The organism is Myxococcus qinghaiensis (assembly GCF_024198215.1).
Taxonomy (GTDB): Bacteria; Myxococcota; Myxococcia; order Myxococcales; family Myxococcaceae; genus Myxococcus; species Myxococcus qinghaiensis.
This window is the reverse complement of sequence record NZ_JAKCFA010000002.1, coordinates 173014-228968: the sequence shown is the minus strand read 5'-3', so window position 1 is coordinate 228968 and position 55955 is coordinate 173014. Positions and strand designations below refer to the sequence as shown.

Below are 55955 nucleotides of genomic sequence, written 5' to 3'. Positions count from 1 at the left end.
GTTCTCGAATATTCAGGGCTCCGTCCTGGGGCGCCATGAACATTCGGGCTCGCTACGCGCCCTTGAGGCGCCCTCCCAGGCCGCCGATGAACATTCAGGTCCGCTACTGACACAGGAGGCCCTGTCGCAGAGGCCTCCCATGAACATTCGGGCTCGGACTACGGGCCCTCGGCGGCCACCGAGGGAAGCCCCAGTTCGCTCTGAAGCTCCCGCAGCTTCGCCTGGATGATTCGCATGTTCTGCGGCCCCATCCGCAGCAAGTGCTTCTGCGCCCGGCTCAGGCCCTCCAGCTCCGGCGAGGCATAGACATAGAGCGCCCCTTGAGGCTGGACCTCCAGCGCGCCGCCCTCCGGCACCGGAACCACGAGCAGATGCTGAATGGCTCGACTCAGCGTCGAATCGAACGTCTGTCCCGGCGGAGCAATCTCGCCGTGCGCCTGGTCGATGAGCGGCTTCAAGTCGCGGTACATGCTCTTGGCGACCTGCGCGTCGAACGTGCCAATCACTCGCGCGACCAGGTCGTAGCGAGCATGGCTTCGCGGGTCGATGGTCACCGTCTTGTCCTTGCCCTCGACAACCAGGAACTTGTCGGCCGGGCCCATGAAGCCCAGCACCATCCGCGGGCTCGCGCCCTCCGCGATGTTGTTCACGGCCGCCGTCACCCGGCGCACCAGGTCCTTCTCCTGAAGCCAGCGCTGCAGCTCCGCTTCCTCCGACATCCGGCTCGCCATCTCACGGACTCGGGCGTCGCTCTCCGGAAGCGAAGCGGTCGGCGCCGCCTGCACGGGCACCCCGGCATCCTCGACCTTCGGCGCCTCCGCGACGACAGGCTCCGGCTCCTTCCGGAACACCCCCAGCGCCACGGCCGCACCCACGCCAATCGCCACCAGCGCACCACCAGCCAGGGCGGCCTTCTTTCCAGCCGAGCCTCGCTTGGGCTCCTCGGGGCTCTGCGTCGGGTCCATCGGGTCGCTCATGCGTGCGTCCTCCGTCTTGGGGTCGTCTCACCCTACAAACGTCTCCCGGACGCATTCCACGGGCGAGATTCATCCCCGGAGCCCGGTTGTTCACCGGAAGGTAGTCCCAGGGCACCAAGGGGCCCGAGCAGCGTGCCACCCTGCCCGCCCTGCTCACGGACTCAGGGACCCTGTTCCTCGGCCCGCACGCGCGCGAGCGTCTGGAGGTCCCTCTCCGTGGGCCCCAGGTCCAGGATGATGCGGCTCACGTCGTAGAGCACTTCACCGCGCTCGAACACGGGCAGCCGGGGCACGTCCTGGTTCAGGTCATCCGCGCCACGGTTGTAGGCCACGTCCATCAACGTCCGGAGCTGGAAGGAGTCGTAGAGGTTGTATTCCACCAGGAAGCGCAGCGCCTCCACGTCCCCGCGCCGCGTATACGCCCGCCACAGCAGCACCGCGTCGTAGCCGTTGACGCCCTTCATGTGCGGCGGACGCTCGGCGCCAATCTTTCCCTCAATCTCCTTCAGCCCGCCGCCCAGCCCCAGCCGCCGCGTGACGAAGCGCAGGTCGATGTGCGCGTCCGGCACCGGAAACCGCCCCGCGCCAAAGTAGTTGCGCAGCACCGGCACGTCGAACGTGGAGCCGTTGAACGTCACCCACAGCCGCCGCGCCGCCATGGCCTCCGGCAGCTCCTCCATGTTCCGGCCCTGGATGAACACACGCAGGCCCGTGGCATCGAACAAGCTCACCACCGTGGGCGCCTGCGCCTCGCGGCCATCCGTCTCGATGTCGAAGTAGACGGCGTCCTGGTGGAACTCGGGATACAGCCGCCAGTGCTCACGGGGCGGAATCAGCTCCGCCAGCCGGCGCAAATCCCTGCGCTCCAGCGCCTCTCGGCCCTGCGCGAGCCGCTCCCGGGCGATGTCGTCCGTCTTCCGGGTGATGGCAATCCCTTCACCCGCCGCCGGGAAGTCGTCCCACGTCTTGAAGCCCCGCGCCCAGAGGTCCTTCTCGCGCCAGGGGCCCACGCCGGGGATGTGCTGGAACGTCCGCTGAAGCATCAATCGAGCGCGCCCAGCCTTCCCGCCACCAGCTCGTCCAGGAGCGGAATGTCCGCCTCGCAGAACGGCAGTGACTTCATCTCCGCGGGCGTCCGGAACTCGAGCGCATGCGCGCCCAGCGGCTTCGGCTCACCCGACACGATTCGAGCCCCGTAGAGCACCAGCTCCACCGTCAGGTCCGGGTACTCGTGGCGGCCTTCCCACAGCCGGCGGCCCACGGAGAGCTCCACGTCCAGCTCCTCGCGGCACTCGCGGGCAAGCGCCGCCTCGTCCGTCTCCCCGGCCTCCGCCTTGCCGCCAGGGAACTCCCACAGGAGCGCGCGGCTCCCACCGGGAAGCCGCTGCTGCACCAGGAAGCGCTGGGCGTCGAGGCGACCGGGAATCAGCGCCGCCACCACGCGGACCGTCCGGGTCGCCACCGTCGTCACCCCTTCAGCCCGTTGAAGTGCAGCGAGTAGAGCCAGCCGTTGTTGGAGAGCACGAACAGCTTCGAGCCCGCCACGAAGGGCGTCGCGGAGATGCCGTCCCCGGGGTTCCATGACACCCGCGCCTGCCCCGTCTTCGGGTCCAGGAACAGCAGCGAGCGCTGGATGGGGACAATCAGCATTCCCTTGGCGAACACCGGCGTCTGGCCGGCCCTTTCGCCCAGGGGGTACGACCAGAGGAGCCGTCCGTCCTCCGCCAGGTAGGCGTCCACCCGGCCGTCGCCCACGGTGAAGAGCATCTGCCCCTTCGCCAGCAGCGACGTCATGCCGCCCACCGCGCTCGTCCAGACCAGGTCGCCGGTCTCCGCCTCGAGCGCGAACAGGCCGTTCTTGTACGACGCGACGTAGAGCTGCCCGTGGTCATCCAGTGCGGGCGTGGTGTCCACGTCCAGGAACTCGGAGCCGCTGCCAGACAGGGACTTCTCCCAGTTGGCGCCGCCGTCCTTCATGTTCAGCGAGACGATGTAGCCGTCGGAGAAGCCCACGTAGACGTTGCCGTCGCGGACCAGCGGCGTGGACGCGCCCCGCACCGTGAAGCCCGACGGCGGGTCCCTGCGGTACTGCCAGGCCCAGACCCCGTCCTCCACCTTCACCGCGTACAGGGTGTCGCTCTCCGAGGCCACCAGCACCAGGCCCTCGGCAATCACCGGCACCGTGGCCAGCGACTCGCCCGCCGCGTACTGCCACTTCTGCTCGCCCGTGGCGGCGTCCAGCGCGTACAGCGTGCCGTCACCCCCGGGGATGAAGGCCACGCCGTCGCTCACCTGGGCGCCGGCCGCGAAGCGGGTGCTCGTGCGCTTGGACCACTTGAGCTCGCCATCCGGCCCCACGCCGCGGACATAACCGTCCCGCGTCAGGGCGATGACCGTCTTGCTCTTGGCGTCATACGCCGGCGAGGCCACCTCGCGCGGCGCGTACTCCAGGGTGGTGGGCTGCACCAGCGGCGCCCACCAGTCCACCGAGAAGTAGTCCACCGGAGGCGCCTGTTCCGTGCGGGGAAGCTCCGGATTGCCGTAGCGCGGCAGGGTGCTGCAACCGCCCAGGAGACCGACCGCCACGGCACTCCCCAACCAATGCTTCCAGCTCACGAGCTGCTTCCTCATAGCGTGCGTGCTACCCCGCGTCAGTGACGGCGGCCGGCGCGGGCGCCGGGGCCGGGATCTTCACGCCCTGCGAGGCCAGCACCGCCAGCCGCTCGCTGGACAGCCGCGCCGCCGTCGTGTTCGCGTGGTCCGTCGACACCTTCGACAGCACGGCCGCGGCCTCTTCCTTCTTGTCCTGCGCGATGAGCATCCGGCCCTTGTGGTAGTCGCCCATGCCCGCCAGGAACTCGCCACCGCCGGCCGCGCCCATCTGCTCGAAGGCCTTGGTGGCCTCGTCGAACTTCTTCTCCGCCTCCAGGGCGTAACCCTGTCCCTCCAGCGCGCCCGCGCGGAGCGGGTCGTTCTGGGCGGCGCCCTTCAGATACTCGCCGAACGAGGTCTGCGCGTCAGCGAAGCGGCCCAGGCGGAACTGCGCCTCGCCGAGCGACAGCGCGGCCGTCGTCGCCGAGCGCGTCCCGCCGTGCGCCTTGCGGAACTCCGTCAGCGCCGTCACCAGCGCCTCGTCGCGCTCCTTCAAGCTCTTGAAGGGCGTCTCGGTGTCGCCGGGCTGTGCGGGCTGCACGCCTTCCACGGGGCGGTCCAGGATGGCGAGCGCCTGGCCCAGGGCCTGGGAGGCCTCCACCTCGCCGCGCTTGGAGACCTCGCTGGCGATGGCCACGCCGATGCCGCCCAGGATGACAACGGCCACGGCGATGCCGATGAACTTCTGCCGCTGGATGAGCCAGTCACGTGCGTCAGCGCCGACCTTCTGGAAGGTGTCCGGCTGACGAAGCTCCTGCTGGCGAATCTTCTCGGTCTTGGTTCCAGCCACGTCGGTCAACCTCTCTCTGCGCTTCGATGCTCTACCCTGTCGGAGGGCGGAAGAGCGGCGCACTGTACGGAGCGCGCGCCGCGAGTGTCAACGCACGGACGCTTCAGTGCTTGTGCTGGAGGTGCGGCTTCTTTCGAGCCGCCCGCTTCGCCTGTCCGGGCCTGTCCCTGAACACCAGCCGGATGGGCACGCGCAAATCGAAGGTCTTCCGGAGCTGGTTGGTGATGTACCGCTTGTACATGTCCGGCACGCCCTCCGGATGGTTGCACGTGAGCGCGAACGTGGGAGGCGCCGACGTCACCTGGGTGATGTAGTACAGGCGCAGCGGCTTGCTCCGGACGATGGGCGCCGGGTGGTTGTCCACCATGTACTCCAGCAGCCGGTTGAGCTGGGGCGTGGGCGCCCGGAACCGGAACTGCTCGGCCAGCTCCACCGCCGCGTCCATCACCTTCTCCACCTTGGAGCCCGTCAGCGCGGACGTGAAGATGATGGGCGCGTAGCCCACGAACTTCAGCGAGTGCCGCAGCGACTCCCGGAACGCCTCCTGGCGGCGTTGATCCGCGTCGATGAGGTCCCACTTGTTCACCACTATGACCAGCGCACGGCCGCGCTCCTCGGCCAGGCCCGCCAGCTTCGCGTCCTGGTCCACCGCGGGCTCCGTGGCGTCCATCAGCAGCACCGCCACGTCGCTGCGCTCCATCACCTTCAGCGCCGCGATGACCGAGTACTTCTCCACCTGGTGGGCAATCGTCTTCTTGCGCCGGATGCCCGCGGTGTCCGTGAGGAGCACCTTGCGGTCCTTGTACGTCAGCGGCGAGTCGATGGGGTCTCGGGTCGTCCCCGGAATCTCGCTGGCCACCACCCGCTTCTCCTTCAGGATGGCGTTGACCAGGGTGCTCTTGCCCACGTTGGGCCGGCCGATGATGGCCACGCGGATGATGCCGTCGTCCGGCGGCGCCTCGGCGTCCTCGCCCTCCTGCTTGGGCGGCAGCTTCTCGACGACTTCGTCGAACAGGCCAGGCACACCCAGGCCGTGCTCGGCGGACATGGCATGCACCTCGCCCAGGCCCATCTTGTAGAAGTCCGCGGTCAGCGACTGCATCTGCCCGCTGGTGGTGTCCAGCTTGTTCACCGCGACAATCACCGGCTTGCCGCTCTTGCGCAGGTACTTCGCCACGGCTTCGTCCGCGCCCGTCACGCCCTCGCGGCCGTCGGTGACGAAGATGATGACGTCGCACTCCTCCACGGCGAGCTGCGCCTGCTCGCGCACCTGTGTGAGCAGCGAGTCCTTCTCGCCGGGGACGAAGCCGCCGGTGTCGATGAAGGTGAACGCGCGTCCACCCCACTCCGCGTCCGCGTAGTGGCGATCCCGCGTCACTCCCGGCTGGTCCTCCACCAACGCGAGGCGCCGGCCGATGAGGCGGTTGAACAGCGTGCTCTTGCCCACGTTGGGGCGTCCGACAATGGCTACCAGGGGCTTCATCTCAGTCGTATCCCAGCTTCTTGAGGCCTTCGGGGCGCTCGCTCCAGCGCGGCTCCACCCGGACGCGCAGGTCCAGGTACACATGCGCGCCCAGCAGGCGTTGCACGGACTTGCGCGCGTCCGTGCCAATCGTCTTCAGCATCTGCCCCTGTTTTCCGATGATGATGGCCTTCTGGCTGTCGCGCTCCACGAAGATGGAGGCGGCGATGCGGATGAGTCCGCCCAGCTGGCCCGGAGGAGTGCCCGGCCGGGGCTCGCGCTCGGACTCGTCGAAGATGTCCACCATCACCGCGGTGGAGTACGGAATCTCCTGGCGGCAGTGCCGCAGCACCTGCTCGCGGATGTACTCGCTCACCAGCGTCCGCTCCTGCTGGTCCGTGAGCATGTCCTCGTCGAAGAGGTTCTCGCCTTCCGGCAGGTGGCTCAGCACCGTGTTGAACAGGCGCTCCACCCCGTCCTTCTCTCGCGCGGAGATGGGGACGACTTCCGCGAAGGGGAACTCCTGGCGGTACAGCTCGATGAGCGGGAGGATGGCCGCCTTGGTGATGGAGTCGATCTTGTTGATGACCAGGAAGGTGGGCTTGCCCAGCTTCTGGAGTCGCTCGAGGATGATGCGGTTGCCGGGGCTGACCTCGAGCTTCTCGCCAGCGGGGGGCTCGATGAGGAAGAGGACCAGGTCCACCTCCTCGGCCGCCTGGAGGGCCTTCTCCACCATGTAGCGGTTGAGCTCCCCCTTGGCCTGGTGGATGCCGGGGGTGTCGAGGAAGGCGACCTGCCCCTCGGGGCGAGTCACGACTCCGAGGATGCGGTTGCGCGTCGTCTGCGGCTTGCCGGAGACGATGGCGATCTTCTCTCCGGTGAGCGCGTTGAGCAGGGTGCTCTTGCCCACATTGGGGCGTCCGATGAGCGCGGCGAAGCCGCTGCGGTGGTTCTTGGGAGAGGCCATTGCTTCGAAGGTGGTCTGGGAGTCCCTGTGTGGCTGGGAGCCCCTGAGGGGGAACTTCCAACAGCGCCCTATAACAGACCACCACCCCCGGCATCTGCCCGGGGCGGTGGCCAGGCGGGCGGCCTACGGCTGGGTCGTCGAGATGGTCAGCTTGTTGACCGTCACGGGCGTGAGGGGCCGGTCATCACCGTCCCGACGCACCTTGCTGATGGTCTCCACGATGTCGTAGCCCTTCACGACCTCGCCGAAGATGGTGTGCTTGTTGTTGAGGTACGTCGGCAGCGACGTGGTGAGGAAGAACTGGCTGCCGTTGGTGTGCGGCCGGCCGATGTTCGCCATCGCCAGCAGGCCCTTCTTGTCGAACTTCCGGCCGGACTGGAACTCGTCCTTCACGTTGAAGCCAGGGTTGCCGCGGCCGGAGCCGAGCGGACAGCCGCCCTGAATCATGAAGTCCGGAATGACGCGGTGGAACACCGTGCCGTCATAGAACGGGCGCTTCGTCTTCTCCTGCGTCTTGGGGTCCGTGAACTCCAGCTCCCCCGTCGCCAGGCCCACGAAGCTCGCCACCGAATCCGGGGCGTCCTTCGGGAACAGCTTCACGACAATCTGCCCCTGCGTGGTGTCGAAGGTGGCGTAAAGGTCATTGCCCGCGCGGGCCTCGTCCATCATTCCCATGCTGCCCTCCCGTCCTGCTGGTGGGGCCCGCTGAAGCAGCGAGCCCGTTTCAAATCACTGCCACACGAGTCCCGCCGGACTACCGGGGAGACTCGGGCCGAGCGCCCTCGGACTTCGGCGCCCTCGGGACATCCGCCGTCCGGCCCTTCTTCGGGATGACGACGCCGGGAGGCGCCTTCTCGCTCAGCTCCACCCGGGTGAGGACCACCGGCGTCTGCGGCCGGTCCCGGTTGTCACGCGCCACGGCGCCAATCTTCTCCACGACGTCGTAGCCCTTCACCACCTCACCGAAGAGCGTGTGCTTGTTCGTCAGGTGGTCAGGCGCGCTGGTGGTGATGAAGAACTGGCTGCCGTTGGTGCCCGGCCCCCGGTTGGCCATGGCCAGCTGGCCCGGCTTGTCGAAGAAGTGCCCGTTGTTGAACTCGTCCTCGAAGCGGTAGCCCGGGTCCCCGGAGCCGGTGCCCGTCGGGTCTCCGCCCTGAATCATGAAGCCCGGAATCACGCGGTGGAACACCGTGCCGTCGTACAGCGGCTTCTTCGACATGTCCCCGGACTTGGGGTCCCTCCACTCCTTCTCACCCGTGGCCAGGCCCACGAAGTTCGCCACCGTCTTCGGGGCGTCCTTGGAGAAGAGGCGGACGGTGATGTCGCCCTCGCTCGTCTTGAGCGTGGCGTAGAGGTCCTTGCCGGCCGCCACCTTCTTCGTCCACTTGCCCGCCGGTGCCGCGGCGACCGCGGTTCCCGCCAGAAGGCAGGCCACCAGCGCGAACGTCAGACGGAGGGGGGAGGAGGGGCGCATGGGCGCGGCACCTTATTCCCCACCCCCTTCCCCACCAAGGGGTTTCACGCCGAGGTGTCGTCCGGTGGCACTTCCGGGGTGGGAGGCTCCGCCGGGGCGGCTCCTGCCTCGGGGGTGGTGGGCGGGGCGGCGCTCGCGGCGGCGGCGTCCTGTTTGAGGCGCTCCAGGGTGGCCTGCGCCGCGCACTGCTCCGCTTCCTTCTTGCTGCGGCCGGAGGCCCGGGCGAAGGGCGCCTCTCCGAGCGACAGCTCCACCTCGAACACCTTCGAGTGCTCCGGGCCCGCCTCCGAGACGACGCGGTAGCGAGGCGACAGCTTGAGCTTCTCGTGCGCCATCTCCTGGAGGAGCGTCTTGTAGTCCAGCCGCCCCTGGCCGCTGGAGACCTCGTCCAGGAGCTCCGCGAAGTACCGGTCCACCAGCGCCGCCGCGGACTCCAGGCCCGCGCAGAGGAAGACGGCGCCGAAGACGGCCTCCAGCGCATCCGCCAGCACGGAGTTCTTCTCCCGGCCGCCGGACAGGAGCTCACCCCGGCCCAGGAGCAGCAGGTCTCCCAGGGGGATGATGCGGGCCACCCGGGCCAGGCCGTCCTCGTTGACGATGCGGGCGCGCATCTTGGTGAGGTCGCCCTCGGGCATCCCCGGGAAGCGCTCCATCAGCCGGTGGCCGACGGCCAGGTTCACCACCGAGTCCCCGAGGAACTCCAACCGCTGGTTGTCCTTGAGATCTTTATCCCGCGTCTCGTTGACGTAGGTCTTGTGGGTCAGGGCCTCGAGGGCGATCTCCCTGCGCGAGAACCCCAGCCCCAGACGCTTCTCCAGGGACTCCACCCGCTCCGACGGACTCAGCTTCTCCACGGACGTCTCTCACTCCTGAGGCGCGTCCGGTCCCACCAGCCTCACGGCCTCGGGACGAACTTTCAGCAGCGCCGCCACCATCCGGGCAATGCCCGGGAATTCATCCAGCTCGAACCGGCCCGCCCACACCTTGCCCTGGGCCCCCGCGAGGAGTCCCCGGAAGGTGCGCCCCGCCACCCTCGCGGCGGCGAAGCGGTACGGCCGGCCCTCCACCTGCAACTGCGCCAGCAGCTCCAGGCTGCTCCGGGGCGGAACCAACGACTCCACGCCAAACTTCTCCACGATGTCGGAAAAGCGCACCAGCCCCGCGCCCGTGGGCGAAGGCTGGGGACGGCTCGCGGGCTCTCCCAGCAGTGCCGCCAGGTAGCCCGTCAGCGCCGCGCGCTCCCGGAACTCCGACAGCTCCAGCGTGTGCCCCGCACCGCCGGACACCTCGCCACCCTTCTCCCGCTGGGCGCGAGCAATCCGGAAGTTGCCCAGCCGGTCCGCCGCGAGCAGGACGGTGAGGTCCCCCTCCACCACCTCGGTGGACAGCTCCAGGGTGTCCTGGTCCACGCGCGGCGTCAGCCCCAGCACCTGGAGCTCCGCCGAGCGGCGCTGGACGTGGAAGATGTGCTCGTTGAAGGCGTCCGACAGCAGCGCTTCGATGTCCGCCACGTCGCTGAGGGCGCCGACGAGGATGGGCGCCAGGCCCACCACCGCCGCCGGGGAGATGGGGATGAGCCGGTCCCCCATCACCTGGAAGGTCACCTCGGCGATGAACGCCTTGGTCACGGGATTGACGAGAGGCGACGACTCCAGGTCCAGCACCGCTTCGATGCCAGCCACATCCTCACGTACTTGAAGCCCGAGTCCCTCCAGCCGTGCCGTGTCCATCAAGCCCCTTTGAAGGTCTCTCTCGCGATGATGGTGCGTTGGATCTCGCTCGTTCCCTCTCCAATTTCACACAATTTGGCGTCGCGGAGGTAGCGCTCAACGGGGAATTCACGGGTGTAGCCGTAGCCGCCGTGGATCTGCACCGCCTTGGAGGCGGCGCGCATGGCGACCTCGGAGGCGAACAGCTTCGCCATGGAGGCTTCCTTGGAGTACGGCTGACCCGCGTCGGCCAGGCGGGCCGCGCGGTGGACGAGCAGCCGGGCCGCGTCCGTCTCCGTCTTCATGTCCGCCATCATCCAGCGCAGGGCCTGGAACTCGGAGATGGGCTGGCCGAAGGCGGTGCGGTCCTTGGAGTAGCGCACCGACTCCTCCAGCGCGCCCCGGGCCAGGCCCACCGCCAGCGCGCCGATGGTGATGCGGCCCTTGTCGAGGATCTTCATCGTGTCGATGAAGCCGTGGTCGACCTCGCCGACGCGGTTCTCGTCCGGCACTTCCACGTTCTCCAGCACCAGCTCCGCCGTGTCCGACGAGCGCATGCCCAGCTTGCCGTGGATGGCGCGCTGGCTGAACCCGGGCATCCCCTTCTCCAGGAGGAACGCCGTGACGCCCTTCTGGCGCTTCTGGGGGGACGTCACCGCGAGGACGACGAAGACGTCGCCCACGGTGCCCTGGGTGATGAACATCTTGGTGCCGTTGAGCACCCAGTTCTTCCCCTGGCGCACCGCCGTCGTCTTCATGCCGGACGCGTCCGAGCCGGACCCGGGCTCCGTCAGGCCCCAGGCGCCCAGGGCCTCCGCGGAGGCGAGCTTGGGCAGGTACTTCGCGTGCTGCGTCTCGTTGCCGAAGACGCGCAGGTGGCTGGTGCCCAGGCCGTTGTGGCTGGCCACCGTGAGGGCGAGCGAGCCGTCGTAGCGGGCGATCTCCTCCACGGCCACGGCCACGGCGAGCGAGTCCATGTCCGCCCCGCCGTACTTCTCCGAGACGAGGATGCCCATGACGCCGAGCTGGCCCAGCTCCTTCACCACCTCCATGGGGAACTTCTCGTCCTTGTCCCACTGGCTGGCGAAGGGCTTCACCTTGCGCTCGCAGAAGTCGCGGAGGGAGGACTGGAGGGCGCGATGACTTTCGGGAAGTTCAAAGTCCATGGTCGGGTGGATCTATAGCAAAGGGTCCCGGAAGGCAGCGGGCCTTCCGGGCAGGGCAAGATTCTCTACTCAAACGGGATAGACGCCGTGCTTCTTTTCGGCCCGAGGCGTCTGTCGCGACGCGTACAGCCCGTACCGCTGGGTCAGCTCGTGACGCAGGCGCTCGCCGGGGACGATGTCATCGATGACCAGCTCGCTGGCCAGCTTGTAGATGTCCACGTCCGCCTTGTACTCGTCGCGCAGCTTCTGGACGAAGGCGGGGCGCTCGGCCTCGGGCAGCTCTTGAATCTTGTTGTAGTAGACGGCGTTGACGGCCGCCTCCGGGCCCATGACGGCGATCATCGCCCCGGGCAGCGCCAGGGTGGCCTCCGGCGCGAAGCCCGGGCCGCTCATGGCGTAGAGGCCGGCGCCGTACGCCTTGCGCACGACGAGGCAGATGCGGGGCACGCTGGCCTCGGACACGGCGGAGATCATCTTCGCGCCGGAGCGGATGATGCCCGCGCGCTCCACCTTGGTGCCAATCATGAAGCCCGGCACGTCCGCCATGTAGAGCAGCGGAATGTTGAAGGCATCACACAGCCAGATGAACCGGGCCGCCTTGTCCGCGCTGTCCACGAAGAGCACGCCGCCCTTGTACTTGGGCTGGTTGGCGATGATGCCCACGGGGCGGCCGTCGATGCGGGCCAGGCCGGTAATCAGCTCCTGGGCGAAGAGCTTCTTCACCTCGAACCAGCTCCCCTCGTCGATGAGCTCGGTGATGAGGGCGTGCATGTCGAAGGGCTTGTTCTGGTCGACGGGGACGATCTCCTCGATCTTCTTCCCGCTGGCCTTGGGCGCCTTGGACTCCGCGCGCGGCGGCAGCTGGCTGCAGTTCTCCGGGAAGTAGCTCAGGTAGTTCTTCGCCGCGGCGATGGCCTCCTGCTCCGTCTTCACCAGCACGTCGCCGCAGCCGGAGACGGAGCAGTGCATCTTCGCGCCGCCCATCTCCTCCAGCGTCACCTTCTCACCAATCACCATCTCCGCCATGCGCGGGCTGCCCAGGTACATGGAGGCGTTGCCGTCCACCATGATGACCAGGTCGCAGAACGCGGGGATGTACGCGCCACCGGCGGCGGAGGGGCCGAAGAGCAGGCACACCTGGGGCACGTCCCCGGACATGTGCACCTCGTTGTAGAAGATGCGGCCAGCGCCCCGGCGACCGGGGAACATCTCCACCTGGTCGGTGATGCGGGCTCCGGCGGAGTCCACCAGGTAGAGCAGCGGGCAGCGCAGCGAGCGGGCCGTCTCCTGGATGCGGAGGATCTTCTCCACCGTGCGGGCGCCCCAGCTCCCGGCCTTCACCGTGGAGTCGTTGGCCATGATGGCCACGGTGCGTCCGGCCACCTTGCCCAGGCCGATGACGACACCGTCCGAGGGCAGCTCCGCGTCCAGGTTGTTGGCGAGCTTCGCGTCTTCGACGAAGGAGCCCTCGTCGACGAGCAGGCGGATGCGCTCGCGCGCGAACAGCTTGCCGGCCTCCTGGTTCTTCGCGTGGTACTTCGACGCGCCACCCTTCTCCACCTGGGCGATCTTCTCGAGCAGTTTCGTGTCTTGGGACATGGCCCGGGCGACATAGCAGAAAGGTCCACGGCTGGCTGCTAACTCACCGAGGGGTCGACACACCTTGTCGTCCATCTGATGACGCGTCGTGCGAACCCCAGGGCCCGGGGGATGCCAGCACGGGCTTCCCTGCCTACCTTCAGAGCTCGAAGGAGACGCTCCGAAGCGCGGCGCGTCCCCGACCAACACTGGCCCAGGAGGGAAGCATGTTCGCGAAGAAGAAGGCGAAGTGGACGGCGAAGGGATTGGCCAAGAGCGAGCTGTACCGCAAGTGGATGGCGCACAAGCTCCTCGACGACCTCCCCCGGGTCGCCCGCGCGCGCTGGGACGAATTCGAGCCGGATGATGCACTGCGGCACGTGGGGCTGACGACCTACAAGCCGGCGCGCTCCGGCCTGGGCAGCCTGGGGCTGTTCCTCATCGGCGCGGTGGCGGGCGGCGTGGCGGCCGTGCTGCTCACGCCCAAGACGGGCGACGACCTGCGCAGCCAGGTGAAGGACAAGGCCATGGGCTACATGAACAAGCAGAACATCGGCCTGGCGCCGGAGAAGAGCGCCAGCGCCTGACACGCCTCGTCGCGCGGGCCACTCGGTCAACGAGGGTCCGACCCGACGCGAGTTCACGGGGGCGGGGGTTCGCCAGTCGCGAGCCACCGCCCCTCGTGTGTTTCTTCAGCGCCCCTTGAAGACAGGGGGGCGCTTCTCCGCGAAGGCGCGCAGGCCCTCCAGGCGGTCCTCCGTCTTGAGGACCTCTTCGTACTTGCGCAGCTCCAGCGCGAGCGCGTCATCCAGCTCCAGGCCCGTGCCCTCGTCGATGGCGTGCTTGGCCGTGGCCACCGCGATGGGGGCGTTGTCCACGACTGACTCCGCCAGTCCGAACGCCACTTCCAGCAGGTGCCCTTCGGGCGCGAGCCGGTTGACGAGTCCGACGGCGAACGCCTCCGCCGCGTTGAGGCGTCGCGCGGTGAGGATGAGGTCCTTGGCGCGGCCCGGACCCACCAGTCGCGCCAGCCGCTGCGTGCCGCCGCCGCCGGGGATGATGCCCAGCTTCACCTCGGTGAGGCCCAGCTCGGCCGCGGGGGCCGCCACGCGCAAGTCGCAGGCGAGCGCCAGCTCCGTGCCTCCACCGAAGGCCGCGCCGTTGATGGCGGCGATGAAGACGCAGTCGCTCTTCTCAATCGCGCGGAACGTCTTGCGCAGCCCGTCGAGGAACGAGCGCACCTCGTCCTCGGCCATGCCCGCGCGCTCCTTGAGGTCCGCGCCCGCGCAGAAGGCCTTGTCTCCCGCGCCGGTGATGACGACGGCGCGAACCTGATGCCCCGAGGACACGCGAGCGACGAGCGCGCCGAGCTCCTGGAGCATGGCGCGGCTGATGGCGTTGCGGCGGCCCTCGCCGTCGATGGTCCAGATCTCGATGGCACCGCGTGCGTCGACCTTGAATTCCGGCATATCCGCTCCCCTTCCAGGGCCCGCCCGGCGGGCCGCTTGGGACGCGGCAGAGTGCGGTGGGAAGGCGGGTCTGGCAAGGCGGAAACGGTTAGCATCCCCTCATGCCTTCGCCGCGCACCGTGCTCCGACAGCTCGCCCCTTGGGCCTCCCGGTGGCCCCTGGCCCTTCCCCTGGTGGCCCTGGCCCTTTCTCCGCTCGAAGCCCTGGCCCGAGGCGGTGGTGGCGAGCACTACACGCGACCCTCCTCCGACCGTAACGGCGGCGGCGATGGCCTTCCCATCTGGATCCTCTTCGAGGCGTTCCGCCTGGTCTTCCGCTACCCGAAGGTGATGATTCCGCTGCTGGTCATCTGCGGCGTCGGGTACTGGCTCTACAAGCGCAACCTCCACCCGACGGCCACCACGCGCAAGGCGTTGGACCAGTACGAGGCGGACCAGCGCACCCAGGTGACCTCCCGCGACGTGTCCGGCTGGGTCAACGCGCTCAAGCTGAAGGACCCCGCCTTCGAACTGGAGCCGGTGCTCGGCAAGGTGCGCCGGCTGTTCATGGACCTGCAGCAGGCCTGGTTCCGCCGCGACATGACGCCGGTGCGGCCCTTCCTGTCGGATGCGACGTGGCAGCGCTTCGACGTGCAGCTCAAGCTGCTGGATGCGCAGGGCGTGCGCGATGCCATCACCGACATCGAGGTGCTCGACGTCCAGCTCATCGGCCTGGAGCAGAGCGAGTGGTTCGACAGCATCCAGGTCCGCGTGCAGGCGCGGATGCGGGACACGGATGTGTCGGCGAACGACACGGATGCGCAGGCAGTCGAAGCCGCGCGCCGGGCCCGGATGGAGACCTTCACGGAGGTGTGGACCTTCGTGCGCAAGCCGGGCGCGCAGACGCGCATCGGCGCGGACCTGTTCCAGGGCAAGTGCCCCAACTGCGGCGCGCCGTACAAGGGCGGCGCGGCCAACCGCTGCGAGTTCTGCAACGCGGTGGTGAACTCCGGCAACTACGACTGGACGCTCACGGAGATAACGCAGGGCGTGGAGCACTCGCGCTACCACCGGACGGTGGATGGGCTGATGCAGGCGCGCCAGGGCGACCCGGCGCTCAGCCTGGAGGTCCTCGAGGACCGTGCGTCGCTGCTGTTCTGGAAGTGGATCGACGCGCAGAGCCGGGGCGACACGAACGGCCTGTCCAAGGTGGCGACGCCGGATGCGCTCGGCACGCTGAACTCCGAGCTGGAGGGGCTGCGCCGTCAGGGTCGGCGGCGCGTGTTCCTGGAGTGCGCGGTGGGCTCGGTGGACGTGCGGGTGCTGGAGGTGGATCCGCGCGGGTATGACCGTGCCCACGTGGAGATTCGCTGGAGCGCGCGCATGGGCGTGGGGCCCGTCAACGAGCGTCCGCCCCAGATTCCCACCCTGCCCCAGCGCTTCGTCTTCACGCTGGTGCGCAAGCATGGCGCGCGGACGAACACGGCGAATGGCGTGTCCACGGACCGCTGCCCCCAGTGCAACGCGCCGCTCACCGACAGCGCCGCCACGGCTTGCGAGTTCTGTGGCACGCAGCTCGCCACCGGTGAACGGGACTGGGTGCTCGCGTCCGCGCTGCCCTTCGAGGCGTGGAATGTCCGCGAGGGCGCCGGCGCCTACCGGGCCCCGCCTGCCCGCTCGCATGCCGCTCGGTCTTCGAATGGAGCGCCCGCGGCGGCTCCTGCGGGGAACGGCACGGATGCGGTGATGGATGTCCAGGAGCGCCAGCGGCTGCTCTACATGATGGCCGCCATCGCCGCCGCCGACGGCACCGTGACGCCCGCCGAGCGCAAGCTGCTGAAGCTGTGCGCCGAGCGCTGGGATGTCGCGTGGTCCCAGGTGGAGATGGCCCTCAACGCGGGGCCCCAGCTCTTCGAGCGACTGGTCGTCCGGGGCAGCCCCGAGGCCGAGGTCTTCCTGCGCAACATCGTCGAGATGGCCCTGGTGGATGGCCGCATCGACCGCAAGGAGCGCCGCATGCTGGAGTCCGCGGCGGCGCACCTGGGCCTTCAGGAGAAGCTGGCGTCGATGATCGGCGACCGGTGAATCGTGAAGCGTGGGGGGCGGGCCGTGGAGTCCGCCCCTCTGAAAACCCCACAAGACACACTCTGAGTATGATTACCCAGAGTGAAATCCGGCCCTGCCCTCAAGGGCTCAGGAGGGGCGGTGTGAGTCGGGCTGGTAGGTCTGGATGACGTTCTGCACGCGGTCGGTGACGGTGCGCAGGGCACTGGTGGCGGAGGTCGCGGCATCCAGCCGGCCCATTGTCTCCGTCATCATCGCGGACAGGTCATTCACCGCGCCGAAGAGCTGCGAGACGCCCGCCGACTGCTGTCCCACCGCCGCCGAGATGCGGCGCACGCTGTCGGTGCTGCTCTCCATCATCGAGGTGAGGCCTCGGAGGCTCTCGCCGGACGCTCGCACCGTCTCCAGGTCGAGCGCCATCCGCTCGGAGCCCCGCTTGCTCGCCGTCATCACCGCGTGGATGGACTTCATCGTGTCGTCGAGGATGACGCGCACCTCGCTCGTGGCCTGCTGAGACTGGCGCGCCAGCCGACGCATCTCCGAGGCGACCACGGCGAACCCCCTGCCCGTCTCTCCCGAGCGCGCCGCTTCAATCCCCGCGTTGAGGGCCACCATGTTCGACTGGTCCGCCAGGTCCTTCACGGTGGCGGCGATGGCCGTGAGGCGTCGGGCACGAGAGCCCAGTTCCTCCAGTTGCCCGGACAGCTCCGAGGCCTGGGAGCGGATGCCCTCCAGTCCGAGCATGCTCTTGCCAATCATCGACTGGGCCGAGCTTCCCGCATCGCCCGCCTGAGTCGTCGACGCGAGGATGGCCTGCGCCTGTCGCGACGTCTCCTCCGACGTGCGCTGAATCTCCGTCGCCGTCACCTGGGTCTCCGACAGCGCCTGCGCCTGTCGCGACAACATCCGGCGCTGGTCATCGGTGGTGATCGTCAGCGAGAGCATCGCCTCCGTCAGCTCCCGGGCGGAGTCGATCAACGGCTCCACCACCTTCGTCTGGAGCTGGGCCTGGGTCAGCTCCAGCCGGGCCTGTCGCGAGGCCAGCTCCCGCAAGTCCCGCCGTCCGCTCAGGCACGTCAGGATGAGGAACACGTTCTCGAACAGCACCCAGCCCGCGTGCTCCAGCGGGCGCCAGAGGCTCGCCAGGTCCGTGCCGAAGATGGACTGCGGCCAGAACAACCCGCGCGCCAGGTGGTCCACCACCACCACGCCCGAGTAGATGAGCAGCACTCGCACGTCCCGATAGACGGCCAGGAAGGCCAGCGAGCCGAAGATGTGGAAGTGCGTCTCGATGCGGCCATCGATGAGGTGGATCAACATCCCCGACATCAGCGCTTGCGCCACGGCGATGGAGACGCGCGTGGACTCGCCTCCGGGACGCAGAAGGATCATCGCCACGGGCAGGCTGGCCACCACGAAGCCGAGCCCGCCGGCCGCCCAGACATGGGGGTGCACTTCACTGGTGGTTCCCGCCCACGAGCGTGGCGACAAGATGAGCGCGGTGAGGAGTCCTCCCAACCACTGAAGTCCCATCACCACCGCGAACATGCGGTCCGTCCGGCGGTTGAGGGAGGATTGATGCTCGTCGAAGATCTCCGACGAGCGTCGCGCGAGGGCCGTCGCGTCGACCGAGTGGGTCATGAAGCAAGTCCAGGTGAGGTAAACAGGGTCGGCTGCTACCCAGGCTACCAATGACTCACCTGCTTCGGAACCACCGTCGAAAAATTACAGGCTTGCTACCCCTCTCGAACCGGCCACCCCGGGCGTCCTCCCAGCAAAGGCCCGGGGGACGCCGCACCGGGTTGGCTCAGGTCTGCAAGCGACGGGAGGCCTTCTTCTCGCGCTCGCCCAGCGCGGCCTGCAGGTACTTGCCCGCGAGCTTCCGGCCGATGAGCTCCTGGGCAATCTCCCCGGCCTCGACCAGCCGGTCCAGGTTGATGCCCGTGTCGACGCCCATGCCGTGGAACATGAAGACGGCGTCCTCGGTGGCCAGGTTGCCCGCGGCCCCGGGCGCATAGGGGCAACCTCCCAGCCCGCCGATGCTCGCGTCGAACGTCGTCACGCCCGCGGACAGGCCCACCAGCGAGTTGGCCAGCGCGGTGCCCCGGGTGTCGTGGAGGTGCAGCGCCAGCTTCTCCACCGGCAGGTGCTTGAGGAGCGCCTCGAGAATCTCCTCCGTCTGCCGGGGCGTGCCCACGCCAATCGTGTCGCCGAGGCTGAGCTGGTAGATGCCCGCGTCCACCAGGTACCGGCAGATGTCCACCACGCGCTCCACCGGGACATGGCCCTCGTAGGGGCAGCCCCACACGGTGGACAGGTAGCCGCGCACGCGCATCCCGGCCTGGAGCGCCGCGGACGTCACCTCGCGGGCCCCCGCCATGGCCTCGGCGATGCTCTTGTTGATGTTCTTCTTGGAGTGGGCCTCGGACGCGGAGATGAACACCGCGGCCTCCTGCAGCCCCGCATCCTTCGCGCGCTCCAGGCCCTTGAGGTTGGGCACCAGCGCGGAGAACACCACGCCCTCGCGCCGCCCCACCAGCCGCAGCAGCTCCTCTGCATCCGCGAGCTGGGGAATCCACTTGGGTGACACGAACGACGTCACCTCGATGCGCTTCTCGCCAGCCGTGACGAGGGCGTCGATGAGCCGCGCCTTGTCCTTCGTGGGCAGCGTGCGCAGCTCGTTCTGGAGTCCGTCCCGAGGGCCGACTTCGTACACGTCCACCCGCTGGGGCAACTGGCTCAGCAGGGTTCCACGCGCTCGTGAATTCTCAGCCATCTCGCGGCACCGCTCCCACAATCAGGTCGGCAGACAGATGCGTCAGCGGCTCGCCGTCGAGCCCGCCATGCACCCAGGCGATTGAAAACCCCGTGCTTTCCAACAGCCCGGCGAGATCCGCAAGGGGATAGTAACGGATGGCGTAGGACGCGGAGAGGACGCGCCCGTCCGGAAGCGTGAGCGTCCTGTGTCCCATGTCGCGTCCCGTCACCACGTCGAAGTGACTCTCCTCGTCCAGCACGCCACCGCCGGGAAGCCCGCGCTGGAACGCGGCGCCCGGTGACGCGGCCAGTCGCTCGTGGGGCACCGTCTGGAACACCAGTCGCCCTCCCCGTCTCATGGCTCGCGCCAGCTCCCGGAGGATGTGTACGTGCTCTTCGTCCGTGAAGGCGAACAGCGTGGAATACCACGCGTATGCACCGGACAGACTCCCCTCCCGAAAGGGCAAGGCCCTCAAGTCTCCACGCACCACGGGGAAGCCCGGGCGTCGCATCGCCAGCGAGAGCGCGTCCTTCTCCAATCCGATGACGCGGCCCGCCAAGGGACCCGAGGCATTGAGCCGCGCGGCATGGCGACCATGGCCGCAACCCAGGTCCACCACGGGCCCGGAGCCGGGTGTGTCGGCGAACACGCGCGCCAGGTAGTCGACCTCCCTCGCCGTGACGGACTCGGAGAGGAACGGCAACGTGCTGCGCAGGTACAGCTCGCCGAAGAAGTCCACGGACACACGCGGCGGCCGGGAAGTGCCGGGCCGCCCTCCTGCGAGGGGATGTAGCAACCCCGTCCGGGGCTCGCAACGCGCGGGGGCCCCGAGCCAGGGGGCATGACGCCGTCAGCGTCGAGGCGACAGCTTCGCGCGCAGGCGGCGCACCGCCTCGTCCAGCACCGCATCCGTCTTGCAGAACGCGAAGCGCGCGAGCCCGTGTCCCAGGTGCCGGTGCTCGGGCCCGTAGAAGACGCTCGGGGGGATGGCCGCGACGCCCACCTCGGACACCAGGTGACGGCAGAAGGCCACGTCGTCGGCGAAGCCGAAGCCGCGGATGTCCGCGAGGATGAAGTAGCTGCCGTCCGGTGTGTACGCCGGCAGTCCCGCCTCGCGCAGCCCGCCGAGCAGCCGCTCCCGTCTCGCCAGGTAGGCCGCCGCCAGCTCCGCGAAGTACGCATCCGGCAGGCGGAGCGCCGCCGCCATGGCCGCCTGGAAGGGAGACGCCGTCGCGAAGGTCACGAACTGGTGCGCCCGCTGAATCGCATCGCGCAGCGCGGGCGGCGCTATCACCCAGCCCACCTTCCAGCCCGTGAGGCTGAAGGCCTTTCCGCCGCTGCTCACCGTCACCGTCCGGTCCGCGAGCGACGGCACCGTGGCCGGCCGCACGTGGCGCGCCGGGGCGAAGGCGATGTGCTCATAGACTTCGTCGGACAGCACCTTCACGTCATGCTCGGCGCACAGCGCGCCGATGCGCTCCAGCTCCTCGCGGGTGAAGACCTTGCCCGTGGGATTGTGCGGCGTGTTGAGGATGAGCAGCCGCGTACGAGGACCGAAGGCCGCGCGCAGTTCGTCCCAGTCGAACCACCACTGTGCATGCGACGCGTCCGGGGGACGCAGGGGCACCCACCGCGCGGTGGCGCCGACGAAGGTGATGTTGGCGTCGTACGAGTCGTAGAACGGCTCGAAGGCCACCACCTCGTCGCCCGGGTCCACGAGCCCCAGAATCACGTCGAGGATGGCCTCGGTGGCGCCGCTCGTCACCGTCACCATGGTGTCCGGGTCCACCGCCTGGCCGTAGAAGCGCGCGGAGTGCTCGGCGATGGCCACGCGCAAGTCGCGGGCGCCCGTGCTCATGGCGTACTGGTTGACGCCGTCGCGGATGGCCTTCTGCGCGGCCTCCTTCACGGCGTCCGGCCCGTCGAAGTCGGGGAACCCCTGCCCCAGATTCACGGCGCCATGCTTCTGCGCCAGCGCGCTGAACTCCGAGAAGACGGTGGTGCCGAACCGGGACACGCGCTGCGACAACACGGGCCTGGACATGGGGGCTCCTGGCGGCCGGCGTCAGTCGCCGGACCGGGCTCAGGGGCGCAAGATAGCGTCGACCGGGACGGAACGCGCGGCCCTCTCGCTCTCGCGCTGACGGGCCGCTCGGGACAGGGCCGCGGACATGCCCACCACCACCATCACCAACGGCACCGCGCACAGCAGGTCCGTGGCGTAGTGGAAGCGCCCGGCCAGCGTCGCGACGATGAGGCCGATGCCCGGCAGCAACATCACCCAGAACAGCTTCCGGGAGAACCGCCACGAGTAGAACAGCACCACCAGCGTGGTGCCGGTGTGGCCCGACGGGAAGCAGTCCCGCCCGAACAGCGGCCGGCGCATGATGGAGTCCAGCATCGGCGTCAACGTGCCCTGCAGGGGCGCGGCGAACGAGTCGATGAGGAAGTAGCGCGGCCCCACCGCGGGCACCAGCGAGTACGCCGAGTAGTTGAAGATGAAGAGCAGGCCCAGGCCCAGCAGGTACTCGTCGAACTCCGCCGAGGCCCCGCGCGCGCGGCGATACAGGCCGATGCCCAGCACCAGCGGCCACACGAAGTGGCCGTAGTAGCAGAGCATCAACACGTCGTTGAGCCAGGGCGGCACCACGTGCGCGAGCACCACCGCCGCCTGGAACCCGAACATGCGCTGGTCCGCCGCCACGAGCTGCGCGTCGCGCAGGAACGGGTTGAGCGTGTCCACCACCGGCGACAGCCACGAGTGCGTCAGCACCGCCACGGGCAGCAGCCAGAAGTCCGCCATGACGGTCAGCCAGCGCTGGCGAGGGAACCAGGACTCCAGCGTCCGCAGCACCAGCGGACCGGCGGCCATGGAAGCAAACAGCCCCGCGTTGGGAATGGCCTGAGGCGCCCACCGGCCCGGCCCGAGCAGGACAAAGGCTCCGAGCGAGCACGCAACGACGATGATGATGTCCACCGGCCCCAGCCGGACCTGCGCATCACGAGGGCCATGGGCGGCGAAGGAGCCACGGAGGCTCTGGAAGGTCACGTGACTCACGCCGATTTCCGCTCCCCTGATGGCGCGGCGGCCTGGCCGGCCATGTCGAGCTCCAGACTCCGGACGACGGCGCCCTCTCGCCCGACCGAGCCCCCCCTCTCCTTCCAGCGCTCCAAGAGGGCGAGCAGCGCGGGAAAGAAGACCGTGGTCCCCAAAAAGGTGCACACGACCCCAAGTAGCGCAATCTGTCCGATGCTGCGCAGGCCCTGGTGGTTGGCCACGAGCAGCGCGCCATAGCCGGCCGCGTTCGACAGCGTGGCCACCACGGCCGCCAGCCCCGTGTGCCGCACCACCTTGCCGAGCGAGCCGGGGCCCTCCTCCTCGTACCGGTGATACAGGTGGATGGAGTTGTCCACGGCGATGGCCAGGAGATTCGGCAGCACCACGGCGTTGATGAAGTTGAGCTGCACGTCGAACAGGTACATGCCGCCCGCGAGGCACGTCATGCCCAGGAACAGCGGCCCCGTCACCAGGAGCGCGCGCTTCAGGCTGCGCAGGCTCAGCAGGATGACGAAGAACACCACCGCCGCCGCCGCGCCGAGGATGAGCGTGCCGTCGCCCTGCACCAGCGCGAAGATGCGCGCGGCGATGCGGTTGCTGTCCAGCACCGACATCTCCACGCCCCGCGCCGTCGCGCCCTCCACCACCTGGTCTATCTGCGCGGCCCAGCGCTTCAAGTCCGCCGTGTCGTAGTTGGACACCGAGGGGAACAAGAGCAGGAAGGTGCCCTGGCCATCCGTGGCCAGGAAGCGATGGCGCACCTCCGCCGGCAGCGAGTCCACGCCATACGGCTTCGCCTCCACCATCTGCTCGAAGTCCTTGAGGCGCGGGTCCTCGTGCGCCGCCTCGGGCAGTCCCTGGAGCAGCGTCCGGATGCCGGAGATCTCCTTCTGCCGGCGCTCCAGGTCTCCAGGCACCAGGTCGTTCAAAGACGTGGTGCGCAGGAACACGGAGTCGGCGCCGTTGCGCTGCTTCACCTCCGCGATGACCTCTTCCACCTTCGCCGCCTGGGCCAGGTCATCGACCAGGAAGATGGCCGGATTGAGCGGCTGCCCCAACTGCTCGGTGACGTGGTCATCCAGCCGCGAGGCCGGCGAGTCGCCCTTGAGCTTGCGCATGTCCGTCTCGAACCCCAGGCGCGGGGCGATGGAGACGGAGAACGCGGCGAAGCCCAACACCGCCAGGGCGATGAGCGCGATGACCGACGTGGGCCAACGCCGCCACTCGCGCGCCGGAGTGGAGGGGGCCACAGGCCCGGCCTGGACGACCTCCGCGGACACCGGCTCGCTGTCGTCCTTGCGCGCGGGGCGCAGCCGCTCCGCGATGGCCAGCAGCGACGGGCCCAGCGCATAGGCCGCGAGGACGGCGAGCAGCACGCCAAGGCCCGCCAGGAAGCCGAACTGGTTGAAGGCGTGGAACTGGGCCAGCAGCAGCACGAAGAAGGCCGCCGCGTTCGTCACCGCGGAGGTGAGCGCGCCGCTGGAGGTGCCGCGCACCGCCGTGGCCAGCGCGTCTCGCGCCGAGCGCGTCCGCCGCTCCTCCCAGTAGCGCATGCACAGGTGCACGCCGTACTCGATGCCCAGGCCGATGAGGATGGCGACCAGGAAGCCCGTCACCACGTTGAGGTGGCCGATGGCGAGCTGCGCGATGCCGAACGTCACCAGGAGGCCGACGACGACGGGCACTCCGACGACGGCCAGCGCGGCGATGCGCCGGGTGGCCAGCAGGATGAGACCTATCGCGATGAGCGCGGACAGCGTGCCGGCGCGCGACAAGTCGCCGCGCATCACCGCGTCCTCTTCGATGCGGTTCTGGAAGTTGCCCGTGGCCTCCAGCTTCACGGCCGGGAAGCGCTCCGAGGCCAGCGTCCGGCCGGTGCCCATGGCCAGCTCCACGAAGCGGCGCGCGAAGCTCAGGTCTCCCGCCGTCCCCATGGGCTTGAGCATGAGGTAGACCTCGGTGCCGTCCGCGTTGGCCAGGTACTCGTTCACCGGCGCGTTGGGCGAGTGCTTGCGGGCAATCTCCTCGAACGTGGGCGGCGGCGGCGTGGCACCCAGGTCGATGTAGAAGGGATTGGCCTGCTGCCGCTCGTAGCGCACCCGCGCCGCCAGCTCCGTGCGCAGCTCCGCCAGCTTCTCCGCGGGCAACAGCAGGAGCCCGTGACGACGGAAGAACTCCACGTCGTAGTCGTGCTCGACGTAGCGGACCTCCGGCAGCGCCTCCAGCCGCGATTTCAGCTCGCTCGCGTAGGCCTTCAGCCGCTCCGGCGTGTCTCCCTTCGCGACGATGACCAGGTACCCGTCCCCACCCGCCTTCTGCGACACGCGTGTCAGGTCCTGGACTTCACGGGCGCCCTGCGGGAGCAGCTCCACGAATGAGCCACGGAACTCCAACCGCGACGCCAGTGCCATACCGCCCGCCGCGAGCAATGCGCAGATCAGCAGCACGTACCAGGGCCGGGAGACCGCCGTCTGGATGAATCCCTCGAACCACCGTTGCCGCAGAGACCTGGACACCGTCCACTCCTCGATGAAGGCCGGGCATAGCAAATTCCCGGCCATTCTTGGCCCCCGCCAACAACGGGCGACGAGAAAGCCTTCCGCCCGTCAATCAGGGGCCGCCGGACGTGCGGCCGAGTACACCCGGCACTTTCCACTATCCACTGGAAGACGGTGTGAAGCGGCGGGGTGCCACCAAAGCGCGGGTGCTGTCAAGGCATGGGCCTCAAACGGACTCTCGCATGGGACTCAAGCGACAGTCCGCGCCTTGACACTGTCCCTCGGCCTCTTTATTCACCGCCCCGCGTCCCCCGAGGGAGGTCGACGGACGCAAGGTTGCCCCCGGCTCGGAATGAGCCCTGCATGGTGAGCGGCGACCGGAGTTCCGCATCCGCCTGACAGGCGAAAAACCCTCCCCCGACGCAGACATACAGAAAGACCACAGAACACCATGAGCGACGTCTTCGACAAGTGCAGCAATTGGAAGGACTACCGCATCGCGAAGGCCACCGGCCTCTACCCCTATTTCCGCGTCATCGAGGCGTCGCACGGCGCCACGGAGGTGGAGATCGAGGGCAAGCGGGTGATCATGGTCGGTTCCAACAACTACCTCGGCCTGTCGGCGGATCCGCGCGTCAAGGAAGCGGCGATCAAGGCGACGGAGAAGTTCGGTACGACGTGCTCGGGCTCGCGTCTGTTGAACGGCACGCTGGCGCTGCATGAGGAGCTGGAGGGACGGCTGGCGAAGTTCCTCAACCGCGAGTCGGCGCTGGTCATCTCCACGGGCTTCCAGACGAACCTGGCGCTGGCGTCGATCCTCGGCCGGCACGACATCGTCTTCAGCGACCGGCAGAACCACGCGTCGCTGGTGGACGGCATCCGCCTGTCCTTCGCCACCGAGCGCAAGTTCCGCCACAACGACATGGACCACCTGGAGCAGCTGTTGTCCCTGGCGGATCCGAACGCGGGGAAGATCATCATCACCGACGGCGTCTTCTCCATGGAGGGAGACGTCTGCAACCTGCCGCGCATCACCGAGCTGGCGAAGCAGTACAACGCCCGGGTGATGACGGATGACGCGCACGCGATGGGCGTGCTCGGTGAGAAGGGCCGGGGCACCTCGGAGTACTTCGGCCTGGAGAAGGAGACGGACCTCGTCATGGGGACGTTCTCCAAGAGCTTCGCGTCGCTGGGCGGCGTGCTCTCCGGTCCGTTCGACGTCATCAACTACATCCGCCACAAGTCCCGCTCGGTCATCTTCTCCGCGTCCATGACGCCCGCGTCCATCGCCTCGGCGCTCAAGGCGCTGGAGATCATCGAGGCGGAGCCGCAGCGTCGCGCGCGCCTGCTGGACATCGCGGAGAAGATGCACAACGGCTTCCGCGCCATGGGCTTCGACACCGGCGTGTCCGTGTCTCCCGTGGTTCCCGTGCACATCGGCGACCAGGTGAAGTGTTTCCGCTTCTGGCGGGCGCTGCACGAGGCGGGCGTCTTCGCCAACCCGGTGATTCCGCCGGCGGTGGAGGCGGGCCACGCGCTCATCCGCACCTCGTACATGGCCACGCACACTGACGCGCAGCTGGACCGGGTGCTGGACACCTTCGAGACCATCGGCCGCAAGCTGGGCGTGATTCCGGAGACGCGCCCCACGGTGTACGAGCCGGTGCAGATCGCCCGCCCGGGCACGTCCGTGCGCTCCAACAAGGCGAGCGAGAAGTGGGCGGCGGGCTCCGCCGGTCTGCTCGCGGACAAGGGCGGCATCACCCTGGAGCAGCTGCAGCGCATGTCGTCGCGCGAGGTGGCCGGGAAGATTTTCGACGCGGTGGAGCAGCTCACCTGGCGCGCGGCGAACCTCCAGCCGGAGGACCTGCGTCAGCTCCGCTCCGCGCCCATGAAGCTGTGGGAGAAGCGTGGCACGCTGCCCGGTCTCCTCCTGGAGAAGGGCGCGCACTTCTTCATGCGCAACGGCACCGACGGCAACCCCGCCGAGAGGTCCTGACCCAACATGGCCCTACCCGCCGAGCCGCCCGCGACGCAGCCCGCCCTCCCTCCCCTTCCCTCGGATGTCCTGGTGACGCCCGTGCGGGGGGCCACGGCGCGGATGACGTTCATCCGCTTCCCGGCCTCGCTGTACGCGGGTGATCCGAACTGGGTCCCGCCGCTGGAGATGGAGCGCAAGGACTTCCTGGACCCGAAGAAGAACCCCTTCTTCGAGTACGGCGAGGTGGAGCTGTTCCTCGCCCGGAGGGGCCAGGAGGTGGTGGGCCGCATCGCCGCCATCCGCAACCCGCGCCACCAGGAGATCCACGGCACCAAGGAGGGCTTCTTCGGCCTCTTCGAGTGCGTGAATGACGCGGGCGTCGCGCGGCTGCTGCTGGACGCGGCGGGGGCGTGGCTGAAGCAGCGCGGGCTGGACTCCATGCTCGGGCCGGCCAACTTCTCGTCCAACCAGGACTGGGGCCTGCTCATCAAGGGCCACGAGTCGCCGCCGGCCGTCATGATGCCGTACAACCCGCCCTACTACGCAGCGCTCATCGAGGCGTGCGGGCTGGTGAAGGCGAAAGACTTGTTCGCCTACGAGCTCTCAGCGTCCGCGGAGCCGCCGGAGAAGGTGGTGCGCATCGCGGAGAAGATGCGCCAGCGCGAGGGCATCACCGTGCGCGCGGTGAACCTCAAGGACTTCGCCAACGAGGTCGACCGCATCCGAGAGATCTACAACTCGGCCTGGGAGAAGAACTGGGGCTTCGTGCCCTTCACCGACAAGGAGTTCGACCACCTGGCCAAGGACATGAAGACCATCGTCCGGCCGGAGCTCGTCCTCATCGCCGAGGTGAAGGGCGAGCCGGTGGCCTTCTCCATGACGCTGCCCGACGCCAACCACGCGCTCAAGGCCGCCAACGGGCGCCTGACGACGTTCGGCCTGCCCATCGGCCTGGTGAAGCTGGCGCTCGCCTCGCGGAGCATTCGCCGCCTGCGCCTCATCACCCTCGGAATCAAGGAGGGCTACCGGCGCCGGGGGCTGGACGCCATCCTGTACCTGGACACGCTGCGCACCGCGCACCGTCTCGGGTATTCGGGTGGAGAGATCTCCTGGACGCTCGAGGACAATCACCTCGTCAACCGCGCCATCGAGTCGATGGGCGGCAAGCGCTCCAAGGCCTACCGCATCTACCAGCGCCCGCTGTAATCCTCCTGGAGTCTCCTCGTGCGCTTCCTCCTCACCGGTGGCACTGGCTTCATCGGCCAGCGGCTCGCGAGCCGCATTGTCGAGCGAGGTGACTCGCTCACGGCGCTCGTGCGCGCGAGCTCCCGTCGCGACGCGCTCGCGGCCCTTGGCGCCCGTTTCGCCGTGGGGGATTTGACGACGGGCGAGGGACTGACGGAGGCCGTGCGCGACGTCGACTGCGTCCTGCACCTGGCCGGCGTCACCAAGGCCCGCGAGCCCGCGGGCTACTTCGAGGGCAACGCGAATGGCACCCGCCGCGTCGCGGAGGCCATGGCGTCGCTGCCCCGCCCTCCCCGGCTCGTCTACTGCTCGTCGCTGGCCGCCGCGGGGCCGTCCACGCCGGAGCGTCCGCGCCGCGAGGAGGACCCTCCCGCGCCCGTCTCCATCTACGGTCGCAGCAAGCTGGGCGGCGAGGACGCCGTGCGCGAGCTGGCGGACCGGGTGCCCTCCGTCATCGTCCGGCCTCCCATGGTCTACGGCCCGGGCGACGTGGAGTTCATCCCCTCCGTGATTCCCATGGCGGAGCGAGGGCTGGCGCTCAAGAGCGGCTTCGGGCCCAAGCGCTACTCGCTCATCCACGTGGATGACCTGAACACCGCGCTGCTCGCGGCGGCCGAGCGAGGCCCCACGCTGGACAAGGCGGACCCGGCGCGCGGCGTGTACACGGTGTCCGACGGCGTCGAGTACACCTGGGAGGAGCTGTGCGCCGCGGTGGCCCTGGCCCTGGGACTCAAGGCGCCCACCGTGCTGCCGGTGCCCGACAGCGTGGGCTACATGATTGGCCTGGGCTCCGAAGTCATTGCCCGGCTGCGCGGAATCACCCCCATCCTCAACCGCGACAAGGTGCGGGAGATGACCTGCGCCGCGTGGACGTGCACCACCGAGCGCGCCTCCCGTGAGCTGGGCTTCCTCCCCACCATCTCCCTGGCCCAGGGCCTCGTCGGGACGCTCGCGTCGTACCAGCAGCTGGCGCGCACCTGAAAAGACGAAGGCCGAGGCCCCTCGCATGGGAGCCCCGGCCTTTGGCTGTCTCGGTGATGTGAAGACTGGCTCAGCTCACTTCGTCGGGCCCGCCGAGCCGCCCGTGGCCGAGCCCGCCGCACCGGAGGCGCCCTTCGCGGACTGCGCGGCGTTCTCCTTCTCCAGCTGCGCTCGCTTGGTCTTCAAGGTGGAGAGCAGGCCGTCGAACCCCTTGGTGCTCAGCAGCTTCTGGAACTGGCCCTTGTACGTATCCACGAGGGACACCTCGTCGGTGACGACGTCGTAGATGCGCCAGTCCCCCTTCGCGCCCGTCGTCTTGTAGAGGCGGTAGTCGACGGGAATCTGGTCCTTCTTGAGGGTGAGCGTCGTGTTGACGGTGGCCTCGGTGCCCTTGATGGACTCCTCGCCGTACTTCACGTCGGCCTGGGCTTGGCCAATGGCCTTCTGGGCGTAGGAGGCGCGCAGGAGCCCCGTCATCGTCTCGGAGAAGTCCTTGCGCTGGGCGGGCGTGAGCGTGGCCCACGTCTTGTCTCCGAGGGCGCGCTTCGCCAACTCCTGGAAGTCGACGAACTTCTCGACGACGGTGGCGAGGGATTCAACGGTGGCGCCGGGCGCGTTCGCGGCCTTCTGCACATCCGCGTTCCCGGACTTCACGACTGAGAGGGGACCAGGCGCCGCGGCAAGCAAGGTGGCGGCAAGCAGGGAAGCAATCATGGCTTTTCGACTCCGTGAAGGAGGACGGTACAGCGGACAGACGCGGCGCCCCGATTATTCACCCGGGGCGGGTGGCGTGCCCGTGACACGGGCGAGGGCCGCCATTCCCAACCGGACGTCGAACCAGCTCTTCGACCGGTCGCCTGTAACCTGCGCATAGGCCGTGAAGGCGTCCACCAAATCGCGCGTTTCTCCCGTTCCCAAATCGAAAGCGGCGAACGCGGCGGTGACCCAGCGACGCGCGCTCTTCTCCGCGTCCGTATAGGCCTTGGCGCGAGCCCACGCGGCCACCAGCTCGCCATGCACCTTGGTCACCTCCAGGCGGATGCCGGCGTGGATCTGCTTCTCCTGCGCGCGCAGCTTGTCGAGCTCCGCCCGGGCCTGATCCAACTGCGCGTCCTTGATGGGGATGTCGAACGTCCCGCGCACCACCAGGCCCAGGCCAGCGGTGCGATCATTGTACGGGTCATATGCGAACGGGCTTCGCTGCCGCGTGGCGCTGGTGGTGAAGCGCACATCGTAGAAGCCCGCCAGGCCCAGGTCCGGGAAGTACGCCCGTTCACGGATGAGCACTTCGGACTCGCGCGCAATGATTCCGGCGGCGATGGCGGTCAGCTCCGGCCGGTACTGCTCGGCCAGCGCCAGCGCGCGCTCCAGTGACGGGGGCTGAATCTCGGACTCGGGCGCCAGGTCCTCCTCCACGATGTCCACCGCCGCGCCCGGGGCCGCGTTGGCCAGCACGCCGATGGCCGCCATCGCGAGCGCGCGCCCCTGGATGGCGTTCGCCTTCTGCGCCTCCACAATCTGGCGGAAGAAGCGGACCTTGTACGTGTCCACCTGGGACACCTGGGGGGACTCCTCCTTCAGGAGCCCGGCGATGCGCTCGGCGGCGTCCTCCAGTCGCTTGGACACGTCCTCGAGCTGCTGCACGCCGGAGCGCGCGAGCTGGTAGCTGAAGTACGCCTGCGCGGCCTGGAAGCCCGCCTCGTCCCGGGCACGCTCACGCAGCGCCGCGCCGAGGATGGGGCCCTGCGCTCCGGCCTTCTCCAGCGCGGTCAGCTTGCCGAAGGTGAAGAGCGGCAGCACCGCGTTGCCGGAGGAGAACACGGTGATGCCGACCTTGCCGAAGTTGGTGTCGCCCTCCAGGGACGCCTCGGTGGTGGGGGGCCCGCCGAGGCCGTTGTTGCGCGCCTCGGGCACCGGGCCTCCCGCGCCCACGGAGATCTCGAACTTGGGGAACCACGCCCACCGCGCCTGCTTGTAGAGGGCCTCGAACTTGCGCAACTCCGCGCTCGCCTCCTCCACGCGGGAGTCCGTCGCGCGCGCACGCTCCACCAGCTGCGCCAGCGTCAGGGGCGCGGCCTTGGCGGGAGGTGCCTCCGAGTCCGGCACCTGCGCCACGTCGTCCTTGGCTTGCTGCGCTTCTGTCGCCGTCTCGCGCATGGGCGCCGGCGACACCGTGCGGCCACCCGAGGGGTTCGTCGAGGTGTCCACCGTCTCGGGAGCAATCGTCGGCGGCCCGGGCGGCAGGCTCGTTCCGCTTCCAGATCCTGTCGTCGGAGAGGGCCCTTGAGGCGCGGAGGTGCTCGGCGTGGTGGGGGCCGTGGTCCCCGTGCCGGGCGTGGGCGTGGGCGTCGAGCTTCCCGTCCCCGTTCCCGTCTGGCCGCTGGTTCCCGTTCCGGTTCCGGTTCCGGTGGTGCCGGGAGTCGAGCTTCCGGAGGTCCCCGTCGTTCCCGGCGTCGCGCCGCCGCCCTGCCCCGTGGAGCCTGGTGTGAACTGCGCGGCTGACAGCCCCGCCGCGAGCACCAGCGCCACTGTCACGCCTCGATCCAGGTGTCTGCGCATCGCTCGGCCTCTTGCCGGCCCCCATAACCGAGAAGCCCGCGACGTCGCAGCATCTTCCTTCGCCGACGCCCCGTCACCGCCCAACTTCGTCGGGTGGTGGGACTCCTCATCCACCTCATCACGTCGCGACATCGCCGGGACCTCGAACCAGGGCGGAAGGACTGCGCTGACCTGGGCGCTGGAGTGGATCCGAGGAGTCGTCGCGTGCGCACCGGAGGGCGTCCGCGAGACGGCTCGGCGCTGGACCGAGTGCACTCCCCCGCGCGACAAGCCCATCGGAAACGAAAAAGGCCCGCCAGGTTTCCCGGGCGGGCCTTCCTACTTCAGAGTGGAGCTAACCGGGATCGAACCGGTGACCTCTTGAATGCCATTCAAGCGCTCTCCCAGCTGAGCTATAGCCCCGTCTTTTGCTGCTGGCCGCCTTGGGTTGCGGCCCGACGTCGAAAGTGGGTGCCTTCTACCGTTTCTTGTTCCCAGGGCCAAGAACTGTTTGCGGCTTCGGTGCGTTTTTTCCAACCTTCAACCGCTCCGCGACCTCTTCGCCTTCCTTCAAAATATCGGTGAGCTCGCGAGCGTGCGCCTCGGCTGCCTGCTCGGCCGCTTCGATGGCCTTGAGCGCGGACGCGAAGCCCGCGGGGAGCTCCAGCCGGCCCTTCTGGATCTGCCGGTAGACCAGGTCGCCCAGCTCCTTGAGAGCCCGGTCCTTCTGGTCCTTCAACACGGTGGCCTTGGCGTTCGCGCGGGCCAGGTCGGTGTTGCGCTCCACCGCCTCGCGCAGCTGCGCCAGACGGGCCTGCGCCGCCTGGAAGGCCTCGTTGATCTGCTTCACCACCTCGGACTGCTTCGCGTCGGCCGCCACGTGGGTGACACCCCTTGAAGAACCAATGCTGGCGTAGCGTGTGGGCTCGTGGACTGTCAACCCTGCCCCGTCGTCCGGCGCAGCCTCGCGGCGAAGAACCCGCCCCCTGGCACCTTGGGCGGCAGGGACTTGAGGTAGGGCCCGTGGGCCGCCAGCGCGGCCCGTTCCGCTCCGAGCACGTCCGAGACAGGCTCCAGCGTGAACTCCGGGTGCTTCGCCAGGAAGCCCTCGACGACGGCCTCGTCCTCGTCCGGCAGCACCGAGCAGGTGGCGTAGACGATGAGCGCCCCGTGCTTCGCCTGGCGGGAGACCTCCTCCAGGAGCTCGGACTGCGTCGTCTGGTACTTCGCTATCTCCTGCGCGGTGAGCTTCCACTTCTGATCCGGCTCGCGCGCCAGCGAGCCCGTGCCGCTGCAGGGCGCGTCGATGAGCAGCACGTCCGCGTCGGACAGGGGCAAGGGATGCGGGAAGGCCACCTGCCTCAGCGAGAAGTGACGCACCCGCTCCCGGGCCTCGGCCAGCCGGCGTCGGGAGCGATCTCCCGCGAGCACCCGGCCCGAGGGCCCGACGAAGTCCGCCAACGCCAGCGTCTTGCCGCCCGCGCCCGCGCAGACATCCGCGACGGTGAGCCCCGTCAGCGAGCCGCCCACCGGACGGCAGACCTCCGAGATGAGCTGGCTGCCCACGTCCTGAACCTGAAGCCGCCCCGTCTTCATCATCCGCGTCTCGAAGACGCGATGGCTCGAATCCACCACGCGCACCGCGTCCGGCGCGGCGAGCACCGCCTCCGCGGCGACGCCCTCCTCCACCAGCGCCGCCAGCACCTCGTCCCGCGTGCCCGGGGGCCTGACGCGGAAGTGCAGGCCGGGCTCCTCGTCGAGCGAGGACAGCAGTCCCTCCAGCGTGACTTCGTCCGGATACGCCTGCGCCAGCTTCTGCACCAGCCAGTTGGGGAACGAGTACCGCATGGCGAGCCGCTCCACGTGGGAGTCCGGCAGCGGCGCCTCCGGCAGCGCTGACTCCACCACCTTCTGGAGCACCTCGTCCTTGAGGGTGCGCGGCCTCACCGGCCCGGGCAGCCGCACCTCGGGGCCGATGCGCGTCCAGCCCTCACCACAGAAGATGCGCCGCCACAGCACGTACCGCACCAGGGCCTGGTCCTCCGTCATCACCAGCTTTCCCGGCGGATGGCCCAGGAGCTTCGCCGCCAGGTCCAGGAGGCGCTGATGACGGGACAGCTCGCGCACGGCGAGCGCGGCGAAGCGCCGCTCCTGCCCCCCGAGCCCATCCGCGTCCCGCAGCGCATTGGCCAGCGCGGCCTTCAGCGGATCCCCCTGCAGCACGGCGATGTGCGCTTCCAGCGCCGCCGTCGCCGCCCTGCGCGAGGGACGACCGAGACGTGCCGCATCATGCGGAGTTGTAGGCCAAACAGTGTCCACGGGTGCCTACCTGCCCTTTCAACCGTCCAGGCCGAGCGTGATGACGAGACACCCGGTGGGCGTGCGCACCTCGGGCGTGTCGTCCGCACCCACGAAGAACGTCGCCGGGGCCACGAAGTGTGTCCCCTCGAACTCCAGCTCGCCCTCCAACAACAGGGCCGCCTCCCGCCCTCGGGCCCGGGCCGCCCACTCCCACTGGCTTTGCGCCGCCAGCCGCACCCAGATGGCGCCGCTCGCCCCACCTCCCGGCGAGGCCAGGTGCACTCCAGGCGAGCACTCCACCCAGTCGCCCTCCGAGGGAAGCTGCCCTCGCGAGGCCAGCTCCACGTTCCGGTGCACCGCCAGGAAGCGCTCCACCAGCCCGAGGATGTCCTCGATCTGGAAGGGCTTCACCAGCACGCCGTCCGGAACCCAGGGCCGCAGCGCCCGAGTCACCTCGTCTGGAGACGCGGCGCTGACGATGGCCACCGCCTGCCGCCCCTTCCGGGCCGCCTCCAGCACCGAGCGCCCGCCGGCCTCCCCGCCGCCGATGCGCAGGTCCGTCACGACGAGCTCGAAGCGCTCCTCGCCCAGGGCCGCCAGCGCGGCGCCCACGTCGCCCACCGAGCGCACCTCCGCCAGGTCGGAGATCAGCTCACCCATTCCTTCACGGAGGCTCGCGTCGTCCTCGACCAGCAGAACCTTCATCTCGGGGTATCTCCAACGCCCCTGACCGGAGCACGTCCTCCACGGTCCCAGGCGGGGGAACCGGCGGTGCCATGCCAGTCACCCACCCCTTTCGGGAAGTGGCCCTCCCCGGACTCGAACCGGGACGCGGGGTCAGCCGCAGCGGATTTTGAGTCCGCCTCGTCTACCAATTTCGACAGAGGGCCGTTTGTTACGGAAGCGGCCAGACGTATACCGCGACGGTCGCAAGGATGCATCCGAAGATTGCGGTGCCGGACGCACATCGCTATGAGGGGCCCCGCATGTACAACCTGCTCATCTCGCTGGCAGTGGGAATCGTGGTCGCGCTGCTGGTGAAGTTCGCCGGCTTCTCCATCTGGGCCGGCTTGGTGCCCGGCCTCATCGCCGCACTCGGCACCTTCGTCTTCCTCGCCCGGCGGGTCGCCACCCGCATCCAGGCCCTCATGACCACGGTGCAACAGGACCTCCAGTCCCAGCCCACCAGTCAGAAGGATGCCCAGGGCCGGGTCGACCGCGCGGTGAAGACGCTCGAGAAGGGGCTCGTCTACGACAAGTGGCAGTTCATGGTGGGTCCGGAGATTCACGCGCAGATTGGGATGCTGAAGTACATGGTGAAGGACCATGACGGGGCGCAGGCGGCCTTCAGCAAGGGCAGCTCCCGCAACTACATGGCGAAGGCCATGGAGGGCGCCCTGCGCTACCAGCGCAAGGACTTCACGGGGATGAAGGCCGCCTTCGAGTCCGCCACCAAGAGCGGGAAGAAGGAAGCCATCGTCTGGGCCGTCTATGCTTGGTGCCTCCTGCAGAACAAGGAGAAGGACGAGGCCCTCAAGGTGCTCGGCCGGGGCGTCGAAGAGAACCCCAAGGACGAGAAGCTCAAGGCCAGCCTCGCCCAGCTGCAGAATGACAAGCGGCTGAAGATGAAGCCCTACGAGCCCCTGTGGTGGCAGTTCGGGCTGGAGGCTCCGCCCGCGATGCCGCCCATGGGCGGTGGTGGACGCCGCATGCAGTTCGTTACCCGACGTTGATCCCAGGAGCGTGGAGGGCGTTCGCGCCCTCCTTCGCCGGGAATTCCTACCGCCTCTGTTGCCCTGACGCTGGAACGACTTCCGCTTCGCCTCTGTCGCGAGGAAGCGTTACCGCCGCAACCCCCTGAAATGACTCCAGGACGAGTGCCTGCTCCAAGGGCATGCGGCTTGCTCTTCGCCCACGCGCGCTGACGGGGCTGAACACCCGTGGGGCGCGTCAGTCGGGCTTGGCGGCCGGAGGTCTCGGGTGAAGGTTGCGGGTGGCGGTGGGTGCTCGCAGGACCGGGCGGTGGCGGGTGCGCACGAGGCGCATGGGCGGCGAGAGCACCTGGTGGGGCGTGGCGTCCGAGACCTCTGGACCGCGAGTCACCGGGAGATCAACGAAGCGGAGAGGTTCATGCAACGGCGAGGGCGCACCTCGGAGCGGTCCCTCCTGCTGGTCATCGAGGATGACGTGAGCGTGCTGGAGAGCTTGTCGGACCTGCTCGCCTCGCGCTTCGACGTCCTGGGCGCGGCCGATGCGGGCGAGGGGTTGGAGTTGGCGAGCGAACATCGTCCGGACCTGGTGCTGCTGGACAGATTCCTGCCCGGCGGGGATGGGCTGGCGGTGCTGGAGGCGCTCCAGAAGGACTCCCGCACGGAGTCCACGCCGGTCATCTTCCTGACCGGGGACGCGGACGAGGCCACCCTGGAGCGGTGCCTGGAGATGGGCGCGGTGGACTTCATCCACAAGCCGGCGAGCGCGAGGGAGCTGATGGCACGGATCGACCGGGCGCTGCGGCAGAGCGAACAGCAGCGGCGGCTCCAGATCCTCGCCCAGACGGATGCCCTCACGGGGCTGGCGAACTTCCGGGCGCTCACCATCCGGCTCGAAGAAGAGCTGCGCCGGGCGCAGCGCTACGGCTACCCGCTCAGCGTGGTGGTCATCGACCTGGACCACCTGAAGGCCATCAACGACGGGATGGGGCACGACGTGGGCAACCGGGCCATCCTCGCGCTGGCCAACCAGCTCAAGGGCAACCTGCGCGAGTCGGACTTCGCGGCGCGCTTCGGCGGCGACGAGTTCGTGGCGCTCCTGCCCCACCAGACGGCGCTGGAGGCGGCGGTGTTCGCCGAGCGCATCCGCACCGGGCTGCGTTCCGTCGGCGTGCAGAAGAGCGACGGCCGCCCTGCCTCCTTCGGGTTGAGCGTGAGCGTGGGCATCGCCGACCACACATTGGAGACACCCCGGGACGACACGGATGCGCTGATGAAGGCGGCGGATGCGGCCCTCTACGAGGCCAAGCGTGAAGGTCGGGACCGGGTCGTGGTGTTCGGCCGTCCGGTGCTCGAGCCGCCCGCGCAGAGACACTGAGCGCGGGACGCGACGAAGCAGGCGACGGTGGGAAGCTAGAGGGCGCGGATGATTCTGGGCAACAGGCTGACGAGCGGTTCAAGGGTGGCGGTCGTCGGGGGCGGTATCGCGGGGGCGGGGCTGGCGGCCTCGCTGCTCTTCAACGGCAGGGCACGGGGGCTGACGCTCGATGTGCGCGTCTACTCCGGAGGACTGTCGGAGCGCACCGCGCCTCCCGCGGTGCTGACGCCCGAGTGTCGCTCCCGGCTCGCCGCCCTGGGCTGTCGCATCCCGACTGAGTGGCGTGCCCATGAGCTGCGGGGCGTGGAGATCATCGCCGAGGGACGTCGCGAGCTCCTGACCGCCGCCCCCGGTGGGCTCTGGGTGGTGGACGGCTGGCCTCAGGGACAAGGTGGCCTGGCGCAGGTGCGCGACGTGCTGGCCACGGCTGCCAGCGCGCAGGGGGCCCGGTTCCTGGAGCGGCATGTGGACCGCGTGGAGCGGCAGCCCCCGGCTCCGGATGCGCCGGCGGCCGTGCGAGGCGCGGGTCCGCTGGTGGTCCGCGCGCAGGGCGGTGGTGAGCGCTTCCATGCGGTGGCCCTGGCGGGCGGCACGGGGCCCTTGATGGGCGACGCGTTCTTCCCGGGCTTCCGCCCTGCCCCCACGGTGGCGGCCGTGCAGGCGCGGCTGCGGCACGCGTCGCCTCGGCTGGAGATCGCCCCCGTGGCGCGGCTGTGGGTGGCGCCACTGCCCACGGTGGATGGGCTGTTCCTCCTGCCCGGCGCGGACTCCGTCTATGCGCTGGCCTTCGGTCCCGCGGTGACGCCGGCCGACCTGTGCCAGGCGCTGATGATGGCCGCGCGCGACGGGCTCTTGGAGGAAGGGTTCGAGCTGGCCGCGCTGGAGACGACCCGCCTGCCCTACGGGCCGGGGCGCACGCTGGTGGCGCCGGGGCAGATCGCCGTGGGCCCCGCGGCCTTCGGTCATCCGCTCCAGGTGGGGTTGTCGGAGACGCTGGCCTCGTGCAGCCGCGCGGCGGTGGCGCTGCTGGATGGGGGCCTGGATGGCTCCGCGCTGGAGCGACGGTATGTCCGCGAGGGCCTGTGCGAGCTGATGGAGGACGCGGCTGCGGGCGCCCGTGCGGCGTCCTGGTTGCGGCGCGCGGGAAAGCGAGCGCCCGGGGCCTTCGTCGCGGCGAAGGGTCGGCGCACGTCGGCGGGAGTCTACGGCGGTGGCGTGCTGGGCCTGAGTGCCCCCACTCCGCTGGCGCTGCTAGGCGCGATGCGCTGGGCGGGCCTGCGCGAGGTGGTGGGCTCCTGGCTGAGGACGACGATGGAGCCGGTGCCCATGGCGGTGCCGGAGCTGGAGCCTGACCTGTACTACGTCGTGGACGATGACCCCGATGCGCGCGAGGCGCTGACGGCGCTGCTGGAGAGCACGGGCGCGAAGGTGGTGTCGTTCGCGGACGAGCTGGCGCTGTTCTGCGCCGTGGCGCGACGGCCGCCCACGGCCATCATCCTCGACGTCGTGCTGCACTGGGTGGATGGGCTGCGGCTGTGCGAGGGCTTGAAGCAGCATCCCCTCACCCGGAACACGCGCGTGGTGGTGATGAGCGGCTTGAATCGTCCGCACGTCCGACAACGGGCGCTCGACGCGGGCGCGGAGGCCTTCATGCCCAAGCCCGTGGACCCCGAGCGGCTGCTGCGCATCCTGACCGGACGGTTGACCTCGTCGAGCACCACGCCCGACGTGGCGACCCCAGCGCCGAGCGACGCGGGTGGCTCGGACCGCTACGCCGCTTCCTAGGGAAGAGTGAGGGGCACGGTGCTCCTGGCCACCGTGCCTTCGATGGGCACAAGACAAAGGGCACGGTGCCTGATGGCCACCGTGCCCTTTCGTCCTTCCGCGCGCCGGTTACGTGGTGACGCGACGCAGGCCCTTGCGCAGCTCCAGCGAGCCGGCCATGAGCGCGATGCCACGCATGAGGATGGAGATACCGACCAGCGTACCCACCAGCCACACCGCCGAGACGGGCCACTGGGCCATGACGATGACGCCCAGGGCGATGGAGATGACGCCATAGGCGCAATCCCAGCCCCACTGCGGATAGCGATCCATCAGCGACGTCACCACGTGGAAGAGGCCGCTGGCGAAGAAGTAGCCAGCAAGCAGGAGCGTCAGCGCCCCCAGGCCCGCCGCCGGGTACACGAGGACGAAGAACCCCACCACCGTGGAGAGCACGCCGCTCAGCAGGTAGAGCCAGAAGGGGCCGCCGGCCTTGCGGACACGGAATGACGAGACAATCTCCGCGATGCCCGTTCCGGCCAGCAGCGCGCCGAAGAGGATGACCGAGACCAGGCTGGTGAGGAACGAGGCTCCCAGCGCGACGAAGCCGAGCACGGCCATCAACAGCCCCAAGACGAAGGGGGGCCCCCAGGCAGCCGAGGCGGCCTTGCTTCGCTCACCTGTCAGGGGTTCACGTTTGAAGCTGGTGTCCATGTCGGTCCGCCTCCTTGGAGGAAAGATTCAGCGGCGAACATGGGTGCCTCCGCACACGGGGACAACGGCCTGTCTTCCCGCGCCTCCCCTCCTCGCCCCTCCCTGAAGGACGACTTCAACCAGGGAGGCTCGGCGAGCCCTCGCGCAGGGCCGCGTACGGGGGCTGGATGAAGACGGCGCCGGGCTCCTTCCGGAACCAGGTGAGCTGGCGCTTGGCGTACCGCCGTGTCTCCTGCGCGGTGTCGCGAATGGCCTCGTCCACGGACATGCGGCCCTCCACCACGGCGCGCGCCTGCACGTAGCCCACGCTCCGCATGGGAGCCGCGTCGCCAAGGCCGCGCTCCAGATGTGCCCGCGTCTCTTCCACGAGCCCGGCGGCGAACATGGCCTCGGTGCGCGTGTTGATGCGGGCGTACAGCTCCTCGCGCGGCGGGTCCAACACGTAGAACCGAAACGGATATCGGTCCGGCGCGAAGGCGTGGGCCTTGCGGAACTCGGACGCGGGCACGCCCGTCTGCGCATGAATCTCCAGCGCGCGAACCACGCGCACCAGGTCTTGAACGGGCAGCTTCGCCGCGGTCTCCGGGTCCACCAGGGCCAGTCGCTGGTGCACGGCCTCGCGTCCCTGCTCCGCCGCGAGCGCTTCCATCTCCGCGCGCAGCTCCGGCAGCGCCCCCGGTGCGTCCACCACGCCGTGAAGCAGGATGCGCAGATACAGCCCCGTGCCGCCCACCACGATGACGGGCCGGCCTCGTCCGGTGATGTCGGCGATGGCCGCGTCCGCGCGACGTTGGTACTCGGCGGCGGAGAAGGTCTCCATCGGGTCCACCACGGACACCAGGTGGTGCGGTACCGCCGTCAGCTCCTCCGCGGAAGGCTTCGCGGTGCCGACGTCGAAGTGCCGGTACACCTGCTGCGAGTCCGCGCTGACAATCTCGCCGCCCAGTCGCCGCGCCAGCTCCAGGGCCAGCGCCGTCTTCCCTGATGCCGTGGGTCCGGCCAGCACCGTCAGCGTCGGCCTCCCCTCCTGTGCCTCAACCATGTCCCGACACTCCTAGGGCCTCACGCACCACGGTGGCGGCGGACGCGTCTCTCGAGAACACCAGTCGCACCGGCTCCACGTCCGACAACAGCCTTCCCGCCGAGGCGAGCAGCGCCGCGCGGCCCGTCGAGGAGGCCTCCGACAGCAGCGCATTGTGCACCAGCACCCGGCCCACGTCCCCGGCGCGTTGTCGCTCCCAGCGCGAGCTCGAATCCCAGGCCAACGTCCCCACCGCGCGCAGCCGCGCCTCACGGGGGAAGCCCAGGTTCCAGGGCGTGCCCGAGGCTCGCCACGAGCCCTCCACCGCCTCGGGCCACACGGCCACGAGTTCGTCCGAGAGCAGCGCTTCGCCCGCGTCCATCCACAGTCCACCGAGGGTGCTCTTGCCCGCGCCCGAGTGTCCCGTGAAGAGCGCGGCCGTCTCGCCCAGCATCAGCGCCACGCCATGCACCAGCAGGCCACCGCGTCGCGCCAGCTCCGCCGCCAGCATCACCCGCAGCACCACCTCGACTGGGAAGCGACCCGTGCCAGACACTTCACCGCGAAGGCCGTCCGCATCGAGCCTCGCCGAGTAGTCCTCCCCTTCCAGCCGGAGCGAGCCATCCTGCTCACGCCAGGGCCGGGGCAGCTCGCGAGTCATCGGCTCGGGGCGAGCCACGGAGGGGGCCACGACGCGCAGCCGGGAGCAGCGGACACCGGCTGGCGGTGGAGCCCTCACGAAGCCCGAGAGGGAGCGGTGCAAGAGCTCCCGGACACGGGCGTCCGGGACATCGAGGCCCACCGTCCAACTGGCGATGGAGAGCCACGGGCCGGACAGCTCCAGGCCGTCATCGCCAGAGCTGTCGGAGCCGTCGGAACCGCCGGAGCGCTGGGGACCGGACGGGCCGGCTCCCGGCGCGTTCAGGGCGTGCACTCCGATTCGCCGGGGATGTTGCACTGGGACATGGCCGCGAGCGCGACGAAGGGCTGCTCCCACAGGATGGCGGGAGCCTCGTAGCGCGGAGTGGCCTGGGCCGGAGTGGCCCGAGGAGCCTCTGTCGTGGGCGACGGAGAGGACGAGGGAGTCGAGGGATTTTTCACGGGAACGGTACCGGGAAGGCGCAGATGCGGCCGTCCTGAGAGCCCACATGCAGTCGGGAGACGGTGTTGTCGACGGTCGGAGTGCCGATGAGCTGTGCGGCGCCAATGGACACCTGTCGCGAGTCCACGCCGCCAATCATCTCCAACTGGTGCACCTTCCCATCGGAGCTGCCCACGTAGATGCGGACGACGCCGGCGGTGTTGAGGGTGAAGGTGCCTGACGGATTCGCGATGGGCGTGGTCCACACCTGCGAGGGCGCGGTCGCCCCGGCCGTCGTGTAGTCCCAGAAAGCGACCTGGCCGCTGGCGAGGCTGGCCACGAAGCCGCCGCCCAGGGGACGCACGAAGCTGGTGAACGCGGGCGTACTCGGCGAGGGGCGCGTGCCCACATTCACATTCCACACGGGCGCCAGGGTGCCCGCGTCGATGGCGTGCACCACGCCGTCGCTGTTGGTCGCGAAGATCTGATTCGCCACGGCATTGCGCACCAGGCTGTGGTCCAGGTCACCGAGCGACAGCCGCGCCACCTCCGTACCTGTCAGCGTGTTCAGGACGCGGAGCGAGGCCGTGGAGCCACCATGCGTCTTCGAGCCGATGAAGAGGCGATTGGTGGTGTAGTCGACCACCATGCCGCCACTCACCATGCCCAGGTCTCCGGGCTGATAGGTGAAGACCGGCGTGCCCGTCCGGGCGTTGAGCGCCACAACGCGATTGAGGGCCGGGTTCGCCAGCCGCGTCGCGAAGAACACCAGGTCCACGTTCGGCCGCGCGGCCTTGTACGCGGGGTTCGCGTAGTCGTGGAGCTGCGTCACGGGGAAGGACTGGATGATGCCAATGGGCGCGCCGGTGTTGTCCCAGCGCCACAGCACCGTGCCAGTGGTCGCGTTGATGGCGTAGGCCACGCCCGTCTGGTCGGCGGTGAGGATGTACTGCCCGGCCAGGCCGCTGAGCGGCACCACGGGGAAGCGGCTGCCGATGAGGCCCGCCAGCGGAAGCGGACGCCAGCGCTCGGCGCCGTCGGCCGAGGGCGTGGTGACGTTGGTGAGGTTGGCGACGACCGAGTTGTTGTAGGAGCTGGAGATGCCCATGCCCAGCTCGGTGATGGGCTGGAGGCGCGCATCCAGGCCCACCGAGTAGCACCACAGCGGCGCGGCGCCGACGCGGGCCTGGGGCGTCGCGATAAGCGCTGCGGAGGCCGAGGGCCGGCTGCCCGGAGAGTACCGTCCCACATCATCCGTGTTGAACACCCGGTACTGGTACGTGGTGCCGTTGGTCACGGTGGTGTCGGTGACGGAGGTCGTCGAGCTGAAGCTCTCGGAGGCGACGACGGTGGCGTTGCCTAGCGTCGACCCGGCGGCATAGGTCCGTCCGGCCACGGGCAAGGTGTTGGGCGCGGCCCCGGCGGTGCGAAGCACCAGCACGCCGTTGTGCGTGGCGGGGTTGTCCCACGTCACCGTCACACTCCCATCTCGAGCCACCGCGGTGAGGCGCTCGACCTCCGGCGCGGTGCCCGTGGCAAGGGTCACCGGCGCCTCGATGCGCGCGGCCGAGTTGGACGCATACGCGAGGGGCAGGTGCATCCGATGACGGAACGTCGTGGGCGCGGCCACATTGCCGACGCTGGAGTACGTCACCGTGAAGGCGCGCTCCTGGTTGGGCATGATGCGCGCGGCATTGTTGTTCGCCGTCCAGGTGAAGCTCGCCGTGTTGCTCGCCACCGACCAACCCGTGGGGGCCGTCGGGTTGACGCCGACCGTGAAGAAATTCACCGCGGGCCGGAACAGCGTGACTTCATCGAGCGGCAGCGCTCCCCGGTTCTGCACGGTGTAGACCACGGCCTGGTTGGGCGTACCCGGCACCAGCACGGACGGACTCACCCTCAGGCGATGCGCCACGATGCGGCCTTCCCGCGAGCGCACCACCTGCGTCGTCGCGGCGCTCCCGTTCAACGTCGCGTCCGCCTGCACATTGAAGGCATACGAGGAGAACTCGGCGCCGGTGACGGTGTACGTCCAGACGAAGTGCGCGGAGGCTCCCGGGCCCAGGCGCGGCACGCTGGCGGGGCTGGGGCCCGAGGTCAGCGTCGCCACGGCGGTGCCCACGAGGATGGGAGCCCGGGGCGTCACGTTCAGATAGGACGCGGTGGTGGACGTGTTGGTGACGCTCAGGCGCAGCCGCACGGCTTCGCCCGTGAAGGCCTGGACGCTGTCCACGTCAGCGGAGGCGGCGAGCACGCCCACGTTGACCATGGGGCTGTCCGCCACGGCGGAGGTGAGCGAGCCGTTCGCGTTGGTGGCGCGCACGCTGGCCACCATCGTCCCGCCCGTCTGGGTGGTGGCGCGCGCGGAGAGGATGCCCGCGCCTCGCACCGGAAGGTTCACCATGAAGTTGGCGGGTTGGAGCTCGACGACCTCGAACGAGACACCACCCGCGCCAGTGCTGGGGCCTTCCGCCGTGATGTTGTTCTGCGTGGCCGCCTGACTGGTGCGGTTCTCGATGACGAGGCGCGCGGTGACGTCGTCGCCCACGGGCAGCACCCGAGGCTGGATGTCGATCCGCGTGGACAACCCCACGCGCCGCCACTCCGCCGCGTCCGTCGTCCGGTTCGTGGCGAAGGAAAGGTTTCCGCAGGCCTCGTAGGCCGTCAGCGTCGTGAACCGCTGGTCCGCGGCGTTCGTGGTGCCCACCTGTGGAATCATCCGCAGGGTGAAGGTCGCCGTCTGGTCCTGCATCAGGCCGGCGTCCGCCAGCGCGCAGTTGACCGGGATGTTGTACGTCACCTGTCGCGCGGTGATGAAGTGGTCCGCCACCCAGCCGGCGGGGGCCGGGCTCTCCAGCAGCGTGTAGCCGGTGGGCAGGACGAACGTCACCTGGTTGATGGGACGGAACTGCGGCGACGTGCTCCGGGTGTTGTTGCGCACCTGGACGCGCAGCTCGGAGACCTCGTCCATCACCACGGTCGCCTGCGTCTCGCCTGGCTCCGCGAGCGTCGTGAAGACGGCGGCGCGCGTCGTGCTCTGGGCCAGCGCGGCGGAGGGAAGGACGAGGACCGCGAAGAGCGCGGCGAGGCGGGCGTTCACGGGCATCATGTCGGCGGGCCTCAAATCACGGCTCCAGGGTGAAGGCGGCCGTGGTCAGCGGCGCGCCGTCGAGAGAGAAGCGAACCAGCCACGTGCCGCTCATGCCGGAGGTGGCCACCGTCGTCCCGGCCACGGGCAGGGAGAAGCGCACGGTGCGAGTCACCTCCGGCTTCGCCTCCACCACGGAGGTGCGTCGCTCGTAGGGATGGCCGGAGGGCGACACGAACTCGACCTCCACGCGACCCTTGCCGTTCACCCCGCTCACCGTCAGGTCCACGTCCACCTGGGAAACGTCCGACAGGCCGCGGGCGTCCAGCCCCACCACCTCCGCGCGTCCGGAGACAGGCGCGGGCATCGGCTCGCCCTCCGCGACGGCGTCCGGGGCCGGAGGCCGGGCGGCCTCGCTCTCCTCGCCCAGCACGTCCGTCGGCGAGACGGGCTCCACGACGGGCATCCCCCCACCAGCAGGTGCATCCGTCCAGTCGAACACCCGGGGCGAGATACCGCCCTCCGTACAGGCCGTCAGCAGCAGCGCCGCCGCCGAAACGCCTGCAATGCGCGCTCGCATCACCGTACCTCCTGAAGCTCGTCGACCAGGCCCAGGCGGGCCAGGTCCGTGAGAAACCGCAACGTGTCCGTGAGCACCTGCCCCACGTCCATCGAGAACTCGCGGGCCACGACCTCGGCCACCGAGCGCGCCGAGCGCGTCCCGTCACTGAGCTCCCAGATTCGCACCGCCGTCGCGTTGAGGCCGCGCAACGTGCGCCCCTCCGCGTCCAGCAGCAGATAGTCCGCGCCGAAGCGCTGGCCCTCCGCACCCACCCGTCGCCGAGGAAGGTGGTCCGCCGGGAAGTCGCCGCTCATGGCTGCCCTCCCCGTCCCAGCCACCGCGCCACCCTGCCCCGCACCACCGCGCGCACCCGTCCCAGCCGCGACGGCCCCCGGTCCCACTCCGCGCCCAGCTCCACCGCACCCCGCCGGACACACGTCACGCGCCCGAGGATGCGCGACGCCGGAATCGGAGGATCCTCGGCCGGCGCATTGTCCCCGCGCAGCGACAGCACGCCCTCGCCCGCCGCGCGGACCCGGTGCAGGACGAGCGCGCCGTCGAACCGCGCCAGCACCACCTCACCCGGCCGAGGCTCACCTGACAGCGGCTCCACCCCGGCGAAGTCCCCTGCCCGCAACGACGGCCACATGCTGTCTCCCCGTACGGGAATCCAGCGAAGGGCCGAAGGTGAAGAGGAGGTGGGGGACTCACCCGACATGGCCGCGTCAGTCTATCGCAGCAGTCCAGGCGGCGCGAATGAGTCCCTGGGGTTTCCCCCTGACTTTCCAGGAGGTTACGAGGTTCCCCTGGTTTTAAACAGAAGGTGGGAAATGCCAACTCTTCCCGTCTTTTGATTCAGGAAGCGCCAGGAGCGTCCGCCCGGGGAGCGGCCGAGTGGGCCCGCACCGTGCGCGCGATGTCGTCCAGCGCGACGGGGATGGGCTCCCCTCCGGCCATCTGCTTGAGCTTGGCCTGCCCGCTGGTGCGCTCCAGCTCACCAAGCACGAGCGTGAAGCGCGCCCCGCTCTTGTCCGAGCGCTTCATCTGGCTCTTGAGGCTGCCGCCGCGCGTGTCGAAGTCCACTCGAAGGCCGTCGCGCCGCAGACGACTCGCCAGCGTGAAGGCCATGTCGTGCGAGCCCGCGTCCGCCACCGCGATGAACAGGTCCGGCGTCGCGCCGAACTTCTGCTGGCTCTCCTTGAGCAGGAGCACCAGTCGGTCCAGGCCGCACGCGAAGCCGACCGCGGGCACGTCAGGCCCGCCCAGGCTCTTCACCAGCTTGTCGTACCGCCCTCCGCCGCCCACGGTGCTGGCGGTGCCCAGCGCGGGGTGCGAGGCGATGAACTCGAAGACCGTGCGCGTGTAGTAGTCCAGGCCGCGAACCATGCGCGGGTTGACCACGTACTTGATGTCCAGCGCCGTCAGCTTGCGCTGCACGTCATCGAAGTGCGCCTTGCAGGGCTCGCACAGGAACTCGAGCACGTTGGGGCCCTTGGCTGCGACCGCCTGGCATGTCGGGTTCTTGCAGTCGAGCACCCGCAGCGGGTTCTTCTCCATGCGCCGGTGACAGTCGGTGCACAGCTCCTCGATGTGGGCCTGGAGATACTCCACCAGCTTCGCGTGGTACGCGGGCCGGCACGTGTCATCCCCCAGCGAGTTGAGGTTGAGCGTGATGTCCTGGAGCCCCAGCTTCTGGAGGAACTGGGACACCATGTCCATCACCTCGACGTCCTGCGCGCCCTCCTTCGAGCCGTAGGCCTCCGCGCCGACTTGATAGAACTGCCGGTAGCGGCCCGTCTTCATCCGCTCGTACCGGAACATCGGCCCCGTGTAGAACCAGCGCGTCAGCGGCTCCTGGTTCAGGATGGAGTGCTCGATGTACGCGCGCGCCGCGGGGGCCGTGCCCTCGGGTCGAAGGGACAGGCTGCGGTCGCCCTTGTCGGTGAAGGTGTACATCTCCTTGCCGACGATGTCCGTCTCCTCGCCCACGCTGCGCACGAACAGCGCCGTGTCCTCCAGCATGGGCGTGCGGATCTCTCCGTAGCCGAAGCGGCCGAACAGCTCCCGCGCCAGGCCCTCCACGTGCTGCCAGATCTCAATCTCCCCTGGCAGCAGGTCATTCATGCCCTTGACGGCGCTGAGCGTCTGACTCACGGCAGCACTCCGATGCGCTGCCCCAGACGGAGCACCGCTTCGTCCTGCATCACCGGGTCCCACTTCACGCGGCCCGGCTCGAACAGCAGGATGACGGTGGAGCCCATCTCGAAGCGGCCCAGCTCGCCGCCCTTCTCCACCTTGTAGCCCTCCTGGTACCGGTGCACCTTGCCGGGCTGGCCCGTGTGCGTGGTGATGTCCTCGTAGGACGCCTTGATGCGCGACACACACGTGGCGCCCACCTTCACGACGGCGCACTTCCCCGCCGACGTCTGGAGGTACGTCACCAGCCGCTCGTTGACGCAGAACAGGGCCTGCTTGTTCTTCACCGACGCCGGGTTCACCGGCCAGAACTCACCGGGGATGTACGCATAACCGGTGATGGTGCCCGCCAGCGGCGAGTGGATGCGGTGATAGTCACGAGGCGACAGGTAGATGGTCGTCCACGCACCGCCGTGGAAGGGCTTCGCGGCCTCCGCGTCCCCCAGCAGCTCGTCCACCGTGTACTCGATGCCCTTGGCCTGCAGGCACCGGCCCAGGTCCGAGTAGCCCACCTGCGACACGCGGCCGTCCACCGGCGACACCACCGCCTTCTCGTCCGGGTCGATGGGCCGCAGGCCCGGCTTGAGCGCGCGCGTGAAGAACTGGGCGAACGTCGGGTAGTGCTCGATGGGGTGCTCGGCCTCCGCCATGTCCACGTTGTACGACTTGGCGAACGCCCGCATGGCCGCCTGGTGCAGGGGCGCGGGGATGGGCACTCGCGTGGCCATTCCCACCGCCGTCGACAGGGCGGACTTGGGCAACACGCGCATCAACTTCATGAAGGTCTGTTCGTTCATGGGGCGTCTTTGATTAACGGCCAGCGTCGGTCCCCGCGGGGGGCACCGTCCCGGCATCTTGCGGCCTCTGCACCGACCGCACGGAACTCTTGGGCAACAACATCAACACCCGTCCTTCTTCGACGAGCAGCACCGTGTCCGCATGGCCAGGGAACTCCAGGCGGCAGGCCGTGCCGTCGGTCAGCTCCCAGGACTCCCGGATGCCGCGCCCCTCCACGTTGATGGGGGCGCCGCGCTTGAAGCAGCCACGGAAGCCGGCGACCAGCTCATTCGCCGGGGTGCCAATCTGGGGGCCATTCACCGGGCCCGCGTCTGGAGGCCCCGCGTCCACCGGCGCGGGGGGCGGCGGCGGAGGCGGCGGCGCCAGCGTGGTGGAGGGCGCGTTCGGGACGACCTCGTGGGCGCTGGCCACGGCCTTGTTGCGCGCGACAAGAGCCTCTTGCATGCGCTTGCGGTTGGTCTGGATGCGCTGGAGCAGCTCCTGCGCGGAGGGCGCATCCAGGCTGTCCTGGGGCACGCGCTGGAGCTGCGCCTCGATGGACCCCATCTTCGGGTCCAGATACGCCTCATCCAGCTTCTGCGCGTACAGCTCGCGGAACTGACGGGTGGCCTGCTCGTACTCCGCGGAAGGAGGCGGTGGCTCGCGGCGACAGGCCGACAGCACCAGCAGGAGGGCGGAGACAAGGGCCGCGAAGGGCCGGAGGGAAGCTCGGAGGACCTGGGGGCGCACGGACCCGGTTTATTTCATTTCCCCCCACCCTGCCCAGTTTTCAGAAGGCGCCGCGTCAAACGCCGAGGAACAGACGCTTGCCGAAGTTGAGCGCCAGGTCCGCGTCGAAGATCTTCTGGGCGGACGTCTCGATGTCGTACTCCACCCGGACGTACTCCACCGTGCGCGCATCCGTGTCGCAGATGACGAAGCACGCGCGGTTGTCGTAGTCCCGCGGCTGGCCCACGCTGCCCACGGAGATGATGTACTTGTAGCCCTTGCGGATGCCGAACTTCTGGGCCACCACGTCGTTCACCTCGCCATTGCCGATGGCGAACGCCCGGCACAGGTGGCTGTGGCCGATGAACGTCACTTCCGGCAGCTCCTCCACGTAGGGCGTCAGCTCCCGGGCCTGCTCCAGCGCGAAGATGTACTCGTACGCCTTCGGGTCGATGGGCGAGCCATGGCAGAAGCCCACCTCGCCGATGCGGTACGTGTACGGCAGGCTCCTGAGCCAGGCCATGTTCTCGTCCGTGAGGACGTTGGCGGACCAGTCCAGCGCGTGCCGGGCGGCGTCGTAGTAGTACGAATAGTCCATCCGCCCCGCGACGGCGGCGTCGTGGTTGCCCAGCAGCGTCACCTCCGCCACCGAGCGCACCAGCTCACAGCAGGGGTTGGGAGACGCCCCGTAGCCGACGATGTCCCCCAGGGACACGATGCGGTCGACCTTCTGGTGCTCGCAGACGCGGAGCACCTCGGTGAGCGCTTCGATGTTGGAGTGGATGTCGGAGATGACGGCGATGCGCATGGGTGCCTCGGTCGGTGGTGCCGCGTTCAGCCGGCCCAGACCGCCTTCACGGGGTTCTTCTGCTGCTGCGAGATGATCCGCCGGAGCCGCCCCAGGGTTTCCGCATCCAGCGCTTCGAACTGGAGTCCCATTCCCGGCGGGTACGCACGGTCCTCCTCTTCCCTCAGCCATACCACCGTGGCCGCCGCCTGTACTTCAGGATCCTCCGAAGGCGTCAGCCGGAGGACCGCTCGCGCGCCTCGCGCCAGCGGCGTGCTCGTCCGCAGGAAGAGGCCGCCCTCGCTCAGGTTCGTGATGCGGGCATACAGGGTGACGTTGTCTCCCTCGCACCAGCAGCGCAGCAAGGTGGGTACCCGTGCTGACTTTCGGTTATCGCTCAACCCTCTTCCTTCCCCGAGCACCAAAGGGTGGAAGCCTAGAGACGGCCTGAATCCACCGTCAAGTTCGTGGGTGGGCAAGGACCCCACCCGACCGTCCAGGCGATCAACGCTCCAGGGGCCCCAAATCGTCGAAGTGGGTCAGCTTCTTGAATTCCGCGAAACGCGCCCGGATCTCCGGATGCGTCACTTCCCGCAGGCGCTCCAGGCTGAACTTCTCCACCGTGAAGGAGGCCATGACGCTGCCCATCACCATGGCCCGGCGCAGCACCGTGGAGTCGACCTCCGACGTCGCGGTGGCCAGCGCGCCCATGAAGCCACCGGCGAAGGTGTCACCGGCGCCCGTGGGGTCGAAGACCTCCGCCAGCGGGAAGGCCGGGCAGGCGAAGACGTGGTCCTTCTCGAAGAGGAGCGCGCCATACTCGCCGCGCTTGATGACGACCCGCTGCGGGCCCATGCCGAGGATGGCGCGGGCGGCCTTCACGACGTTGTGCTCCCCGGCGAGCTGGCGAGCCTCCGAGTCGTTGACGAAGAGCAGGTTGACGCGCTGGAGCGTCTTGAGCAGGGCCTCGCGGCTGCCCTGGATCCAGAAGTTCATCGTGTCGGCGGCCACCAGCTTGGGCGAGCGCACCTGATCCACCACGCGCGACTGCAGCTCCGGGTGGATGTTGCCCAGGAAGACGTAGGGCGTGTCGCGGTAGGCGGCGGGCAGCTCGGGCGAGAAGGTCTGGAAGACGTTGAGCTGGGTGTCGAGCGTCTTCGCCTCGTTCAGCTCGTACCCGTAGCGGCCCTTCCAGCGGAAGGTACGGCCGGGCACCCGGGTGAGGCCCTCCAGGTCGATGCCCCGCCCCTTGAGGAAGCTCAGGTGCGCCTCGTCGAAGTCCTCGCCCACCACGGCCACGATCCGCGCGGGGGTGAAGAACGACGCCGACGTGGAGAAGTAGGTGGCGGACCCGCCGAGGACGTCCTCCTTCTGTCCGAAGGGGGTTTCCACCGAGTCCAGTGCGACGGAGCCGACGACGAGGAGGGACATTGCGAGCTTCCTGGAAATACAGAGGGGGGCACGGTGCCCTACCAGGAACCCCGTGCCCGTGCCGGGTACGCGGTTTCACGGCCGGCGTCAAGCCGCGCAGCCGTGAAAACCCCTCTCAGGGAGTGGGCAGGCCCGTGGCGGTGATGATGGCCTTCAGGTCGTCGTCGGTGAAGAACAGGCCACCACCCACGAAGAAGTCGCGGCCCGCGATGAGCCGCTGCGTCGCCGTGTCGCGCTGCTGGGCGTTGAGCATGTCGTCCATGCCCGCGACGACGAACAGGTGGTCGAACGCCTGAGCCCGCAGCGTGGCGCGCAGGCGCGGATAGCGCAGCTCGTCCGCCGCGAAGTTGAAGGCGTCCATCTTCAGGGTGAGCGCGTCCTCGAAGAGGTGCAGGTCCGCGCCCACGCCGCCGGTGGACTCGATGAGGCCCACGCGCAGCGTGGTGAAGTACCAGCGCTTGGCGAACTGGGCGCTGATCTTCAGGCTCTCCTTCGTCACCTTCTGCGTCTGGATGACCGGGTCGCCTTCCGACGGCGGGTTCGTCTGCACCACCTGCGTGGTGACGGTGCCGCGCGGATCATCCACCAGCTCCAGCAGGTAGTACTTGTCCGGCCGGGGGATGAGGCGCAGGGACAGCATGTTCTTCGAGCGCCCCTGCGCTGCCAGGTACGTGCTCTGGATGCCCACTTCCGTCTGCAGCTCCGTCAGCCGGGAGACGAGGCTGGACACGTCGCGCACCGTCTCGCGCACCTCGCGGCCCACGCTCTCGTCGGTGAGCAGCATGCCGGCGGCGCTCTCGCCGTCCTTCACCTTGCGGGTGATCTCCTCCATGTTGGCCAGGGAGTTGTCCAGCTTGGTCAGCGTCTGCTTCAGGCTGGCGACGCTCTCCTTGAAGTCACCCTCCCCGCTCCCGACGATGTTCTTGACGCTGGCGAGCACCTCGCGGACGTCGCGGGTGATGAACTCGATGTTGTCGACGATGCGCCCGACGTCGGCCTGGTTGCTCTGGGTAATCGTCCGCACGTCGGTGGACACGCCCTCGAAGTTCGCGAGGATGACGTCCAACCGGTCCGCGTTGCGGCGCACCGTCGCGTCCACCGAGTCCGACAGCCGCACCAGGTTCTCGACGATGCGCTGGAGCGAGCCCGCGCCGCGCTCTCCACCGAGCACCTCCCGCAGCGCCCCCGTCACCTGCTGGATGTCGGAGGTGATTTGCGACAGCGACTCGAAGATGGCCTCCATGCCCTGCGTGTCGATGACCCGGCGGATCTGCCCGCCGTTCTCCAGCTTGGGGGCGTTCTCCGTGCCGGGGTTCAAGTCCAGCAGGTAGTCGCCCAGCAGCGATTCCGAGCGCTTGGTGACGACCGCGTCCTCGCGCAGGTCCACGTCGTTGCGGATCTTCAGGACGACGCGCGCGCGCGTGCCCTCCAGGATGATGTCGTCAATCTCGCCCACCCGGATGCCGGCGATCTGCACCCGTCCGCGAATCGCGAGGCCCGACGCATCCCGGAAATAGGCCCACACGCGGGTGGAGTCGCTATCGCTCAGCCCTCCCTCACGCGCGAACAGCACGAAGGTGACGAAAAAGGCCCCCGCGGCGATGACCAGCAGGCCAACACGGAAGGGCGTAACGAGCTTCTTCACCTGATGTGACTCCGAGGGCTACCGGCCGGCCGCGACTCTAACGTTTTGCATCTGGAGTGCCACATTTTCCTGAAAGCGCACCCCTGGCGGGGCGCCTGCCCTCAGTTCTTCCCGAACCACGTCTCCAGGAACACCTTCACCGCCGGGTGCTGCGACTCGCGCAGCTCCTCCGGCGTCCCGTGCGCCACGATGACGCCCTTGGAGAGGAAGGCGATCTGGTCTCCCACGTTGAACGCCGAGGAGATGTCGTGGCTGATGACCACGCTGGTGACGCCCAGGCCCTGCTGCGCCGCGAGAATCATCTCGTCCACGTAGTCCGTCGTGATCGGGTCCAACCCCGTCGTCGGCTCGTCGTAGAGGACGATCTTCGGGTCCAGCACCACGGCGCGCGCCAACCCCACCCGCTTGCGCATGCCGCCCGACAGGTCCGCGGGGAACTTCGACTCCACCTCCCGTTTGAGCCCCATCAAATCCAGCTTGGAGCGGACCTTGGCGTACAGCTCGTCCTCGGAGAGGCGGGTGTGCTCGCGCAGGGGGAAGGCGACGTTCTCGAACACCGTCATGGAGTCGAAGAGGGCCGCGGCCTGGAACACCATGCCGAACTTGTTGCGCACGCGCTGCAGGTCATCGACGCCCATGGGGACGATGTCCTCGCCGTCGATGATGACCTTGCCGCTGTCCGGATGGAGCAGGCCAATCATGTGCTTCATCAGCACCGTCTTCCCGGAACCGGAGCCGCCGAGGATGACGCACGTGCTGCCCGCGGGCACGCTCAGGTTGATGCCGGTGAGGACCTTGTTCTCACCGAACGTCTTGTGCAGGTCCACGATGTCGATCATCGGCTTCGTGGACGCGCCGGCTTCTGTTCTGGACGGAGGACCTGAGGCAGCCATCAGTGCATCACGATGCCCACGATGAAATCGAGGATGAAGATGGACAGCGCGCTGGCCACCATCGCCTCGGTCGTCGCCTGGCCCACGCCCTTGGCGCCGCCTGACGCGTTGAAGCCCTTGTAGCAACAGATGAGCGCCACGGAGACGCCGAACACGGCCCCCTTGATGACGCCCTCGTAGATGTCCACGGGCTCCAGCCACTGCTGGGTGCGCGTCAGGAACGTGCCCGGGGAGATGCCCAGGCCGCCCACCGCGACGAAGTAGGCGCCCGTCATGCCCGCGGTGCTGAACAGGATGGTCAGCATGGGGACCATGAACAGGCCCGCCAGGATTCGCGGCACCAGCAGGTACTGCACCGGGTTGACGGCCATGGTCTCCAGCGCGTCCACCTGCTCGGTGACGCGCATGGTGCCCAGCTCCGTGCACATGGCGGAGCCGGCGCGCATGGTGACCATCAGCGCGGAGAACACCGCCGCCAGCTCCCGCGTCAGCGTCAGCGCCACCGTGGGGCCGACGAGGCTCTCCGCGTCGAAGAGCGCGAAGGCCTCCGACGTCTGGAGGGCGAACACCATGCCGGTGAACAGGCCCGTCAGGCCGACGATGAAGATGGAGCCCACGCCCACGAAGTCCAGCTGGGCGAACAGGTTCTGGAGGCGAAAGGGGCGCCTGACGCTCCAGCGGGCCACGTCGAAGGCCAGCGTCACGACGCCGCCAATGGTGCTGACGACGTCGATGAGGCCCTTGCCGAAGCTGGCCACCGACTGGGCGAGGAGCCCCGGCTCGCTAGGGGCCGGCTTGCTGGGGGTCTGCGTGGTCATGCGCTCAGGCGCCTACTCTTACGTGACCCGACGGGGGGCACAAGCGAAGTGTTCCCTCCCCGGCCTGAGTGCGACGTCACCAGGCGGGCGGGCGACGAAGGGACTACCTCACTTCGGAGCGATGCGTTTATGTTCCGCGCCCCTTTCTTTCCAAGCCCGGTGCCCGCGAGGCGCACCGGGCCGAGAACTCAGACGAACATGGCAACTCATAAGGTCGGCGGCGAGGTGGACGCATACTGCACCCGCTGCAAGCTCACCCTCGCGCACACCATCCTGGCGATAGTGGGAACGAAGATCGCTCGGGTGCGCTGCAACACCTGCAACGGGGACCACGCCTACCGAGGCGCCCCGGGCACGACGGACCGCCCCGCGCCCGCTCCGCGCCGGTCCTCGGGTCTGTCCAAGGCGGAGAAGATCATCATCTCCTTCGAGGAGCAGCTCGCGGGCAAGGACGTCGCCAACGCGCCCCGCTACAGCCCGAAGGACACGTACAGCGTGGGTCAGGTCATCCAGCACCCGACGTTCGGCGTGGGTCTGGTGACGGGGGTGCGGGGCGACAAGGTGGACCTCACCTTCCGCACCGACACCAAGACGCTGGTGCACGGCCGTGGCGGCGCCCCCTCGGAGAAGCCGGCCTTCAGCCCGCCCGTCCGGCAGGTCACCGGCCCCGCGGACAAGCCCCAGCTCGCTGCCGCGGATGCCCCCGCGGACGAGCCTGTCGGGGAATCCCCCGCCAACGGGGATTGACCGAGGTCCGCCGGGAGGGTGAAGTCTGGCGGTACTGCTCGTGCGCACCCGCCCGCCGCTCTTCCCGCCGTTCCTCGTGCTGCTGGCCCTGGTCGCTTCGACGGCCATGGCGGAGCCCCTGGACTCCGGGTTGGAGGTGCTCGTCACCCCCGCCCGTGTCGTCCTCGGGCGGGACACGGTCGTCGCGTTGGAGGTCCGCGTGCCCTCGGGCACGGGGCCGGTGCGCGCCGTGGCTTCCTCGGGTCGGCTCTCCGAGGGTCGCCTGAACGAAGGTGCCCGACGCACCTTCCGCTGGACGCCGCCCCCCGTCCGATATCCCCTGGTCGCGGTGTTCGCGTTCTGGGTCGAGGCCGGTGACGCGCCTCCCCAGGTGACGCTGTTCCGGCTCGCGCTGCTCGGACAGACGACGCTCGACGTGGCCACCGCGCCTGGCGCCACCGTTGAAGTCCTCCTCGGGGACAAGCGCTTCGGTCCCATCCAGGCGGATGCCCGGGGCAAGGCCCGCGTCCCGGTGGAGGTGCCTCCTGGTGTCACCTCCGCGCGCGTGCTCGCCACCCGAGGCGAGCTGCACACGGACGCGGCCACGCCCCTGGACGCGCCCCGCGCGAGTCCCCGCGTGGTGGTGCTCACGCCCTCTCCCCTCCCCTCCGACGGAGGCTGGCTGTTCGTCGCGGGAGACGGCCCCGTCGACGTGGACGCGTTGGGCCTGTCCGTCGACGGCGCCCGGTTCGAGCCCGTGCCAGGAGGCTCCGACGTCGCGCGCTTCCGAGTCCTCCCCGAGCCCCAGGCCACCACCGTCACCGCCGTGGTCCACGCGCCGGGCACGGACGAAGCCCGCACCCGGGCCGAGGTGAAACGCGCGCCCGTGGTCGCGGTGCCGCCGGTGGCGCCCGTCGTCGTGGAGCCTCCCTTCAAGTGGCGTCCGGCGCTTCACGTGCTCGCGGGAGGCTCGTTCGCGAGCGGCGACAA

Annotated in this window: 52 protein-coding genes and 2 tRNA genes (1 of these 54 running past the window's edge); 10 read left to right on the top strand and 44 right to left on the bottom strand. The window is 69.1% G+C overall.

From position 1 onward, the window contains the following. Positions 1 to 158 precede the first annotated feature (158 nt). The 13 genes from LZ199_RS03620 to LZ199_RS03560 form a co-directional block, all read right to left on the bottom strand. A complete protein-coding gene (locus LZ199_RS03620) occupies positions 159 to 977 on the bottom strand; it encodes a DUF3014 domain-containing protein (RefSeq protein ID WP_253992226.1) in 819 nt (272 codons plus the stop codon). 161 nt (positions 978 to 1138) lie between these two features. Continuing rightward, complete coding sequence (locus LZ199_RS03615) at positions 1139 to 2020, bottom strand: ribonuclease H-like domain-containing protein (RefSeq protein ID WP_253992225.1); 882 nt, start codon at positions 2018 to 2020, stop codon at positions 1139 to 1141. Further along, the gene (locus LZ199_RS03610; RefSeq protein ID WP_323389129.1) at positions 2020 to 2448 is read right to left on the bottom strand and encodes a (deoxy)nucleoside triphosphate pyrophosphohydrolase; all 429 of its coding nucleotides are present in this window, start codon (positions 2446 to 2448) and stop codon (positions 2020 to 2022) included. The genes LZ199_RS03615 and LZ199_RS03610 overlap by 1 nt, the downstream gene beginning before the upstream one ends. Then, entirely contained in the window at positions 2445 to 3608 is a 1164-nt protein-coding gene (locus LZ199_RS03605) for an outer membrane protein assembly factor BamB family protein (protein WP_253992224.1), read from the bottom strand. The genes LZ199_RS03610 and LZ199_RS03605 overlap by 4 nt, the downstream gene beginning before the upstream one ends. 10 nt (positions 3609 to 3618) lie before the next feature. Next, entirely contained in the window at positions 3619 to 4419 is an 801-nt protein-coding gene (locus LZ199_RS03600) for a tetratricopeptide repeat protein (protein ID WP_253992223.1), read from the bottom strand. Between the two features lie 103 nt (positions 4420 to 4522). Beyond that, entirely contained in the window at positions 4523 to 5902 is a 1380-nt protein-coding gene (gene der / locus LZ199_RS03595; protein ID WP_253992222.1) for a ribosome biogenesis GTPase Der, read from the bottom strand. Between the two features lies 1 nt (position 5903). Beyond that, a complete protein-coding gene (era, locus tag LZ199_RS03590; protein WP_253992221.1) occupies positions 5904 to 6848 on the bottom strand; it encodes a GTPase Era in 945 nt (314 codons plus the stop codon). Between the two features lie 123 nt (positions 6849 to 6971). Continuing rightward, positions 6972 to 7523 (bottom strand): peptidylprolyl isomerase, encoded by a 552-nt coding sequence (locus LZ199_RS03585; protein ID WP_253992220.1) that lies wholly within the window; start codon positions 7521 to 7523, stop codon positions 6972 to 6974. Between the two features lie 79 nt (positions 7524 to 7602). Beyond that, entirely contained in the window at positions 7603 to 8322 is a 720-nt protein-coding gene (locus LZ199_RS03580; protein WP_253992219.1) for a peptidylprolyl isomerase, read from the bottom strand. Between the two features lie 44 nt (positions 8323 to 8366). Next, positions 8367 to 9176: a ribonuclease III gene (rnc, locus tag LZ199_RS03575; RefSeq protein WP_253992218.1), complete on the bottom strand. Its 810-nt coding sequence runs from the start codon at positions 9174 to 9176 to the stop codon at positions 8367 to 8369. A 9-nt stretch (positions 9177 to 9185) separates the two neighbouring features. Beyond that, positions 9186 to 10052 carry a hypothetical protein gene (locus LZ199_RS03570; RefSeq protein ID WP_253992217.1) on the bottom strand — a complete coding sequence of 289 codons (867 nt, stop codon included), beginning with the start codon at positions 10050 to 10052 and terminating at the stop codon, positions 9186 to 9188. Beyond that, on the bottom strand, positions 10052 to 11197 hold the full coding sequence (locus LZ199_RS03565; protein WP_253992216.1) for an acyl-CoA dehydrogenase family protein: 1146 nt from the start codon (positions 11195 to 11197) through the stop codon (positions 10052 to 10054). Before LZ199_RS03565 ends, LZ199_RS03570 begins: the two co-directional genes overlap by 1 nt. 69 nt (positions 11198 to 11266) lie before the next feature. Then, entirely contained in the window at positions 11267 to 12796 is a 1530-nt protein-coding gene (locus tag LZ199_RS03560; protein ID WP_253992215.1) for an acyl-CoA carboxylase subunit beta, read from the bottom strand. A gap of 206 nt (positions 12797 to 13002) precedes the next feature. On the opposite strand from LZ199_RS03560, the gene LZ199_RS03555 reads away from it, so the two are divergent. Then, positions 13003 to 13362 carry a YtxH domain-containing protein gene (locus LZ199_RS03555; RefSeq protein ID WP_253992214.1) on the top strand — a complete coding sequence of 120 codons (360 nt, stop codon included), beginning with the start codon at positions 13003 to 13005 and terminating at the stop codon, positions 13360 to 13362. Positions 13363 to 13467: 105 nt separating this feature from the next. Here the strand turns inward: LZ199_RS03555 and LZ199_RS03550 are convergent, their stop codons facing one another. Beyond that, positions 13468 to 14244, bottom strand: a complete 777-nt coding sequence (locus tag LZ199_RS03550) for an enoyl-CoA hydratase-related protein (protein WP_256568782.1) — start codon at positions 14242 to 14244, stop codon at positions 13468 to 13470. 101 nt (positions 14245 to 14345) lie between these two features. On the opposite strand from LZ199_RS03550, the gene LZ199_RS03545 reads away from it, so the two are divergent. Beyond that, on the top strand, positions 14346 to 16307 hold the full coding sequence (locus LZ199_RS03545; protein ID WP_253992213.1) for a TIM44-like domain-containing protein: 1962 nt from the start codon (positions 14346 to 14348) through the stop codon (positions 16305 to 16307). Positions 16308 to 16415: 108 nt separating this feature from the next. Here LZ199_RS03545 and LZ199_RS03540 read toward each other — a convergent pair whose 3' ends face one another. The 6 genes from LZ199_RS03540 to LZ199_RS03515 all read right to left on the bottom strand — a co-directional run bounded on the left by LZ199_RS03540 (position 16416) and on the right by LZ199_RS03515 (position 24618). After that, positions 16416 to 17927 (bottom strand): methyl-accepting chemotaxis protein, encoded by a 1512-nt coding sequence (locus tag LZ199_RS03540; RefSeq protein ID WP_253992212.1) that lies wholly within the window; start codon positions 17925 to 17927, stop codon positions 16416 to 16418. Between the two features lie 166 nt (positions 17928 to 18093). Next, positions 18094 to 19062, bottom strand: a complete 969-nt coding sequence (locus LZ199_RS03535) for a hydroxymethylglutaryl-CoA lyase (protein WP_253992211.1) — start codon at positions 19060 to 19062, stop codon at positions 18094 to 18096. After that, positions 19055 to 19783 (bottom strand): class I SAM-dependent methyltransferase, encoded by a 729-nt coding sequence (locus LZ199_RS03530; protein ID WP_253992210.1) that lies wholly within the window; start codon positions 19781 to 19783, stop codon positions 19055 to 19057. Before LZ199_RS03530 ends, LZ199_RS03535 begins: the two co-directional genes overlap by 8 nt. 111 nt (positions 19784 to 19894) lie before the next feature. Then, positions 19895 to 21088, bottom strand: a complete 1194-nt coding sequence (locus LZ199_RS03525) for an aminotransferase class I/II-fold pyridoxal phosphate-dependent enzyme (RefSeq protein ID WP_253992209.1) — start codon at positions 21086 to 21088, stop codon at positions 19895 to 19897. A 39-nt stretch (positions 21089 to 21127) separates the two neighbouring features. Then, positions 21128 to 22093, bottom strand: a complete 966-nt coding sequence (locus tag LZ199_RS03520) for a phosphatase PAP2 family protein (protein WP_253992509.1) — start codon at positions 22091 to 22093, stop codon at positions 21128 to 21130. Positions 22094 to 22098: 5 nt separating this feature from the next. Continuing rightward, on the bottom strand, positions 22099 to 24618 hold the full coding sequence (locus tag LZ199_RS03515) for an efflux RND transporter permease subunit (protein WP_253992208.1): 2520 nt from the start codon (positions 24616 to 24618) through the stop codon (positions 22099 to 22101). A gap of 433 nt (positions 24619 to 25051) precedes the next feature. On the opposite strand from LZ199_RS03515, the gene LZ199_RS03510 reads away from it, so the two are divergent. The 3 genes from LZ199_RS03510 to LZ199_RS03500 are packed head-to-tail and all read left to right on the top strand — an operon-like array spanning position 25052 to position 28807. Continuing rightward, the gene (locus LZ199_RS03510) at positions 25052 to 26599 is read left to right on the top strand and encodes an aminotransferase class I/II-fold pyridoxal phosphate-dependent enzyme (RefSeq protein WP_253992207.1); all 1548 of its coding nucleotides are present in this window, start codon (positions 25052 to 25054) and stop codon (positions 26597 to 26599) included. Positions 26600 to 26605: 6 nt separating this feature from the next. Then, the gene (locus LZ199_RS03505; RefSeq protein WP_253992206.1) at positions 26606 to 27787 is read left to right on the top strand and encodes an N-acetyltransferase; all 1182 of its coding nucleotides are present in this window, start codon (positions 26606 to 26608) and stop codon (positions 27785 to 27787) included. Between the two features lie 18 nt (positions 27788 to 27805). Further along, positions 27806 to 28807 (top strand): NAD-dependent epimerase/dehydratase family protein, encoded by a 1002-nt coding sequence (locus tag LZ199_RS03500; protein WP_253992205.1) that lies wholly within the window; start codon positions 27806 to 27808, stop codon positions 28805 to 28807. A gap of 75 nt (positions 28808 to 28882) precedes the next feature. Here the strand turns inward: LZ199_RS03500 and LZ199_RS03495 are convergent, their stop codons facing one another. From LZ199_RS03495 to LZ199_RS03465, 7 genes are all read right to left on the bottom strand, one after another. Further along, the gene (locus tag LZ199_RS03495; protein ID WP_253992204.1) at positions 28883 to 29521 is read right to left on the bottom strand and encodes an MlaC/ttg2D family ABC transporter substrate-binding protein; all 639 of its coding nucleotides are present in this window, start codon (positions 29519 to 29521) and stop codon (positions 28883 to 28885) included. 54 nt (positions 29522 to 29575) lie between these two features. Next, positions 29576 to 31366: a TolC family protein gene (locus tag LZ199_RS03490; protein WP_253992203.1), complete on the bottom strand. Its 1791-nt coding sequence runs from the start codon at positions 31364 to 31366 to the stop codon at positions 29576 to 29578. Between the two features lie 329 nt (positions 31367 to 31695). Continuing rightward, positions 31696 to 31768: transfer RNA gene (locus LZ199_RS03485), tRNA-Ala, on the bottom strand. A 55-nt stretch (positions 31769 to 31823) separates the two neighbouring features. Continuing rightward, the gene (locus LZ199_RS03480) at positions 31824 to 32225 is read right to left on the bottom strand and encodes a hypothetical protein (protein WP_253992202.1); all 402 of its coding nucleotides are present in this window, start codon (positions 32223 to 32225) and stop codon (positions 31824 to 31826) included. Between the two features lie 56 nt (positions 32226 to 32281). Further along, positions 32282 to 33568 (bottom strand): RsmB/NOP family class I SAM-dependent RNA methyltransferase, encoded by a 1287-nt coding sequence (locus LZ199_RS03475; protein WP_253992201.1) that lies wholly within the window; start codon positions 33566 to 33568, stop codon positions 32282 to 32284. Positions 33569 to 33682: 114 nt separating this feature from the next. After that, entirely contained in the window at positions 33683 to 34351 is a 669-nt protein-coding gene (locus LZ199_RS03470) for a response regulator (RefSeq protein ID WP_253992200.1), read from the bottom strand. A 99-nt stretch (positions 34352 to 34450) separates the two neighbouring features. Beyond that, positions 34451 to 34536, bottom strand: a tRNA-Leu gene (locus LZ199_RS03465). Positions 34537 to 34632: 96 nt separating this feature from the next. On the opposite strand from LZ199_RS03465, the gene LZ199_RS03460 reads away from it, so the two are divergent. The 3 genes from LZ199_RS03460 to LZ199_RS03450 all read left to right on the top strand — a co-directional run bounded on the left by LZ199_RS03460 (position 34633) and on the right by LZ199_RS03450 (position 38518). Beyond that, a complete protein-coding gene (locus tag LZ199_RS03460) occupies positions 34633 to 35379 on the top strand; it encodes a tetratricopeptide repeat protein (RefSeq protein ID WP_253992508.1) in 747 nt (248 codons plus the stop codon). 397 nt (positions 35380 to 35776) lie between these two features. Next, complete coding sequence (locus LZ199_RS03455; RefSeq protein ID WP_256568816.1) at positions 35777 to 36733, top strand: diguanylate cyclase; 957 nt, start codon at positions 35777 to 35779, stop codon at positions 36731 to 36733. Between the two features lie 48 nt (positions 36734 to 36781). Then, positions 36782 to 38518 (top strand): response regulator, encoded by a 1737-nt coding sequence (locus tag LZ199_RS03450; protein ID WP_253992198.1) that lies wholly within the window; start codon positions 36782 to 36784, stop codon positions 38516 to 38518. Between the two features lie 108 nt (positions 38519 to 38626). On the opposite strand, the gene LZ199_RS03445 is transcribed toward LZ199_RS03450, so the two are convergent. The 17 genes from LZ199_RS03445 to LZ199_RS03365 all read right to left on the bottom strand — a co-directional run bounded on the left by LZ199_RS03445 (position 38627) and on the right by LZ199_RS03365 (position 54239). Next, positions 38627 to 39211: an HdeD family acid-resistance protein gene (locus LZ199_RS03445; RefSeq protein WP_253992197.1), complete on the bottom strand. Its 585-nt coding sequence runs from the start codon at positions 39209 to 39211 to the stop codon at positions 38627 to 38629. 115 nt (positions 39212 to 39326) lie between these two features. Further along, entirely contained in the window at positions 39327 to 40253 is a 927-nt protein-coding gene (miaA, locus tag LZ199_RS03440; protein WP_253992196.1) for a tRNA (adenosine(37)-N6)-dimethylallyltransferase MiaA, read from the bottom strand. Further along, positions 40246 to 41166, bottom strand: a complete 921-nt coding sequence (locus LZ199_RS03435; RefSeq protein WP_253992195.1) for a hypothetical protein — start codon at positions 41164 to 41166, stop codon at positions 40246 to 40248. Before LZ199_RS03435 ends, miaA begins: the two co-directional genes overlap by 8 nt. Further along, positions 41154 to 41333, bottom strand: coding sequence for a hypothetical protein (locus tag LZ199_RS03430; protein ID WP_253992194.1), 180 nt, complete (start codon positions 41331 to 41333; stop codon positions 41154 to 41156). The genes LZ199_RS03435 and LZ199_RS03430 overlap by 13 nt, the downstream gene beginning before the upstream one ends. After that, entirely contained in the window at positions 41330 to 44422 is a 3093-nt protein-coding gene (locus LZ199_RS03425; RefSeq protein ID WP_253992193.1) for a PQQ-binding-like beta-propeller repeat protein, read from the bottom strand. The genes LZ199_RS03430 and LZ199_RS03425 overlap by 4 nt, the downstream gene beginning before the upstream one ends. Before the next feature lie 16 nt (positions 44423 to 44438). Next, entirely contained in the window at positions 44439 to 44981 is a 543-nt protein-coding gene (locus LZ199_RS03420) for a hypothetical protein (protein WP_253992192.1), read from the bottom strand. Then, the gene (locus tag LZ199_RS03415) at positions 44981 to 45277 is read right to left on the bottom strand and encodes a PqqD family protein (protein ID WP_253992191.1); all 297 of its coding nucleotides are present in this window, start codon (positions 45275 to 45277) and stop codon (positions 44981 to 44983) included. The genes LZ199_RS03420 and LZ199_RS03415 overlap by 1 nt, the downstream gene beginning before the upstream one ends. Beyond that, positions 45274 to 45681 carry a S24 family peptidase gene (locus tag LZ199_RS03410; RefSeq protein ID WP_256568778.1) on the bottom strand — a complete coding sequence of 136 codons (408 nt, stop codon included), beginning with the start codon at positions 45679 to 45681 and terminating at the stop codon, positions 45274 to 45276. The genes LZ199_RS03415 and LZ199_RS03410 overlap by 4 nt, the downstream gene beginning before the upstream one ends. A 137-nt stretch (positions 45682 to 45818) precedes the next feature. Continuing rightward, positions 45819 to 47087 (bottom strand): histidine--tRNA ligase, encoded by a 1269-nt coding sequence (gene hisS, locus LZ199_RS03405; protein ID WP_256568814.1) that lies wholly within the window; start codon positions 47085 to 47087, stop codon positions 45819 to 45821. Positions 47088 to 47113: 26 nt separating this feature from the next. Then, entirely contained in the window at positions 47114 to 47956 is an 843-nt protein-coding gene (gene asd, locus LZ199_RS03400) for an archaetidylserine decarboxylase (RefSeq protein WP_253992188.1), read from the bottom strand. A 13-nt stretch (positions 47957 to 47969) separates the two neighbouring features. Beyond that, positions 47970 to 48686, bottom strand: a complete 717-nt coding sequence (locus tag LZ199_RS03395; RefSeq protein ID WP_253992187.1) for a hypothetical protein — start codon at positions 48684 to 48686, stop codon at positions 47970 to 47972. 55 nt (positions 48687 to 48741) lie between these two features. Continuing rightward, the gene (locus LZ199_RS03390; protein WP_163869826.1) at positions 48742 to 49473 is read right to left on the bottom strand and encodes a metallophosphoesterase family protein; all 732 of its coding nucleotides are present in this window, start codon (positions 49471 to 49473) and stop codon (positions 48742 to 48744) included. Positions 49474 to 49499: 26 nt separating this feature from the next. Next, a complete protein-coding gene (locus LZ199_RS03385) occupies positions 49500 to 49853 on the bottom strand; it encodes a TIGR02266 family protein (protein ID WP_253992186.1) in 354 nt (117 codons plus the stop codon). 103 nt (positions 49854 to 49956) lie between these two features. Beyond that, the gene (locus tag LZ199_RS03380) at positions 49957 to 50883 is read right to left on the bottom strand and encodes a PfkB family carbohydrate kinase (protein ID WP_253992185.1); all 927 of its coding nucleotides are present in this window, start codon (positions 50881 to 50883) and stop codon (positions 49957 to 49959) included. Between the two features lie 115 nt (positions 50884 to 50998). Beyond that, positions 50999 to 52528: an MlaD family protein gene (locus tag LZ199_RS03375; protein WP_253992184.1), complete on the bottom strand. Its 1530-nt coding sequence runs from the start codon at positions 52526 to 52528 to the stop codon at positions 50999 to 51001. A 101-nt stretch (positions 52529 to 52629) separates the two neighbouring features. Next, a complete protein-coding gene (locus tag LZ199_RS03370; protein WP_253992183.1) occupies positions 52630 to 53367 on the bottom strand; it encodes an ABC transporter ATP-binding protein in 738 nt (245 codons plus the stop codon). 53 nt (positions 53368 to 53420) lie between these two features. Then, on the bottom strand, positions 53421 to 54239 hold the full coding sequence (locus tag LZ199_RS03365; RefSeq protein WP_253992182.1) for an MlaE family ABC transporter permease: 819 nt from the start codon (positions 54237 to 54239) through the stop codon (positions 53421 to 53423). A 198-nt stretch (positions 54240 to 54437) separates the two neighbouring features. Between LZ199_RS03365 and LZ199_RS03360 the strand changes: the two genes are divergently transcribed. Beyond that, positions 54438 to 54986 carry a hypothetical protein gene (locus tag LZ199_RS03360; RefSeq protein ID WP_253992181.1) on the top strand — a complete coding sequence of 183 codons (549 nt, stop codon included), beginning with the start codon at positions 54438 to 54440 and terminating at the stop codon, positions 54984 to 54986. A gap of 40 nt (positions 54987 to 55026) precedes the next feature. Beyond that, positions 55027 to 55955 carry the 5' portion of a hypothetical protein gene (locus tag LZ199_RS03355; protein WP_253992180.1) on the top strand. It continues 448 nt past the right edge of the window, so 929 of the gene's 1377 nt are visible here — the first part of the coding sequence; its start codon is at positions 55027 to 55029; its stop codon lies beyond the right edge, outside the window.

What these genes read in the sequence shown, in the direction of transcription:
- LZ199_RS03510 (WP_253992207.1), top strand. Translation starts at nt 25,052, where the DNA reads ATGAGCGACGTCTTCGACAAGTGCAGCAATTGGAAGGACTACCGCATC.
- LZ199_RS03565 (WP_253992216.1), bottom strand. Translation starts at nt 11,197, where the DNA reads ATGGACTTTGAACTTCCCGAAAGTCATCGCGCCCTCCAGTCCTCCCTC.
- LZ199_RS03420 (WP_253992192.1), bottom strand. Translation starts at nt 44,981, where the DNA reads ATGCGAGCGCGCATTGCAGGCGTTTCGGCGGCGGCGCTGCTGCTGACG.
- LZ199_RS03550 (WP_256568782.1), bottom strand. Translation starts at nt 14,244, where the DNA reads ATGCCGGAATTCAAGGTCGACGCACGCGGTGCCATCGAGATCTGGACC.
- LZ199_RS03570 (WP_253992217.1), bottom strand. Translation starts at nt 10,052, where the DNA reads ATGGACACGGCACGGCTGGAGGGACTCGGGCTTCAAGTACGTGAGGAT.
- era (WP_253992221.1), bottom strand. Translation starts at nt 6,848, where the DNA reads ATGGCCTCTCCCAAGAACCACCGCAGCGGCTTCGCCGCGCTCATCGGA.
- LZ199_RS03605 (WP_253992224.1), bottom strand. Translation starts at nt 3,608, where the DNA reads ATGAGGAAGCAGCTCGTGAGCTGGAAGCATTGGTTGGGGAGTGCCGTG.
- LZ199_RS03620 (WP_253992226.1), bottom strand. Translation starts at nt 977, where the DNA reads ATGAGCGACCCGATGGACCCGACGCAGAGCCCCGAGGAGCCCAAGCGA.
- LZ199_RS03455 (WP_256568816.1), top strand. Translation starts at nt 35,777, where the DNA reads ATGCAACGGCGAGGGCGCACCTCGGAGCGGTCCCTCCTGCTGGTCATC.
- LZ199_RS03365 (WP_253992182.1), bottom strand. Translation starts at nt 54,239, where the DNA reads ATGACCACGCAGACCCCCAGCAAGCCGGCCCCTAGCGAGCCGGGGCTC.
- LZ199_RS03555 (WP_253992214.1), top strand. Translation starts at nt 13,003, where the DNA reads ATGTTCGCGAAGAAGAAGGCGAAGTGGACGGCGAAGGGATTGGCCAAG.
- LZ199_RS03445 (WP_253992197.1), bottom strand. Translation starts at nt 39,211, where the DNA reads ATGGACACCAGCTTCAAACGTGAACCCCTGACAGGTGAGCGAAGCAAG.
- LZ199_RS03370 (WP_253992183.1), bottom strand. Translation starts at nt 53,367, where the DNA reads ATGATCGACATCGTGGACCTGCACAAGACGTTCGGTGAGAACAAGGTC.
- LZ199_RS03415 (WP_253992191.1), bottom strand. Translation starts at nt 45,277, where the DNA reads ATGAGCGGCGACTTCCCGGCGGACCACCTTCCTCGGCGACGGGTGGGT.
- asd (WP_253992188.1), bottom strand. Translation starts at nt 47,956, where the DNA reads ATGAACGAACAGACCTTCATGAAGTTGATGCGCGTGTTGCCCAAGTCC.
- miaA (WP_253992196.1), bottom strand. Translation starts at nt 40,253, where the DNA reads ATGGTTGAGGCACAGGAGGGGAGGCCGACGCTGACGGTGCTGGCCGGA.
- LZ199_RS03380 (WP_253992185.1), bottom strand. Translation starts at nt 50,883, where the DNA reads ATGTCCCTCCTCGTCGTCGGCTCCGTCGCACTGGACTCGGTGGAAACC.
- LZ199_RS03615 (WP_253992225.1), bottom strand. Translation starts at nt 2,020, where the DNA reads ATGCTTCAGCGGACGTTCCAGCACATCCCCGGCGTGGGCCCCTGGCGC.
- LZ199_RS03460 (WP_253992508.1), top strand. Translation starts at nt 34,633, where the DNA reads ATGTACAACCTGCTCATCTCGCTGGCAGTGGGAATCGTGGTCGCGCTG.
- LZ199_RS03560 (WP_253992215.1), bottom strand. Translation starts at nt 12,796, where the DNA reads ATGTCCCAAGACACGAAACTGCTCGAGAAGATCGCCCAGGTGGAGAAG.
- der (WP_253992222.1), bottom strand. Translation starts at nt 5,902, where the DNA reads ATGAAGCCCCTGGTAGCCATTGTCGGACGCCCCAACGTGGGCAAGAGC.
- hisS (WP_256568814.1), bottom strand. Translation starts at nt 47,087, where the DNA reads ATGAATGACCTGCTGCCAGGGGAGATTGAGATCTGGCAGCACGTGGAG.
- LZ199_RS03525 (WP_253992209.1), bottom strand. Translation starts at nt 21,088, where the DNA reads ATGTCCAGGCCCGTGTTGTCGCAGCGCGTGTCCCGGTTCGGCACCACC.
- LZ199_RS03545 (WP_253992213.1), top strand. Translation starts at nt 14,346, where the DNA reads ATGCCTTCGCCGCGCACCGTGCTCCGACAGCTCGCCCCTTGGGCCTCC.
- LZ199_RS03490 (WP_253992203.1), bottom strand. Translation starts at nt 31,366, where the DNA reads ATGCGCAGACACCTGGATCGAGGCGTGACAGTGGCGCTGGTGCTCGCG.
- LZ199_RS03505 (WP_253992206.1), top strand. Translation starts at nt 26,606, where the DNA reads ATGGCCCTACCCGCCGAGCCGCCCGCGACGCAGCCCGCCCTCCCTCCC.
- LZ199_RS03425 (WP_253992193.1), bottom strand. Translation starts at nt 44,422, where the DNA reads ATGATGCCCGTGAACGCCCGCCTCGCCGCGCTCTTCGCGGTCCTCGTC.
- LZ199_RS03360 (WP_253992181.1), top strand. Translation starts at nt 54,438, where the DNA reads ATGGCAACTCATAAGGTCGGCGGCGAGGTGGACGCATACTGCACCCGC.
- LZ199_RS03495 (WP_253992204.1), bottom strand. Translation starts at nt 29,521, where the DNA reads ATGATTGCTTCCCTGCTTGCCGCCACCTTGCTTGCCGCGGCGCCTGGT.
- LZ199_RS03535 (WP_253992211.1), bottom strand. Translation starts at nt 19,062, where the DNA reads ATGGCTGAGAATTCACGAGCGCGTGGAACCCTGCTGAGCCAGTTGCCC.
- LZ199_RS03540 (WP_253992212.1), bottom strand. Translation starts at nt 17,927, where the DNA reads ATGACCCACTCGGTCGACGCGACGGCCCTCGCGCGACGCTCGTCGGAG.
- LZ199_RS03450 (WP_253992198.1), top strand. Translation starts at nt 36,782, where the DNA reads ATGATTCTGGGCAACAGGCTGACGAGCGGTTCAAGGGTGGCGGTCGTC.
- LZ199_RS03585 (WP_253992220.1), bottom strand. Translation starts at nt 7,523, where the DNA reads ATGGGAATGATGGACGAGGCCCGCGCGGGCAATGACCTTTACGCCACC.
- LZ199_RS03470 (WP_253992200.1), bottom strand. Translation starts at nt 34,351, where the DNA reads ATGAAGGTTCTGCTGGTCGAGGACGACGCGAGCCTCCGTGAAGGAATG.
- LZ199_RS03390 (WP_163869826.1), bottom strand. Translation starts at nt 49,473, where the DNA reads ATGCGCATCGCCGTCATCTCCGACATCCACTCCAACATCGAAGCGCTC.
- LZ199_RS03410 (WP_256568778.1), bottom strand. Translation starts at nt 45,681, where the DNA reads ATGTCGGGTGAGTCCCCCACCTCCTCTTCACCTTCGGCCCTTCGCTGG.
- LZ199_RS03580 (WP_253992219.1), bottom strand. Translation starts at nt 8,322, where the DNA reads ATGCGCCCCTCCTCCCCCCTCCGTCTGACGTTCGCGCTGGTGGCCTGC.